This is a genomic window from Plantibacter flavus (assembly GCF_900177615.1).
Lineage (GTDB): Bacteria > Actinomycetota > Actinomycetes > Actinomycetales > Microbacteriaceae > Plantibacter > Plantibacter flavus.
Window position 1 is genome coordinate 336,610 of the sequence record NZ_FXAP01000003.1, and the last position, 53,461, is coordinate 390,070.

60 protein-coding genes (2 of these 60 running past the window's edge) are annotated in these 53,461 nt (G+C 69.5%); 37 read left to right on the forward strand and 23 right to left on the reverse strand.

Going from position 1 to position 53,461, the window contains the following annotated elements:
• On the forward strand, window positions 1-594 hold the 3' end of the coding sequence (locus B9Y95_RS11560) for a cysteine desulfurase-like protein (protein WP_085512008.1). The gene continues 615 nt to the left of window position 1, outside the view; the window shows 594 of its 1,209 coding nt (coding positions 616-1,209); the start codon falls outside the window, past its left edge; it ends in the stop codon at window positions 592-594.
• Window positions 595-690: 96 nt separating this feature from the next.
• On the opposite strand, the gene B9Y95_RS11565 is transcribed toward B9Y95_RS11560, so the two are convergent.
• Complete coding sequence (locus B9Y95_RS11565) at window positions 691-972, reverse strand: hypothetical protein (RefSeq protein ID WP_085512009.1); 282 nt, start codon at window positions 970-972, stop codon at window positions 691-693.
• A gap of 97 nt (window positions 973-1,069) precedes the next feature.
• A complete protein-coding gene (locus B9Y95_RS11570) occupies window positions 1,070-1,552 on the reverse strand; it encodes a MarR family winged helix-turn-helix transcriptional regulator (RefSeq protein WP_079001201.1) in 483 nt (160 codons plus the stop codon).
• Between the two features lie 105 nt (window positions 1,553-1,657).
• Here B9Y95_RS11570 and B9Y95_RS11575 point away from each other — a divergent pair, with 105 nt between their 5' ends.
• The 3 genes from B9Y95_RS11575 (at window position 1,658) to B9Y95_RS11585 (ending at window position 3,959) form a co-directional block, all read left to right on the forward strand.
• Window positions 1,658-2,230 (forward strand): NADPH-dependent F420 reductase, encoded by a 573-nt coding sequence (locus B9Y95_RS11575; protein ID WP_085512010.1) that lies wholly within the window; start codon window positions 1,658-1,660, stop codon window positions 2,228-2,230.
• A gap of 66 nt (window positions 2,231-2,296) precedes the next feature.
• Window positions 2,297-3,181 carry a TolB family protein gene (locus B9Y95_RS11580; RefSeq protein ID WP_085512011.1) on the forward strand — a complete coding sequence of 295 codons (885 nt, stop codon included), beginning with the start codon at window positions 2,297-2,299 and terminating at the stop codon, window positions 3,179-3,181.
• 79 nt (window positions 3,182-3,260) lie between these two features.
• Window positions 3,261-3,959, forward strand: a complete 699-nt coding sequence (locus tag B9Y95_RS11585; protein ID WP_085512012.1) for an IclR family transcriptional regulator — start codon at window positions 3,261-3,263, stop codon at window positions 3,957-3,959.
• 6 nt (window positions 3,960-3,965) lie between these two features.
• Here the strand turns inward: B9Y95_RS11585 and B9Y95_RS11590 are convergent, their stop codons facing one another.
• Window positions 3,966-5,339, reverse strand: a complete 1,374-nt coding sequence (locus tag B9Y95_RS11590; RefSeq protein ID WP_085512013.1) for an MFS transporter — start codon at window positions 5,337-5,339, stop codon at window positions 3,966-3,968.
• Between the two features lie 157 nt (window positions 5,340-5,496).
• Between B9Y95_RS11590 and B9Y95_RS11595 the strand changes: the two genes are divergently transcribed.
• The 7 genes from B9Y95_RS11595 to B9Y95_RS11625 all read left to right on the forward strand — a co-directional run bounded on the left by B9Y95_RS11595 (window position 5,497) and on the right by B9Y95_RS11625 (window position 13,344).
• Window positions 5,497-6,279, forward strand: coding sequence for a 2-keto-4-pentenoate hydratase (locus tag B9Y95_RS11595; protein WP_085512014.1), 783 nt, complete (start codon window positions 5,497-5,499; stop codon window positions 6,277-6,279).
• On the forward strand, window positions 6,264-7,076 hold the full coding sequence (locus tag B9Y95_RS11600; RefSeq protein ID WP_085512015.1) for an HpcH/HpaI aldolase family protein: 813 nt from the start codon (window positions 6,264-6,266) through the stop codon (window positions 7,074-7,076). The genes B9Y95_RS11595 and B9Y95_RS11600 overlap by 16 nt, the downstream gene beginning before the upstream one ends.
• Window positions 7,077-7,135: 59 nt before the next feature.
• Window positions 7,136-8,632, forward strand: coding sequence for a fumarylacetoacetate hydrolase family protein (locus B9Y95_RS11605; RefSeq protein WP_085512016.1), 1,497 nt, complete (start codon window positions 7,136-7,138; stop codon window positions 8,630-8,632).
• Complete coding sequence (locus tag B9Y95_RS11610) at window positions 8,629-9,375, forward strand: GntR family transcriptional regulator (protein WP_071261785.1); 747 nt, start codon at window positions 8,629-8,631, stop codon at window positions 9,373-9,375. The genes B9Y95_RS11605 and B9Y95_RS11610 overlap by 4 nt, the downstream gene beginning before the upstream one ends.
• Entirely contained in the window at window positions 9,372-10,886 is a 1,515-nt protein-coding gene (gene hpaE / locus B9Y95_RS11615; RefSeq protein ID WP_085512017.1) for a 5-carboxymethyl-2-hydroxymuconate semialdehyde dehydrogenase, read from the forward strand. The genes B9Y95_RS11610 and hpaE overlap by 4 nt, the downstream gene beginning before the upstream one ends.
• Window positions 10,887-10,940: 54 nt before the next feature.
• Window positions 10,941-12,080, forward strand: a complete 1,140-nt coding sequence (gene hpaD / locus B9Y95_RS11620; RefSeq protein WP_085512018.1) for a 3,4-dihydroxyphenylacetate 2,3-dioxygenase — start codon at window positions 10,941-10,943, stop codon at window positions 12,078-12,080.
• A gap of 100 nt (window positions 12,081-12,180) precedes the next feature.
• Window positions 12,181-13,344 carry a GNAT family N-acetyltransferase gene (locus B9Y95_RS11625; protein ID WP_085512019.1) on the forward strand — a complete coding sequence of 388 codons (1,164 nt, stop codon included), beginning with the start codon at window positions 12,181-12,183 and terminating at the stop codon, window positions 13,342-13,344.
• 16 nt (window positions 13,345-13,360) lie between these two features.
• Here the strand turns inward: B9Y95_RS11625 and B9Y95_RS20385 are convergent, their stop codons facing one another.
• Window positions 13,361-13,987: a TetR/AcrR family transcriptional regulator gene (locus B9Y95_RS20385; protein ID WP_159453389.1), complete on the reverse strand. Its 627-nt coding sequence runs from the start codon at window positions 13,985-13,987 to the stop codon at window positions 13,361-13,363.
• Here B9Y95_RS20385 and B9Y95_RS11640 point away from each other — a divergent pair.
• Complete coding sequence (locus B9Y95_RS11640; protein ID WP_085512200.1) at window positions 13,986-15,173, forward strand: DUF418 domain-containing protein; 1,188 nt, start codon at window positions 13,986-13,988, stop codon at window positions 15,171-15,173. The genes B9Y95_RS20385 and B9Y95_RS11640 overlap by 2 nt on opposite strands.
• Window positions 15,174-15,177: 4 nt before the next feature.
• The gene (locus B9Y95_RS11645) at window positions 15,178-16,575 is read left to right on the forward strand and encodes an alpha/beta fold hydrolase (RefSeq protein ID WP_085512020.1); all 1,398 of its coding nucleotides are present in this window, start codon (window positions 15,178-15,180) and stop codon (window positions 16,573-16,575) included.
• Between the two features lie 34 nt (window positions 16,576-16,609).
• Here the strand turns inward: B9Y95_RS11645 and B9Y95_RS11650 are convergent, their stop codons facing one another.
• The 3 genes from B9Y95_RS11650 to B9Y95_RS11660 are packed head-to-tail and all read right to left on the reverse strand — an operon-like array spanning window position 16,610 to window position 18,469.
• A complete protein-coding gene (locus B9Y95_RS11650; RefSeq protein WP_085512021.1) occupies window positions 16,610-17,251 on the reverse strand; it encodes an ABC-2 transporter permease in 642 nt (213 codons plus the stop codon).
• Window positions 17,248-18,099, reverse strand: a complete 852-nt coding sequence (locus tag B9Y95_RS11655) for an ABC transporter ATP-binding protein (RefSeq protein WP_159453390.1) — start codon at window positions 18,097-18,099, stop codon at window positions 17,248-17,250. Before B9Y95_RS11655 ends, B9Y95_RS11650 begins: the two co-directional genes overlap by 4 nt.
• Window positions 18,092-18,469: a GntR family transcriptional regulator gene (locus B9Y95_RS11660; RefSeq protein ID WP_085512023.1), complete on the reverse strand. Its 378-nt coding sequence runs from the start codon at window positions 18,467-18,469 to the stop codon at window positions 18,092-18,094. Before B9Y95_RS11660 ends, B9Y95_RS11655 begins: the two co-directional genes overlap by 8 nt.
• Before the next feature lie 108 nt (window positions 18,470-18,577).
• Here B9Y95_RS11660 and B9Y95_RS11665 point away from each other — a divergent pair, with 108 nt between their 5' ends.
• Window positions 18,578-19,183, forward strand: coding sequence for a class I SAM-dependent methyltransferase (locus B9Y95_RS11665; protein WP_085512024.1), 606 nt, complete (start codon window positions 18,578-18,580; stop codon window positions 19,181-19,183).
• A 159-nt stretch (window positions 19,184-19,342) separates the two neighbouring features.
• A complete protein-coding gene (locus tag B9Y95_RS11670) occupies window positions 19,343-20,839 on the forward strand; it encodes an FAD-dependent monooxygenase (RefSeq protein WP_085512201.1) in 1,497 nt (498 codons plus the stop codon).
• Window positions 20,840-20,868: 29 nt separating this feature from the next.
• On the opposite strand, the gene B9Y95_RS11675 is transcribed toward B9Y95_RS11670, so the two are convergent.
• Window positions 20,869-21,852, reverse strand: coding sequence for an alpha/beta fold hydrolase (locus tag B9Y95_RS11675; protein WP_085512025.1), 984 nt, complete (start codon window positions 21,850-21,852; stop codon window positions 20,869-20,871).
• A gap of 129 nt (window positions 21,853-21,981) precedes the next feature.
• Between B9Y95_RS11675 and B9Y95_RS11680 the strand changes: the two genes are divergently transcribed.
• On the forward strand, window positions 21,982-23,190 hold the full coding sequence (locus tag B9Y95_RS11680) for an FAD-dependent monooxygenase (protein WP_085512026.1): 1,209 nt from the start codon (window positions 21,982-21,984) through the stop codon (window positions 23,188-23,190).
• The gene (locus B9Y95_RS11685; protein ID WP_085512027.1) at window positions 23,187-23,939 is read left to right on the forward strand and encodes a YqjF family protein; all 753 of its coding nucleotides are present in this window, start codon (window positions 23,187-23,189) and stop codon (window positions 23,937-23,939) included. Before B9Y95_RS11680 ends, B9Y95_RS11685 begins: the two co-directional genes overlap by 4 nt.
• A gap of 8 nt (window positions 23,940-23,947) precedes the next feature.
• On the opposite strand, the gene B9Y95_RS11690 is transcribed toward B9Y95_RS11685, so the two are convergent.
• The gene (locus tag B9Y95_RS11690; protein WP_085512028.1) at window positions 23,948-24,433 is read right to left on the reverse strand and encodes an SRPBCC family protein; all 486 of its coding nucleotides are present in this window, start codon (window positions 24,431-24,433) and stop codon (window positions 23,948-23,950) included.
• A gap of 57 nt (window positions 24,434-24,490) precedes the next feature.
• Here B9Y95_RS11690 and B9Y95_RS11695 point away from each other — a divergent pair, with 57 nt between their 5' ends.
• Both B9Y95_RS11695 and B9Y95_RS11700 read left to right on the forward strand, forming a co-directional pair.
• Window positions 24,491-25,036: a TetR/AcrR family transcriptional regulator gene (locus B9Y95_RS11695; RefSeq protein WP_079704875.1), complete on the forward strand. Its 546-nt coding sequence runs from the start codon at window positions 24,491-24,493 to the stop codon at window positions 25,034-25,036.
• Between the two features lie 94 nt (window positions 25,037-25,130).
• Window positions 25,131-26,171, forward strand: coding sequence for a zinc-binding dehydrogenase (locus B9Y95_RS11700; protein WP_085512029.1), 1,041 nt, complete (start codon window positions 25,131-25,133; stop codon window positions 26,169-26,171).
• 67 nt (window positions 26,172-26,238) lie between these two features.
• Here B9Y95_RS11700 and B9Y95_RS11705 read toward each other — a convergent pair whose 3' ends face one another.
• The 3 genes from B9Y95_RS11705 to B9Y95_RS11715 form a co-directional block, all read right to left on the reverse strand.
• A complete protein-coding gene (locus tag B9Y95_RS11705; protein WP_085512030.1) occupies window positions 26,239-26,937 on the reverse strand; it encodes a Pr6Pr family membrane protein in 699 nt (232 codons plus the stop codon).
• An 82-nt stretch (window positions 26,938-27,019) separates the two neighbouring features.
• Complete coding sequence (locus B9Y95_RS11710; RefSeq protein WP_085512031.1) at window positions 27,020-27,655, reverse strand: alpha/beta hydrolase; 636 nt, start codon at window positions 27,653-27,655, stop codon at window positions 27,020-27,022.
• Window positions 27,652-28,566, reverse strand: a complete 915-nt coding sequence (locus B9Y95_RS11715) for a VOC family protein (RefSeq protein ID WP_085512032.1) — start codon at window positions 28,564-28,566, stop codon at window positions 27,652-27,654. Before B9Y95_RS11715 ends, B9Y95_RS11710 begins: the two co-directional genes overlap by 4 nt.
• Window positions 28,567-28,733: 167 nt before the next feature.
• On the opposite strand from B9Y95_RS11715, the gene B9Y95_RS11720 reads away from it, so the two are divergent.
• Genes B9Y95_RS11720 through B9Y95_RS11730 form a run of 3 tightly spaced genes read left to right on the forward strand, consistent with a single transcriptional unit; the run spans window position 28,734 to window position 30,497 of the window.
• On the forward strand, window positions 28,734-29,186 hold the full coding sequence (locus tag B9Y95_RS11720; RefSeq protein ID WP_085512033.1) for a phage holin family protein: 453 nt from the start codon (window positions 28,734-28,736) through the stop codon (window positions 29,184-29,186).
• The gene (locus tag B9Y95_RS11725; RefSeq protein WP_085512034.1) at window positions 29,183-29,425 is read left to right on the forward strand and encodes a DUF3618 domain-containing protein; all 243 of its coding nucleotides are present in this window, start codon (window positions 29,183-29,185) and stop codon (window positions 29,423-29,425) included. The genes B9Y95_RS11720 and B9Y95_RS11725 overlap by 4 nt, the downstream gene beginning before the upstream one ends.
• A complete protein-coding gene (locus B9Y95_RS11730) occupies window positions 29,418-30,497 on the forward strand; it encodes a YihY/virulence factor BrkB family protein (protein WP_234994086.1) in 1,080 nt (359 codons plus the stop codon). The genes B9Y95_RS11725 and B9Y95_RS11730 overlap by 8 nt, the downstream gene beginning before the upstream one ends.
• 95 nt (window positions 30,498-30,592) lie before the next feature.
• Here B9Y95_RS11730 and B9Y95_RS11735 read toward each other — a convergent pair whose 3' ends face one another.
• Window positions 30,593-31,489 (reverse strand): SDR family oxidoreductase, encoded by an 897-nt coding sequence (locus B9Y95_RS11735; protein WP_085512035.1) that lies wholly within the window; start codon window positions 31,487-31,489, stop codon window positions 30,593-30,595.
• A gap of 58 nt (window positions 31,490-31,547) precedes the next feature.
• Window positions 31,548-32,456, reverse strand: a complete 909-nt coding sequence (locus tag B9Y95_RS11740; RefSeq protein ID WP_085512036.1) for an SMP-30/gluconolactonase/LRE family protein — start codon at window positions 32,454-32,456, stop codon at window positions 31,548-31,550.
• A gap of 266 nt (window positions 32,457-32,722) precedes the next feature.
• Between B9Y95_RS11740 and B9Y95_RS11745 the strand changes: the two genes are divergently transcribed.
• The 7 genes from B9Y95_RS11745 (at window position 32,723) to B9Y95_RS11775 (ending at window position 37,205) form a co-directional block, all read left to right on the forward strand.
• Entirely contained in the window at window positions 32,723-33,118 is a 396-nt protein-coding gene (locus B9Y95_RS11745; protein ID WP_085512037.1) for a hypothetical protein, read from the forward strand.
• Window positions 33,118-33,438 carry a hypothetical protein gene (locus tag B9Y95_RS11750; protein WP_085512038.1) on the forward strand — a complete coding sequence of 107 codons (321 nt, stop codon included), beginning with the start codon at window positions 33,118-33,120 and terminating at the stop codon, window positions 33,436-33,438. Before B9Y95_RS11745 ends, B9Y95_RS11750 begins: the two co-directional genes overlap by 1 nt.
• Window positions 33,435-34,832, forward strand: coding sequence for a putative T7SS-secreted protein (locus B9Y95_RS11755; RefSeq protein WP_085512039.1), 1,398 nt, complete (start codon window positions 33,435-33,437; stop codon window positions 34,830-34,832). Before B9Y95_RS11750 ends, B9Y95_RS11755 begins: the two co-directional genes overlap by 4 nt.
• Window positions 34,829-35,221, forward strand: a complete 393-nt coding sequence (locus tag B9Y95_RS11760; protein ID WP_085512040.1) for a DUF596 domain-containing protein — start codon at window positions 34,829-34,831, stop codon at window positions 35,219-35,221. Before B9Y95_RS11755 ends, B9Y95_RS11760 begins: the two co-directional genes overlap by 4 nt.
• Window positions 35,222-35,524: 303 nt before the next feature.
• Window positions 35,525-35,917 carry a DUF596 domain-containing protein gene (locus B9Y95_RS11765; protein WP_159453391.1) on the forward strand — a complete coding sequence of 131 codons (393 nt, stop codon included), beginning with the start codon at window positions 35,525-35,527 and terminating at the stop codon, window positions 35,915-35,917.
• A gap of 251 nt (window positions 35,918-36,168) precedes the next feature.
• Entirely contained in the window at window positions 36,169-36,561 is a 393-nt protein-coding gene (locus B9Y95_RS11770) for a DUF596 domain-containing protein (RefSeq protein WP_159453392.1), read from the forward strand.
• A 251-nt stretch (window positions 36,562-36,812) separates the two neighbouring features.
• Window positions 36,813-37,205: a DUF596 domain-containing protein gene (locus B9Y95_RS11775; protein ID WP_159453393.1), complete on the forward strand. Its 393-nt coding sequence runs from the start codon at window positions 36,813-36,815 to the stop codon at window positions 37,203-37,205.
• A 220-nt stretch (window positions 37,206-37,425) separates the two neighbouring features.
• On the opposite strand, the gene B9Y95_RS11785 is transcribed toward B9Y95_RS11775, so the two are convergent.
• The gene (locus B9Y95_RS11785; RefSeq protein WP_085512045.1) at window positions 37,426-39,210 is read right to left on the reverse strand and encodes a glycoside hydrolase family 15 protein; all 1,785 of its coding nucleotides are present in this window, start codon (window positions 39,208-39,210) and stop codon (window positions 37,426-37,428) included.
• A 202-nt stretch (window positions 39,211-39,412) separates the two neighbouring features.
• Here B9Y95_RS11785 and B9Y95_RS11790 point away from each other — a divergent pair, with 202 nt between their 5' ends.
• Window positions 39,413-40,252 carry an SDR family oxidoreductase gene (locus tag B9Y95_RS11790; protein WP_085512046.1) on the forward strand — a complete coding sequence of 280 codons (840 nt, stop codon included), beginning with the start codon at window positions 39,413-39,415 and terminating at the stop codon, window positions 40,250-40,252.
• A 23-nt stretch (window positions 40,253-40,275) separates the two neighbouring features.
• On the opposite strand, the gene B9Y95_RS11795 is transcribed toward B9Y95_RS11790, so the two are convergent.
• Complete coding sequence (locus B9Y95_RS11795; protein ID WP_123539671.1) at window positions 40,276-41,454, reverse strand: aromatic acid exporter family protein; 1,179 nt, start codon at window positions 41,452-41,454, stop codon at window positions 40,276-40,278.
• Window positions 41,455-41,571: 117 nt separating this feature from the next.
• Here B9Y95_RS11795 and B9Y95_RS21105 point away from each other — a divergent pair, with 117 nt between their 5' ends.
• Window positions 41,572-41,700 (forward strand): hypothetical protein, encoded by a 129-nt coding sequence (locus B9Y95_RS21105; protein WP_255467562.1) that lies wholly within the window; start codon window positions 41,572-41,574, stop codon window positions 41,698-41,700.
• Between the two features lie 92 nt (window positions 41,701-41,792).
• On the opposite strand, the gene B9Y95_RS11800 is transcribed toward B9Y95_RS21105, so the two are convergent.
• Window positions 41,793-42,356 carry a Dps family protein gene (locus B9Y95_RS11800; RefSeq protein ID WP_085512048.1) on the reverse strand — a complete coding sequence of 188 codons (564 nt, stop codon included), beginning with the start codon at window positions 42,354-42,356 and terminating at the stop codon, window positions 41,793-41,795.
• 188 nt (window positions 42,357-42,544) lie between these two features.
• On the opposite strand from B9Y95_RS11800, the gene B9Y95_RS11805 reads away from it, so the two are divergent.
• The 3 genes from B9Y95_RS11805 to B9Y95_RS11815 all read left to right on the forward strand — a co-directional run bounded on the left by B9Y95_RS11805 (window position 42,545) and on the right by B9Y95_RS11815 (window position 43,612).
• Entirely contained in the window at window positions 42,545-42,865 is a 321-nt protein-coding gene (locus B9Y95_RS11805; protein ID WP_064297077.1) for a DUF7882 family protein, read from the forward strand.
• On the forward strand, window positions 42,862-43,128 hold the full coding sequence (locus tag B9Y95_RS11810; RefSeq protein WP_086472956.1) for a hypothetical protein: 267 nt from the start codon (window positions 42,862-42,864) through the stop codon (window positions 43,126-43,128). The genes B9Y95_RS11805 and B9Y95_RS11810 overlap by 4 nt, the downstream gene beginning before the upstream one ends.
• Window positions 43,129-43,309: 181 nt before the next feature.
• Window positions 43,310-43,612, forward strand: coding sequence for a DUF7882 family protein (locus tag B9Y95_RS11815; RefSeq protein WP_085512050.1), 303 nt, complete (start codon window positions 43,310-43,312; stop codon window positions 43,610-43,612).
• A 79-nt stretch (window positions 43,613-43,691) separates the two neighbouring features.
• Here the strand turns inward: B9Y95_RS11815 and B9Y95_RS11820 are convergent, their stop codons facing one another.
• From B9Y95_RS11820 to B9Y95_RS11845, 6 genes are all read right to left on the reverse strand, one after another.
• Window positions 43,692-46,004: an exo-beta-d-1,3/1,6-glucosidase gene (locus B9Y95_RS11820; protein ID WP_085512051.1), complete on the reverse strand. Its 2,313-nt coding sequence runs from the start codon at window positions 46,002-46,004 to the stop codon at window positions 43,692-43,694.
• Window positions 46,001-47,053, reverse strand: coding sequence for an ABC transporter permease (locus B9Y95_RS11825; RefSeq protein WP_085512052.1), 1,053 nt, complete (start codon window positions 47,051-47,053; stop codon window positions 46,001-46,003). Before B9Y95_RS11825 ends, B9Y95_RS11820 begins: the two co-directional genes overlap by 4 nt.
• A 1-nt stretch (window position 47,054) precedes the next feature.
• Complete coding sequence (locus B9Y95_RS11830; RefSeq protein ID WP_079704856.1) at window positions 47,055-48,038, reverse strand: ABC transporter permease; 984 nt, start codon at window positions 48,036-48,038, stop codon at window positions 47,055-47,057.
• On the reverse strand, window positions 48,035-48,832 hold the full coding sequence (locus B9Y95_RS11835) for an ABC transporter ATP-binding protein (protein ID WP_085512053.1): 798 nt from the start codon (window positions 48,830-48,832) through the stop codon (window positions 48,035-48,037). Before B9Y95_RS11835 ends, B9Y95_RS11830 begins: the two co-directional genes overlap by 4 nt.
• Window positions 48,829-49,701: an ABC transporter ATP-binding protein gene (locus B9Y95_RS11840; protein WP_234994087.1), complete on the reverse strand. Its 873-nt coding sequence runs from the start codon at window positions 49,699-49,701 to the stop codon at window positions 48,829-48,831. Before B9Y95_RS11840 ends, B9Y95_RS11835 begins: the two co-directional genes overlap by 4 nt.
• A gap of 168 nt (window positions 49,702-49,869) precedes the next feature.
• Complete coding sequence (locus B9Y95_RS11845; protein WP_085512054.1) at window positions 49,870-51,528, reverse strand: ABC transporter substrate-binding protein; 1,659 nt, start codon at window positions 51,526-51,528, stop codon at window positions 49,870-49,872.
• A 132-nt stretch (window positions 51,529-51,660) separates the two neighbouring features.
• On the opposite strand from B9Y95_RS11845, the gene B9Y95_RS11850 reads away from it, so the two are divergent.
• From B9Y95_RS11850 to B9Y95_RS11860, 3 genes are all read left to right on the forward strand, one after another.
• Window positions 51,661-52,308, forward strand: coding sequence for a TetR/AcrR family transcriptional regulator (locus B9Y95_RS11850; RefSeq protein ID WP_079704852.1), 648 nt, complete (start codon window positions 51,661-51,663; stop codon window positions 52,306-52,308).
• Between the two features lie 111 nt (window positions 52,309-52,419).
• Window positions 52,420-52,851 (forward strand): hypothetical protein, encoded by a 432-nt coding sequence (locus B9Y95_RS11855; RefSeq protein WP_085512055.1) that lies wholly within the window; start codon window positions 52,420-52,422, stop codon window positions 52,849-52,851.
• 593 nt (window positions 52,852-53,444) lie between these two features.
• On the forward strand, window positions 53,445-53,461 hold the 5' portion of the coding sequence (locus B9Y95_RS11860; protein ID WP_085512056.1) for an HNH endonuclease signature motif containing protein. It continues 1,252 nt past the right edge of the window; only the first 17 of its 1,269 coding nucleotides appear in the window; its start codon is at window positions 53,445-53,447; its stop codon lies off the right edge, out of view.

The window sequence follows — 53,461 nt, forward strand, 5'->3', positions numbered from 1 at the left end:
ACAGCCCTCGGTGCCGACTTCTTCGTCTGCTCGCCGTACAAGTTCTTCGGGCCGCACTGCGGTGTCCTCGCCGCGTCGCCGGCGCTGCTCGAGTCGATCCACCCCGACAAGCTGCTGCCGTCGACGAACGTGGTGCCGGAGCGCTTCGAGTTCGGCACGCTGCCCTACGAACTCATGGCCGGCGTGACGGCGGCCATCGGCGTGCTCGCGTCGATCGACCCCGGTGACGCCACGACGAGGCGCGACCGTCTGGTGGCCTCCGCCGCAGCCGTCCACGAACGGGAACTCGCGCTACGCACCCGCATCGAGGAGGCTCTCGCAGAGCTCGGCCCCCTCGTCGAGCTGCACTCGCGAGCCGCCGAGCGCACGGCGACACTGTTCATGACGTTCCCCGGCAGGCGTGCAGCCGACGCGGCCGCCTTCCTCGCCGCTCGCGACGTCCTCGCACCAGCAGGCTCGTTCTACGCGGTCGAGCCGTTCGCGGCGCTGGGCCTCGAGGACGTCGGCGGTCTCCGCGTCGGCGTCGCCCCGTACACGTCCGACGAGGACGTCGACCGCCTGCTCGACGGCATCAGGGCCTTCCTCGCGGGCTGACCGGCTCGCGGGCTGACCGGCTCGCGGGCTGACCGGCTCGCCGACTGAACGGCTCGCCGGCTGAACGGTTGGCGGGCCGACCCGGCGACAGCGCCCTCAGGAACGCTTGCCGCTCTCGCGTCGCAGGACGACGAACCCGGCGACCATGACGACCGCCCCGAGGACGAGGGTGACGATCCGGAAGAACCCGAAGTCGTCGACACCGAAGATCAGGGGTCCGGCGAAGAGGAACGTGGCGCCGACGAAGTACCAGACGGAGGTCGTCCCACCCTTGAGCGACGTGGGCGGTGGCGTCGATTCGGGCTCCGCCGCGGCGGGACCGTCCTGGGGCACCTCGTCCCCGTGTGGTGCGGGTCCGGGTTGCGTCGGTCCGGTCATCACTCGCTCCGATCCGCGTCGCGCTCGGTGGTGTCCACGACGTCGAGCCCCACGCTACGCAGCCCTCGAGCGCCGCGAATCCCCCAGGTGACGGAGATCAGGCTTCGCTGGCGAACATCCGTCCGTCGGGGTCGAGCTTCGTCAGGAGGGCGGCGGAGATCTCGCCGAGCTGCTCGATCTGCGCCGGCGTCAGCGCGTCGAGCACCAGGGACCGCACGTGCTCGACGTGGCCCGGCGCAGCCTGGACGACCTTGTCCCAGCCCGCATCGGTGAGCGTCACGTTCGTCGCCCGTCGATCCTCCGGGCACGGCGTCCGCGCCACGAAGCCGGCCTCCTCCAAGCGTGTCAGCACCCGCGACAAGCGGGGCAGGGTCGCGTTCGTCCGCGCAGCGAGCGCCGAGGTGCGCAGCGTGCGGCCCGGGGTCTCGGACAGCATCGCGAGCGTGAAGTAGTCGAAGTGCGTCAGATGCTCGTCCCGCGTGAGCTGGAGGTCGAGGGCGGCCGGCAGGAGTTCGAGCACGGCGGCGAAGCGCACCCAGGAGCGTTGCTCGTCGTCGCTCAGCCATCGCGTCTCGGTCATGACTCCAGCGTAGCAATAGTTGCGCCTACAACTAACCGGTGTTACGTTAGTTGTACCAACAACCAATTGACCCGTGACCAGGCGGCCACGAGAAGGAGCATCGTCATGACGAACGTCACCATCTTCGGAACCGGCAACATGGGCAGCGCCATCGCCGGTGTCCTCGCAGCGGGCGGTGCCTCCGTCGACCACCTCGGGTCGGCCGAGACCGGCACGATCACCGGCGACGTCGTCGTCCTCGCGGTCCCCTACCCGGCCCTCGCGACGATCGTCGAGCAGTACGCCGACCAGCTCGCGGGCAAGGTCGTCGTCGACATCACCAACCCCCTCGACTTCTCGACCTTCGACGCCCTCACCGTCCCAGCCGGCAGCTCGGCTGCAGCGGAACTGCAGGCGAAGCTCCCGAACTCCCACGTCCTCAAGGCCTTCAACACGAACTTCGCCGCGACCCTCGCCGCGAAGCAGGTCGGCGACGTGGCCACCACGGTCCTCATCGCCGGGGACGACGCCGACGCCAAGGCCGCACTCCAGCAGCTCGTGACCGCCGGTGGCCTGGAGGCCGTCGACGCCGGGTCGCTGAAGCGCGCGCACGAACTTGAGGCGATCGGCTTCCTGCAGCTCACGCTGGCGGCGTCGGAGAAGATCTCCTGGACCGCGGGGTTCGCGCTCGTCAAGTAGTCGTCGGATCGTGATCCGGGAGGAACGGTCCTCCCGGATCACGACGGACTGGAGGACGATGGGCGCATGACCTTCCGCGCCCTCGCCCCCGGCCAACGTTCCAGCGTCCTGCTCGGCGGGCCGCACGATGATGCGCCCGTCCTCCTCTTCGAGACCGACGAGCTCCTCATCGAAGCGCCGAACTGGTCCCTCGACGGCCGGACGCTGTACCTCAACGGCAACGGGCGGCTCTGGGCGATCACGGTCGACGACCCGACCGCAGGGCTCACGCCGATCGAGTTCCACGGCCTTCCCGAGCTCAACAACGACCACGTCCTCGACCCCGACGGCGAACACATCCTCCTCTCCGCGATGGACGGGCACATCTACCGCGGTGCCCTCACCGGCGGACCGGTCACGAAGCTCACCGCCGACGACGACCGGTGGCACTTCCTCCACGGCGTCTCCCCGGACGGCACGCGGATCGCATACGTCGAGCTCGAGGGCTTCGAGCACCCCGGTCGGCTCGCGATCGCTCCGGCGGTCGAGGGCGGCGGCCCCGTCACCGTCCTCGACACGGGCGACGGCCACCTCGACGGACCGGAGTGGTCGCCCGACGGCCGGTGGCTGCTCTGCAACACGGAGCACTTCGGCACAGCCCCGGGCCATGCGCAGCTCGCGCGGATCCCGGACGGCGGCGGTGAGCTCGAGCAGCTCGTCGTGAGCGACACCGTCGACTGGTTCCCCCACCCCTCCCCCGACGCCCGCCTAGCCTCGTACATCGCCTTCCCCGCCGGCACGATCGGACACCCGGCCGACCTCGACGTCGAGGTCCGGCTCGTCTCGACCGACGACTGGGCGACCCCGCTCCGCCGTTATCCGCTGTTTGGCGGGCAGGGCACCCTGAACGTGAACGGCTGGGCACCCGACAGCTCACGATTCGCCTTCGTCGCCTACCCGATCACCCGCTGAGTCGCCCGATTCTGCACGGTTTCGGCGAAGAATCGCACCGATCCGGGCGACTCAGGGGGCTCGTCGATAGGGTCGGAGCGTGACCGATGCCAGCAGCGCCCACTCCCAGACGCTCTCGCGCGGCATCCGGATCCTCGAGGTCCTGGCCGACGCGCGCACCCCGCTCACGATCGACGCCCTGAGCGCGACGCTCGGTCTGCACCGCAGCGTCACCTACCGGCTGCTGCGCACGCTCGAAGACCACCGCCTGGTCGTCCGCGACGGTGCAGGACGAATCGCGCTCGGATCGCGCCTGGCGGCCCTCGCCGCCGGCGTCTCCCACGACCTGCAGGCCGCCGCGCTGCCCGAGCTGACGGCGATCGCGAACGAGCTCGGCATGACCTGCTTCCTCACCGTGCTGGACGGCGACGAGATCGTCACCCTCGTCAGCGTCGAACCGCGGCACACGATGGGGTCGATCGCGCAGCGGCCCGGTACCCGGCACCCGGTCGGTGTCGGTGCGCCCGGCAAGGCGATCGCGTCCCGACTGCCTGCGTCGCAGTGGCCGGACTCGCTCGACGACGACCACCGCACCGAGCTGGCGGTGGTCCGCGAACAGGGCTGGGCGTCGAGCCACGACGAGGTCATCACCGGTCTCCGCGCTGTCGCCGTACCACTCGCCGTGCACGGCTCGCCGGCCGCCGCGCTCGCGGTCGTCTACGTCTCCAGCAGCCGACCCGAACCCGAGATCGCGGCCCGCCTCATCGAGGGGGCCGCGACCATCGCGTCGTCAGTCTGACCGCGGCTACCTCCGCGCGCCGTACACCTGACCACGGCTCTGCTCGTCCTCCGCCTCGCCACCGAGCGGGATGCCGGTGCGGTCACGCAGGAGGAGGGTCGCCGCGAAGGCGATCACGATCATGCCGGCGATGTAGAACGCGACGCTCGTCGAGGACCCCGTGACCTGCACCAGCCAGGTCGCGATCGTCGGAGCGAACGCCCCGCCGAGGATCGCACCGATCGCGTAGGTGACCGACACACCCGTGTAGCGGATCGAGGCGGGGAACAGCTCCGCGAAGTACGCCGCCTGCGGCCCGTAGGTGAAGCCGTTGCCGATCGTGAACAGCGCGAGCCCGAGGAACAACAGCCACGGGTCACCGGTGTTCACGAGCGGGAAGAGCACGAAGACGGTGGCCAGGAACGCGACCCAACCGATGATGTAGGTGTTGCGTCGGCCGATCCGGTCGGAGAGCGAACCCGCGAACCACGTGACGATGAGCCAGACGATGGCCGACCCGGTCACCGCGAGCAGGACCGGCGTCCGCTCCATGCCCACCAGGCCGCCGTCGGCGAGCGGTGTCGTCGCGTAGTTCTGGATGTAGCCGCCCGTGGTCATGTAGCCGGCGGCGTTGTTGCCGGCGAAGGTCAGCGCGGCGAGCAGCACGAGCAACCAGTGGTGGCGGAAGAGCTCGACGATCGGGACCCGGCGACGCTCCTTGTTGCGGGCGAGCGCGACGAAGACGGGGCTCTCGTCGACCTTCCGGCGCACGACGTAGCCGACGATGATCAGGACGAAGCTCAGCAGGAACGGGATGCGCCAGCCCCACTCGAGGAACGCGGCACCGGGCGAGATCACGCCCGTCATGAGGGCGAGCATGCCGGAGGCGAGGAGCAGACCGATCGGGACGCCGATCTGCGGGAACGCACCGAACCGGCCGCGACGGCCGGTGGGCGCGTGCTCGACGGCCATGAGGACGGCGCCTCCCCACTCCCCGCCGGTGGACAGCCCCTGCAGGATGCGCAGGAGCACGAGCAGCGCGGGGGCGATGATCCCGATCTGGTCGTACGTCGGCAGGAGACCGATGAGCGTCGTGGCGGCGCCCATGAGGAAGAGCGTGATGACGAGCATCTTCTTCCGGCCGATGCGGTCACCGAAGTGCCCGGCGACGAACGCGCCGAGCGGTCGGAACAGGAAGCTGACGCCGACGGTCGCGAACGACAGCAGCAGCGCGGCCTGCGGTCCCGCCGGCTGGAAGAAGAGCTGCGAGAAGACGAGTCCGGCGGCGCTCGCGTAGAGGAAGAAGTCGTACCACTCGACCGTGGTGCCGATGACGGTGGCGAAGGCCACGCGCCGGAGTTCCGCGGGCGTCGTCGCTCGCGCCAGTGATGCGGTTGTCATTGTCTCGAGACCCCTTTGTCCGTCGCGGCCCGTCATTGGACCGCCAGAATGTACACCACATCGTATACAATCGTGGTCACCGCGCAAGAGGCAGTCGACGACGACGCACCGTATCGTGATCGCAGGCCGCAGTCGACGCAGATGAGGACGGGACGCGATGCAGGATCACGAACGACAGGCGATCGCCGACGAACTGGCGGTCGCGCATGAGCAGCGGAGCGTCATCCCCCTCCTCACCGCCCGGCACCCGGACATGACCATCGAGGACTCCTACGCCGTGCAGGCGCTGTGGGCAGAACGCCGCATCGCCGCCGGCCGACGCGTCGTCGGCCACAAGATCGGCCTCACCTCGAAGGCGATGCAGCAGGCCACCGGGATCACCGAACCCGACTACGGCGTCATCCTCGACGACCAGGTCTTCGACTCGGGCGCGACACTCGACTTCGACGCATACTCCAACGTCCGCGTGGAGGTCGAGCTGGCCTTCGTCCTCGGCCGCCCATTGCAGGGGCCACACTGCACCATCTTCGAGGTGCTCGACGCGACCGACCACATCGTGCCGGCACTCGAGGTCCTCAACTCCCACATCGAACTCGACGGCCGCACGATCGTCGACACCATCGCCGACAACGCGGCACTCGGTGCCATGGTGCTCGGCGGGACACCCGTCCGCCCGGACGCGATCGACCCGCGATGGGTCTCGGCCCTGCTCTACCGCAACCAGACCATCGAGGAGTCAGGGGTCGCCGGCGCCGTCCTCGGACACCCGGCACTCGGCGTCGCGTGGCTCGCCGGCAAGCTCGCCCAGCACGGCGGGAGCCTCGCCGCCGGGGAGATCATCCTGTCGGGATCGTTCACGAGACCGATGTGGGTCGAACGGGGCGACACCGTCCACGCCGAATACCAGGGACTGGGAGCCGTGACATGCCGATTCGAATGACCCTGCCGCCGACCTTCGGCGAGCGCCTGCGCACCACGGACCGTCCCCTCGTCGGGATGTGGGTGGTGTCGGGGAGCCCGATCGCGGCGGAGATCGCGGCGGGCAGCGGGCTCGACCTGCTCCTCATCGACGGCGAGCACTCGGCGAACACCCTGGAGAGCATCCAGCTGCAGCTGCAGGTGGTTGCCGCCTTCCCGGTGTGCCCGCTGGTGCGAGTGCCGTTCGGCGACGCGGTCGTCATCAAGCAGGTGCTCGACCTCGGGGCGCAGAACCTCATCGTGCCCATGGTGTCGTCGGCCGAGCAGGCGGTGGCGCTCGTGCAGGCCGTGCGATACCCGCCACAGGGCGTCCGCGGGGTCGGCAGCGCGCTCGCGAGGTCCTCCCGCTGGAACCGGGTCGAGGACTACCTCGCGCAGGCGAACGGATCGGTGTCGCTCACGGTGCAGATCGAGTCGGCGGAGGCCGTGGAGCAGGCGGACGAGATCCTCGCGGTCGACGGCGTGGACGCGGTGTTCGTCGGTCCGGCGGACCTCTCGGCGTCGCTCGGCCTGCTCGGCCAGCAGGGGCACCCCACCGTGGTCAGCGCCGTCGAGCGGGTGCTCGATGCCGCCACCGCCGCGGGGAAACCGGCCGGCGTGAACGCCTTCGACCCCGTCATGGCGGAGCACTACCTCGACCACGGGGCGTCCTTCGTCCTCGTCGGCGCGGACGTGTCGCTCCTCGCCCGCGCATCCGAGCAGTTGGCCGAGCGCTTCATCGACGGCCGGAGCGACGCGACCCGCAGCGACGGGTACTGACCCTTCCCCACTGTGCCCGGATCGTATACGATTCTGGATACCGACAACGAGGACGTGTGATGAGCAGCCACCAGGGCATCGAAGGCCTCCCGAACAGCGGGGGCGGCAAGATCATCGCCGTCCACCTCAACTACCCGTCGCGGGCGGCTCAGCGCGGCCGCACACCCGAGCACCCCTCGTACTTCCTCAAGCCGTGGTCCTCCGTCTCTGGCACGGGCGGCACCGTCGAGCGCCCGGCCGGCGCGGAACTGCTGGCCTTCGAGGGCGAGATCGCGATCATCATCGGCACCGCGGCCCGCCGCATCCGCGTCGAGGATGCCTGGCAGCACGTCTCGGGCGTCACCGCGGCGAACGACTTCGGGCTCTACGACCTCCGCAGCGCCGACAAGGGGTCGAACCTGCGCTCGAAGGGCGGCGACGGCTACACGCCCCTCGGCCCATCCGTCATCCCCGCCGAGCAGATCGATCCTGCCGCCCTCCGCGTGCGCACCTGGGTCAACGGCGTCGTGGTCCAGGACGACACGAGCGACACGCTGCTCTTCCCCTTCGCCCAGCTCATCGCCGACCTCTCGCAGCTCGCGACGCTCGAGCCCGGCGACGTCATCCTCACCGGGACACCCGCCGGCTCCTCCGTCGTCGTGCCCGGCGACGTCGTCGAGGTCGAGGTCGACGCGCCGAGCGCACCCGGCACCCCGACGAGCGGTCGACTCGTGACGACGGTCGTCGAGGGCACCGAGCCCTTCGGCGGGTTCGGTGCGAAACCGGCCGTCGACGACCATCAGCGCATCGAGGCCTGGGGGGACGCTGCGGCGGCGGGTCTGCCTGCACCGGCTGAGCCTCCCACCGCTGCATCACCCGCCGAACCGCTCGACCCCGCGGTCGCCGAACAGCTCGCCTCGGTCTCGACGGCGACGCTCAGCGCCAAGCTCCGAGCCCGCGGGTACACCGAGGTCTTCGTCGAGGGTGTCCACGCCTCGCGCCCGGGCCCGCGCATGGTCGGCGTGGCCCGCACCCTCCGCTTCGTCGCCTACCGGCCCGACCTCTTCGCCGAGCGCGGCAACGGTTTCAACGCGCAGAAGCGCATCTTCGACACCGTCGAGTCCGGCGAGGTCATCGTGATCGAGGCACGCGGCGAGCGCGGCACGGGCACCGTCGGCGACGTCCTCGCGCTTCGGGCACAGCAGCGGGGAGCGGCCGGGGTCGTCACCGACGGCGGCATCCGCGATGCCGAGCAGGTCGCGGCGTTCGACCTGCCGACCTTCTCGCAGGGTCCGCATCCGTCCGTCCTCGGGCGCCGCCATGTGCCGTGGGAGATCGACGTCGCGATCACGTGCGGCGGGGCGACCGTCCTGCCGGGCGACGTGATCGTGGGGGACGGTGACGGCGTCATCGCGATCCCCCGGGCGCTCGCCGCCGAGGTCGCCGCGGAGGCGGTCGTGCAGGAGGCGGAGGACGCCTGGATCGCCGAGCAGGTCCGTGGCGGTGCCGCGGTCGACGGCCTCTTCCCGCTGAACGCCGAGTGGCGGGCGCGATACGAGAGCGAGCAGGGACGATGAGCGGCCCACACCCGACGACCGGGCAGGAGGCGTCGCTCAGCAAGTCCGAGCGCGCCTACCGGTTCATCCGCGAGGCCATCGACGAGGGGCGCTTCGTCCCCGGGTACCGGCTGGTGCTCGGCCAGATCGCCGGCGAGCTCGACATCAGTGTCGTCCCGGTGCGCGAGGCGATCCGGCGGCTGGAGGCCGAGGGGCTCGTGACGTTCGAGCGCAACGTCGGCGCGCAGGTCGCGATGCTGCACGAGACCGAGTACCTCTTCACGATGCAGACGCTCGCCCTCGTCGAGGGAGCAGCGACCTCGATGAGCGCCGCCTACCTGACCGACGACCATCTGGCCCGCGCCCGCGAGATCAACGAGCGGATGCGCCGCACGCTCGACGACTTCGACCCGCACGCGTTCACGGCGCTGAACCTGGAGTTCCACACCGTCCTCTTCGAGGAGTGCCCGAACCCGCACGTCCTCGACCTCGTCCACCGCGGCTGGCGGCGGCTGAACGCGCTCCGCGACTCGACGTTCAGCTTCGTGCCCGGCCGCGCGCGCGAGTCGGTCGCCGAGCACGACGGCATCCTCGAACTCATCGCCGCCGGCGCGCAGCCGCTCGAGATCGAGATCGCCGCCCGCGACCACCGCACCGCGACGCTCGACGCCATGCTCGCGTACCAGGCCGAGCACCAGCCGCCCACCACGGCCCGCCCGCCGTCGTCACCGCCGTCCACCACCGACCGGAGGAACCACCCATGACCCAGCACGTTCCGGCAGCGTTGCCCGACCGTATCCGGCACTACATCGACGGCGCGTTCGTCGACTCGGTCGACGGCGACACCTTCGACGTCCTCGACCCGGTGTCGAACGAGACCTACGTCCAGGCCGCCGCCGGCAAGCAGGCGGACATCGACCTCGCCGTCGCCGCAGCGAAGCGGGCCTTCGACGAGGGTCCGTGGCCGCGGCTCCTCCCCCGCGAGCGCAGCCGGATCCTGCACCGGGTCGCCGACGCCGTCGAAGCACAGGACGCCCGCCTCGCGGAGCTGGAGAGCTTCGACACCGGGCTGCCGATCACGCAGGCGCTCGGTCAGGCGAAGCGCGCCGCCGAGAACTTCCGGTTCTTCGCCGACCTGATCGTCGCCCAGCACGACGACACCTACAAGGTGCCCGGGCGGCAGGTCAACTACGTCAACCGCAAGCCCATCGGCGTCGCGGGGCTCATCACGCCGTGGAACACGCCGTTCATGCTCGAGAGCTGGAAGCTCGCTCCGGCCCTCGCGACCGGGAACACGGTCGTCCTGAAGCCGGCGGAGTTCACCCCGCTCTCGGCGAGCCTGTGGGCGGACATCTTCCGCGACGCCGGCGTGCCCGACGGCGTGTTCAACCTCGTGAACGGGCTCGGCGAGGACGCCGGCGACGCCCTCGTGAAGCACCCGGACGTGCCACTCATCTCGTTCACCGGTGAGAGCAGCACCGGTCAGCTCATCTTCGCGAACGCCGCGCCGTTCCTGAAGGGGCTCTCGATGGAGCTCGGTGGCAAGTCGCCGGCCATCGTGTTCGCCGACGCCGACCTCGACGACGCCCTCGACGCGACGGTGTTCGGGGTGTTCTCGTTGAACGGCGAGCGCTGCACCGCCGGCAGCCGCATCCTCGTCGAGCGGAGTGTCTACGACGACTTCGTCGAGCGCTACGCCGAGCGGGCCCGCAACATCGTCGTCGGACACCCGAACGACCCGGCCACCGAGGTCGGCGCGCTCGTGCACCCGGAGCACTACGAGAAGGTCATGGGGTACGTCGAGATCGGCAAGACCGAGGGCCGCCTCGTCGCCGGTGGCGGTCGCGCCGTGGGGTTCCCGACCGGCAACTACGTCGCGCCGACCGTCTTCGCCGATGTCCCGCCGAGCGCCCGCATCTTCCAGGAGGAGATCTTCGGCCCGGTCGTCGCCATCACCCCCTTCGACTCCGACGAGGAGGCGCTCGCACTCGCGAACGACACGAAGTACGGGCTCGCCGCCTACATCTGGACGAACGACCTCAAGCGGGCCCACACCTTCTCCCAGAACGTGCAGGCCGGGATGGTGTGGCTGAACTCGAACAACGTGCGCGACCTCCGCACCCCGTTCGGCGGGGTGAAGGCCTCGGGGCTCGGGCACGAGGGCGGCTACCGCTCGATCGACTTCTACACCGACCAGCAGGCGGTGCACATCACGCTGAACCAGGCGCACTCCCCACGCTTCGGGACCGGCGGGCCACTGCAGGCCGCGCACTGACCGCTCCCGGTCGACCTCCACCCCAGCAACCGAGATCAGCAAGGACGCAGATCAATGTCGAACCCCATCACCCCGTCGTCGGCCGAGCCCGTCGTGACCGCCTCCGACCCGATCCCCGTGCCGGTGAACCGCATCCCGACGCCCGCCGCCACCCCGCCGGACATCCTCCGCTGCGCGTACATGGAGATCGTCGTCACGGATCTCGCCGCGAGCCGGAAGTTCTACGTCGACGTCCTCGACCTCGTCGTCACGGAGGAGGACGAGCACACCGTCTACCTGCGGAGCTTCGAGGAGTTCATCCATCACAACCTCGTACTGCGGCAGGGGCCGGTGGCGGCGATCGCGGCGTTCAGCTACCGGGTGCGGAGCCCTGAGGACCTCGACCGCGCGGTCGCCTTCTACACGGAGCTCGGGTGCCGGGTGGAGCGTCGCGCCGAGGGGTATGTGAAGGGCATCGGCGACTCGGTGCGCGTCGAGGATCCGCTCGGGTTCCCCGTCGAGTTCTTCTACGACGTGGAGCACGTCGAGCGGTTGGCGTGGCGCTACGACCTGTACACGCCGGGCGCGCTCGTGCGGCTCGACCACTTCAACCAGGTGACGCCCGACGTGCCGCGCGCGGTCGCGCACATGGAGGACCTCGGGTTCCGGGTCACGGAGGACATCCAGGACGAGGCCGGGACGACGTACGCGGCGTGGATGCGCCGGAAGCCGACGGTGCACGACACCGCGATGACGGGTGGTGACGGACCGCGCATGCACCACGTGGCGTTCGCGACGCACGAGAAGCACAACATCATCGCGATCTGCGACAAGCTCGGCGCGCTGCGGATGTCGGACGTCATCGAGCGTGGCCCCGGCCGGCACGGCGTCTCGAACGCGTTCTACCTGTACATCCGCGACCCCGACGGCCACCGGATCGAGATCTACACCCAGGACTACTACACGGGCGACCCCGACAACCCGGTGGTCACGTGGGACGTGCACGACAACCAGCGGCGCGACTGGTGGGGCAACGCCGTCGTGCCGAGTTGGTACACGGACGCGTCGCTCGTGCTCGACCTCGACGGTGAGCCGAAGCCGGTGGTCTCCCGGACCGACGACTCCGAGCTCGAGGTCACCATCGGTGCCGACGGCTTCTCCTACACCCGCAAGGGCGACGACGCGCAGGGCTTCAAGCTCGGCAACACGCTCTAGGCCTCGGTTCGTTCGCCCATCTTTGGGCGACGCAGCGTTCGCTCGCCCAAAGATGGGCGAATGAACGGGGCCGGTCGCACCACTTCCCTATGCTGGCTGGATGATGAGCCCGGTCGGCTACACCTCGTTCACCGGATCCGCACCCGACGGCGTGTGGGGTGAGGTCACGCAGCTGTTCGTCGCGGCGTTCACCGCCGAGCCCTACAACGAGGATGCGATCGACCTCGCGACCATCCGGCAGTGGGGCCCTGAGCATCTCGGGCACCGCGGCGGACGCCTCGTCATCGCCACGGTCGACGGCCGGATCGTGGGCTTCGCGCTCGCCCACGGCCTCGACGCCGACCCGGCCTGGCTCGGCATCCTGGCGCAGCTGGCCGACTCCAGCAGCACGGCTGCGGACGCCATCGCGCGTCCGGCGGACGCCGTCGTGGTCCACGAACTCGCCGTCTCGGAGGACCAGCGCGGACGTGGGATCGCCCGCGGCTGCCTGGCCGCCGTCCTGCAGGACCGCTCCGAGACGCAGACGGTCATCGGCGTCTACGAGCGCGCGACCGAGGCGGCAGCGATGTACCGCAGCTGGGGACTCAGCGAGCTCGGCCGTGTACCGATGCCCGGCGACGCGGTCGCCCTCCGCGTCCTGACCGCACCCACGACCGAGCTGGTTGCGCGCCTGCGACCCACCAACCCCGAGTCGGCACGGATGACCCGGCGGACGCTCTGGCTCAGCCCCTGGGAGTGGGACTGTTGCGGCGGTCCGTTGGAAACCGGCCAACGGGTGACCTTCTCGGTCTGGCCCGTCGACGATGGACAGCGGACCTGGCTGACCGAGGCGATCGGTGCGGACCTCACCGCTCAGATCGACGGTGTTGAGATGCACCACGAGGAGGGCCCCGCCCCGGAGCGACTGACGGGCAGGCTGGCGAAGCTGTCGAGGGTGTCGATGCCGTCCCGCTTGGTGCGCACGAAACGTCCCCCGTTACCGCAGGGAGTCGCCCGGGCCGCACTGCGCCCGGTCGGCCCGCCGGGGAGCGGCGTGTTCATCGGCTCGCGCCCGTCCGAGTACGTCACGCATCACGAGCCGGTCCCCGGACTCCCGGTCGTGAGCTTCGCACCACGGATCCCGCCGGAATCGGAGTTCGAGAACGCCGACGTCCGAGCAGCGGCTCAAGCGGCGGTCGAGGCCCGAGAACTCGACACGGCTACGAGCGAGGTCGAACTCCGACTCGTCGGCTACCTCGTCGAACTCGACGTCGACGTCGACTGAGCCGGACCCGAGAGGTTCAGCCCGCTCGGCGGAGTCCCCGCAGCGTCGCGTCGATCAGGCGTTCGGCGCGCTCCGGTGTCATCCGGTTCGATTGCTCCGCCGCTCGCGCGACCGCGATGCCGTCGAGCACCGCGAGCAGGAGTGCCGCATCGTCCGCGGCCAGGCCGTCGTCGGGGAACGCGGCGACCAGCAGCCGCAGGAGGACCTCCTCGGTGCGGGCCCAGTCAGCGGCGTGGATCACGCGCACCTCGGTCTCCGTGCTCGCCCGCGCGGCGAAGGCGACCCAGACGATCCCGTCGGTCAGGTCATCACCCTCGACGCAGGCGATCTCACGACAGAAGATCCGAAGTCGTTCCTCCTCGGAGTTCACCGCCTCGAGCCGCGCTGCGACGCGCCGACGGAACCGCTCGTTGACCTCGGTCATCGCCGCGACGACGAGTCGGTCCTTCGTCGGGAAGTGATGCTGGACCGCGCCGACGGAGACACCGGCCTCGCTCGCGACCGTGCGGATCGTCAGCGCATCGGCTCCGCGCGACGCCATGATCCGCAGCAGTGCATCGAGGATCCGATCCCTGTTCGTGTCCTGCTCGGTCATCGCCTCCGCTTTCGCCATCGCCCACTCGACAGGGTACGGTCTTCCCATGACCAATACGATCGTATTGCCGCCGGCTTCCCATCGCATCGCCGCACTCGACGTGGTCCGCGGACTCGCGATCCTCGGCACGCTCGGCACCAACATCTGGGTGTTCTCGCACCCCTGGGGTCTGCTCGGGATGCTCTCGGCCCCGGTGACGCCGGAGACCGGCCCCGCGGCGGGCACGATCCAGCTCGCCCTCATGGCGCTCACGCAGGGCAAGTTCCTCGCCCTCCTGACCCTGATGTTCGGCGCGGGACTCGCGATCCAGCACGCCACTGCACGCCGACGCGAGCAGCGCTGGCCGGGCCGGTACCTGTGGCGCGCCACCCTGCTCCTCATCGACGGTGCCGTGAACTACGTCCTCATCGCGGAGTTCGACGTCCTCATGGGCTATGCGGTGACCGGCGCCATCGTCGCCTGGCTCCTGCTCACCAGGCCCCGCGCCCAGCGCGCCATGATCGCCGTCTTCGGCGCACTGCACGTCCTCCTCATCAGCGCGATCGTCGCGTTCATCGCCACGACGCCGGCGGTGTCGGGCGACCTCCCGCTCCCCGCCGGACCGAGCCCGTACGCCGCTGAATCGTTCCTCGGCCTGGCGGTCTTCCGGCTCGACAACGTGGGGGTCTTCCGCGCGGAGCCCGTCCTGATCGGATTCCTCACGCTCGCGATGTTCCTCGCCGGCGCGCACCTCTTCCAGGCCGGTGTCTTCGGTGAGACCGGTGGTCGACTCCGACGCCGCCTGATGATCATCGGTGCCTGCGCGCTGCCGATCGACCTGCTGCTGGGGATCGCCGGAGGCACCGCGGGACTCCTCGCCGAACGCTACCTGGCCGCGCCCCTCGTGGCGCTCGGCATCCTCGGCGCCACCGTCGAGCTCTGTCGCCGCTTCGGCACCGGCGGCTGGATCGCCTCGCGTCTGCGCGAGCTCGGCAAGGTCGCCTTGAGCGCCTACCTGCTCCAAAACCTCCTCGGCGGCGCGCTCTTCTACGGCTGGGGCTTCGGCCTCGCCGAACTCACCGCTCCGTGGCGTGTCCCGGTCACCGTCGCCGCGTTCGTCGTCATCGCCGCACTCGTGACCGGCTTCGCCCACTTCTGGCTCCGGCGGTTCGCGCTCGGCCCCGTCGAGTGGCTCTGGAAACGCGGCGCGGAGCTCGGGACGAAGCAGCCGGAGGGCCGACCCTCGCTACGGTGAGACCATGACCACCGTGCACCTGACCGGCCAGCTGATCTGCGCTACTCCGACCGACGTGTCGATCGTCGAGACCCAGCTGCCGGATCATGTCGCCCTCACCCGCGCCGAACCGGGGTGCGTGTCGTTCGAGGTGACGCCGACGGACGACCCGCTCGTCTGGGACGTCGCCGAGGTCTTCGAGGACGACGAGTCGTTCGCGGCGCACCAGGCCCGCGTCGCGTCCAGCGAGTGGGGACGCGCGACCGCGGGTATCGAACGGCGCTACCAGGTGACCCGGTCGCCAGCAGGCCGGACCGTCATCGACGTCAGCGAGGACGACCTCGCCGACCTCCGCCGCAGACTCCACGACACCCGCTGGCCTGACCGGTGGCCGACCGTCGGCTGGGAGGCCGGCACCGACCAGGACGAGCTGCGGCGGCTCGTCACCTACTGGGCGGACGACTTCGACTGGGCGGCACAACAGCGGGACATCAACGCCCTGCCGTGGCACCGGGCGGAGATCGGTAGGGCCGCCATCACCTACCTCCGGTTCGACGCCGAAACCCCGGGCGGCATCCCCGTCGTCCTCACGAACGGATGGCCGAGCACCGCCCTCGAACTGGTCGGACTCGCCAGGCGCCTCGCGACGCCGTCCCGCTTCGGCGGAGACCCGGCGAGCGCCGTCACCGTCATCGTGCCCGCGCTGCCCGGCCTGCCGTTCTCGCCGCAACGCCCGACCTTCGGCGACCACACGCACGAGCTGTGGCACACGCTCATGCACGATCACCTCGGCTTCGCCCGGTACGCCGCCCATGGAGGCGACCTCGGGGCCGGGATCACCTCTCGCCTCGCGCAGGTGCATCCCGAGGCGGTCGCCGGCATCCACCTCCTCGCGGTCGCCGCGCCGCTCGAGGTCGACGCCGAGACGCTCACCGAGGAGGAGCAGGCGCATCTCGCCCGGGTCGAGGCCTGGGACGCCGCGGAGGGTGCCTACGAGCATCAGCACCACACGCGTCCGCTCACGCTCGCTCCCGCACTGTCCGACTCCCCCGTCGGCCTGCTCTCGTGGATCCTCGAGAAGCATCGGGCCTGGAGCGACTGCGACGGCGACGTCTCGTCCCGCTTCAGCGACGACTACCTCGCGACGCTCGCCTCCGCCTACTGGTTCACGAACGCGATCGGCACCTCGCTCCGCCCGTACTACGAGTCCGCGACCGGGATCACGACCCGTGTCGGCCGGGTCGAGGTGCCGACCGCGGTCGCGCTCTTCCCGCACGACCTGGCGAGTCCGCCGCGCAGCTGGGCCGAGCGGAGCTATGACGTGCGACGGTTCACGACCATGCCCCGAGGCGGCCACTTCGCCCCGCACGAGGAGCCCGAGCTCCTCGCGGACGACATCCGGGCGTTCCTGACGACGCTGTGATGCCGGGAACGCCCGGGACGGATGCTGCGACCGCTCAGAGTTCGCGCTTGCGGTACAGCGGCACGGCGACGAGGACGCCGACGACGATCCCGACGGCACCGAGCGTGAGCCCGAGGCCGACCACGAGCGGGAGGGGAACACCGACTGCGGCCTCCTGCGCGCCGTCCAGCACACCGATCGCCTGCGCGACCCAAGCGAGGCCCGCGATGACCAGCGCCGGGGCGTAGCTGATCAGCCGGCCGCGCGTGTACCCGATCCGGAACAGGACGGGCAACTGGATGCTGGCCGACAGTCCGACGAAGGCGACCGCGACGGCTTGGACCACGAGCAGCAGGCCCCAATCGAGCGAACCACCACGCACGCTGGCCATGAGCACGGTCACGGCGAACGCGATCGCCGAAGCGAGGAGGGCGAAGACGACGATCGAACCGGCCCGTCCCACCACGACGGAGGACCGCGAGACGGGGAGGATGCCGTAGAGGGTGTCGAGACGCCCGCGCTCATCCCCGAGGAACGGCGCGGCGATCATGAGCGAGGTGACGATCGCCGCGCCCATGAGGGCCATCCCCGGCACCGGGAGCAAGATCCCGATCACGGCGACGAAACCGAGGAGGAGGAGCGTCTGCCGCCGGGGTAGCCAGGACGTCAGGTCGAAGCGGATGAATGAGCCGATCATGCGGAAGCCTTTCCGTGTGCTGCTGCCAGGTGGATGACGATGTCGTCGACGCTCGCGGCGTCGATCACGGTCTCCGGTCCGAAGTCCGCCATCTGGGCCGTGCGGATGAGCGCGGACCACTGCTCCCCGCGTCGCTCGAGCCCGAGCACCTCGCCGGTCGGCGGCGCTCCCGCGCCACGCACCATGGCGAACTCGTCGACGGTGTCCGCGAACCGTCCGTCGTAGGCGACCCGGCCGTTCACGAGCACGAGCAGGTCGTCGGCGAGCTCGTCGAGATCCGTGGTGATGTGCGTCGAGAAGAGCACCGCGTGCTCGGGGTCGACCATGAACTCGCGGATCAGATCCCCGATCTCGCGACGGGAGGCCGGGTCGAGGCCGCTGGACGGCTCATCGAGGATGAGGAGTTCCGGCCGCTGCGCGAGTGCGGTCGACAACGACAGCTTCACACCCTGGCCACGGGACAGCTCGCTGACCCGCTGCTCGCGCGGCACCCCGAGGCGATCGAGCAATGCTTCGAAGCGTTGCTGATCCCACGCCGGGTAGAACGGGCTGAGTCGTCGACCGATCGATGCGACCCGCCATTCCGGAGCCGCGGTCGGCTGATCGAGGACGACGCCGATACGTGCGAGCGCTTCCGGGGAACCGGCCGGCTGCCCGAGGACCTCGATGTCGCCGGCGTCGGGGGTCAGCAGGCCCAGCAGGGCCCGGATGGTGGTGGTCTTGCCGGCCCCGTTGGGTCCGACGAGGCCCGTGACGGTGCCGCGTTCGACCGCGAAGGAGACGTCGTCGACGGCGAATGATCGCCGCTGGACGCGCAATCCGTCGATGCGAAGGATGCTGTCAGTCATCGGTACTCCAAGTCTGATCGAGTCGTGTCTGGATGTCGGTCCTGCTGAGGCGCGCGTGCCGAGCCGCGATGACGAGTTCGGTGATGACCTCGTCGACCCGCGACTGCAGGAGGGCGCTCGCCGTCTCGGGGTCGACATCGAGGACGACGAACCCGCGTCCGTGCTCACTCCGCACCAGGCCCTCGGCGACGAGATCGTTGTAGGCCCGGGTGACGGTGATGACGCTCACCCGGAGATCCGCAGCGAACTGCCGCAGGGACGGGAGCGTCTGCCCGACGGGGATCTCCCCGGCGAGGATCGACGCACGCAACTGGGTCTCGATCTGTTCGTAGATCGGTGTTCCCGAACTGTTCGAGATCACGACGCCCATGGCACCTCCATCTGTTTATACACACCATAACAGCTGGGACGCGAAACCGCGAGGACGGCCCCTCCCTCCCGTCGACGAACCGAGCCGCGTGCTCGCTACGGTGGAGCCATGAGCACCGTCCGAGACGCCTACGCCCGTCGGTCCGCCGAGTACGCGAAGCTGCTGGGCACGATGGCCTCGGTGCACCCGTCGGACCGGCAACTCGTGACCTCCTGGGCCGACCGGATCATCGGTCCCGCGCTGGACGCCGGCTGCGGGCCGGGGCACTGGACGGCGTACCTCGCCTCGCGCGGGCTCGACATCCGCGGCGTCGATCTGGTCCCCGAGTTCGTCGCGTATGCCCGCGCCGAGCACCCGGAGACCCGGTTCGACCTCGGCAGCCTCGACACCCTCGACGCGGAGACCGGCACGGAGGGCGGCGTCCTCGCCTGGTACTCGCTGATCCACCACCGTCCCGACACGATCGAGACACCGCTTGCGGAGTTCGGGCGCGTGCTCCGACCGGGAGGCGAACTCCTGATCGGCTGCTTCGAGGGGCCATCGGTCGAGTCGTTCGACCATGCCGTGGTGACGGCGTACCGATGGCCGCTCATGGAGTTGGCCGAGCAGGTGCGTCGAGCGGGCTTCGAGGTCATCGAGACGCACACGAGGACGAGCCTCGATCAGCGACCGCACGGGGCGATCCTGGCCCGGCGAGCCGACACAGTGAGGTGAGGCGGTTCGTCGCCCGCCCCGCGGCTGAGCGACGATCCGCCGCATCTCGCTGCCGCTGCAGTTCCAGAGTACGCCGGGCACCGGGGCTTGCCGCAAGACCCCCTCCGGCCTCCAGAATGGGTGGCCGCGGTCGCCTCCGACCACGAGAACGGGGTCCTCATGCACGACGTCATCATCAGCGGTGGCGGCCCGACCGGCATGATGCTGGCCGCCGAACTCCGCCTCCACGGCGTCGACGTCCTCGTCCTCGAGCGGGACGCCGAGCCGAGCCCTGCCGTGCGGTCGTTGGGCCTCCACCCGCGGAGCATCGAGATCCTCGACCAGCGCGGCATCCTCGACCGGTTCTCCGCCGAGGGCACGCAGTACCCGGGCGCCACCGGTCACTTCGCCGGCATCGTCCCGCAGCGACCCGCGCCGCTCGACACCGCGCACGACTACATCCTTGGTCTCCCGCAGCCGGTGACCGATCGACTGCTGACCGAGCGCGCGGTCGAGCTCGGTGCCGAGCTGCGTCGCGGGAGCGGACTCGTCGGCCTCGAACAGGACGACGACGGCGTCGCCGTCGAGCTGGACGACGGCGAGCGCCTGCGGGCGCGGTGGCTCATCGGGTGCGACGGCGGGCGGAGCACCGTTCGGAAGATCCTCGGCATCGGCTTCCCCGGCGAGCCCGCGCAGACCGAGTGGATCCTCGGGGAGATCAAGCTCACCCTCCCGTCCGACGAGGTCGCCGCCATCGCCGACGAGGTCCGGAAGACGCACCGTGGCTTCGGCATCGGGCCGGTGTCCGACGGCTTCTTCCGCGCGGTGGCGCCCGCCGACGCCCCCGCCGACGAACGCCTGGCGACTCCCACGATCGAGGAGTTCCGGGTCCGGCTCGAGCGCTTCGCCGGGACCGACTTCGGCGCACATTCCCCGCGCTGGCTGTCGCGCTTCACCGATGCGACGAGACTCGCCGAGCGCTACCGGGTCGGCCGGGTGCTCATCGCCGGCGACGCCGCCCACGTGCACCCACCCCTCGGCGGGCAGGGCCTCAACCTCGGGATCCAGGACGCGTTCAACCTCGGATGGAAGCTGGCCGCCGAGCTCGCCGGCTGGGCACCGGCCGACCTCCTCGACACCTACGCGACGGAGCGCCGCCCGGTCGCCGACGACGTCCTCACGCTCACCCGCGCGCAGAGTGTCCTCCTGTCCCCCGACCCCGGCCCGCAGGCGGTGCGTCGGCTGTTCTCGGAGCTGATGCGGTTCGACGACGTGGCCCGCTTCCTGGGCGAGCGGATCGCGTCCACCGGCATCCGATACGACGTCGGAGGTCCCGGCGCAGCAGTGGACAGCGGCTCGGACGAGGGGTCGCTGCTGGGTCGACGGCTCCACGACCTCCCCCTGGCCGACGGCGGGCGCCTGTTCATCCTCCTGCACGAGGGTCGCGGACTCCTGCTCGACCAGACCGGGACCCACAACGTCACCGGCTGGGCGGACCGCGTCGACCGGATCGCCACCACGACCCCGGAGCTCGCGGCTCCTGCGGTGCTCCTGCGCCCGGATGGTCACGTGGTCTGGCTGGCCGACGGGCGGGAGCCGCTCGAGCCGGCACTCCAGCGGTGGTTCGGCGAGCCGACGCGGTCAGGTGAGGCGGTTCGTCGCCCGGCCCGAGGCTGAGCGACGATCCGCCGCATCTCAGCGAGCGTTCAGTCGTGGTCGATGGAGGCGACCGCGTCGGCCACCTGCGACTTCCCCTCGGCCACGCGGTCGTCGTCGTCGGTGACGATCCCGATCGTCTCCTCGATCCGACCTCCGACGGCCTGGATGATGGCCGCTGGCTGCGGTGCCTCCGGCTCCTTGTCGTCGCTCCCGTCCGAGTCCTCGGGGTAGACCTGGAGTCGGTCGTCGTCGCCGTCCGCCACCGTGCGCCTGGCGTGGTCGACGCAGAGCTTCGCGACCTCCTCGGCGTGCGCGTACATGACGGAGTGCGCAGCACCCGGGATCTCCCAGAGGCGCGAGGAGGGCAGGAGTTCTCCGACCCGCTCCACCCACTCGCGCGGCGCGACGGCGTCGTACTCGCCACGGATGACGAGCGTGTGCGCCCGCACCTTCGGTAGCGCCTCCTCGATCGGATAGGTCAACATCTCCGGCAGGACCCGCGAGAACCATTTGAAGCCGCAGAAGACGTAGGCGCTGACGGCGAGCACCTTCACCGTGAGCGGCTCGTGCCAACTCGACTGCAGGAACCGGACCGCCTGGGTGAGCACGCGGCGCTGGCCCGGCACGACGACCGGTCCGATGAGGATGAGCGTGGACAACTCGGGGCGCCGGGAGACGAGGTCGCTGACCACCTGACTGCCCATCGAGTGGCCGACGATGATCGGGTCCTTGAGATCGAGCTCGTCGATGACCCGACCGACGAGGTCCGCGTACTCGCGGATCGTGAGCGTCGACGAGGGGTGCGGCACCCCGCCGAAGCCGGGGAGGTCGAGCGCGTGCACCGGCCCGAACTCGTTGAGGTGCGGCGCCAGGCGCTCGAAGTAGGTGGACGAGACACCGATGCCGGGGATGAGGATGAAGGAGCGATCGCCGCTGGACCCCACGGAGTTGACGCGGACGTAGACGTCGCCGTCGTAGACGCGATCGACCCGCACACTCCGCTTGCGACGCTTGCGTTCGATCCTCGACATGCCCCAAGCGTACAAGCGGCCGGCGCCTGCACCGCCGGAGCTGTCAACCATGCGGGATTCGGATCGGCGAGCGCGAAGATGGAGGCGACCGGAGCGGCAGTCCCACGCTCCCCGAGAGGTGGCACCACGATGACCGTTCCCCGCGTCCTGATCTCCGGAGCCAGCATCGCCGGCCCCGGCCTGGCGTTCTGGCTGAACCGCTACGGCTGGGAGACGACGGTCGTCGAGCGCGCGCCGGTGTTCCGCGACGGCGGCCAGAACATCGACGTGCGGGGCGCCGCTCGCGAGGTCCTGCGACGAGCGGGCCTCGAGGACGCGGCACGCGAGGCGACCACCGGCGAGCGCGGCACCCGGTTCGTCGGTGACGCCGGTGAGACGATCGCCGAATTCCCGGTGTCGGACTCCGAGACCGACGGCGCGACCGCCGAGGTCGAGATCCTCCGTGGCGACCTGGCCCGCATCTTCATCGACGCGACGGACGGCACCACCACCTATCGGTACGGCGACCACATCACCGGACTCGACGACGACGGCGAACGGGTCCTCGTGTCCTTCGCACATGGCGAGGACGAGGCGTTCGACCTCGTGATCGCGGCGGACGGCATCCGATCGTCGACCCGCGAGCTGGCCTTCCCCGGCGAGGCGGTGACCCGGTCCCTCGGCCTCGAGATGACCTACCTCACCATCCCGCGCGACGACGCGGACGTGCCGTGGTGGCAGTGGTACTCGGGCGTCGGTGGCCGCAGCGTCACGCTCCGACCCGACCGGCACGGCACCACCCGAGCGGTGCTGACGGAGGTCACGTCCGACCGCGGCGACGGCGTCGTCCCCGCGCGCCGCGACCTCGACGCGCAGCGACGGCATCTCAGGAACCGGTTCGTCGGACTCCCCTGGCAGGCGAACCGGATCCTCGAGCATCTCGACGACAGCGACGACGTCTACTACGAGTCCATCGGCCAGGTCAGGACGCCCCGCTGGGCATCCGGACGGGTCGCCCTGCTCGGTGATGCGGCCTGGTGCGCGTCGCCCGTCAGCGGCATGGGGACGAGCCTGTCGATCGTCGGCGCCTATGTGCTGGCCGGCGAGTTGGCCGCGCACGTGCACCACCGGGACGCCTTCCGCGGGTACGAACGCATCATGCGCCCCTACGTCGAGCAGGCCCAGTCGCTGCCGCCGGGCACGCCGCAGCTCGCCAATCCGACGTCGAAGGCCGGCGTCGCGGCGTTCCGCACCGCACTCCGCGTGGCCGGGTCGAAGCCGGCGAAGCTCGTCGGTGCGCAGTTGTTCTCCCCGCCGGCCGACAAGATCGACCTGCCCGAGTACGAGCACCTGACATGACCGGCGAGCCCAGGCCGATCGCCTCGAGCGCACCGGCACTGTCCGGGCCGGTCGTCGCCGCGCAGGAATGGCGGGACCTGACGTTCGTCCACTGGCGCGTCCCGGCGAGCGCCGTCGCGCCGCTGCTCCCGCCCGGGGTGGTCCCCGACGTCTTCGACGGCTCCACGTGGGTCGGGCTCATCGCCTTCCAACTGGGCGACGCCCGTATCGGTCCGCTGCCGCCGTCGCCCATCGGCGGCTCCTTCACCGAGGTGAACGTCCGGCTGTACGGGGTCGACGCCGAGGGGCGTCGCGGCGTCGTGTTCCGGTCGCTCGAGGCGTCGAGCCTGCCGGCGGTCCTCGCTGCCCGCGCGATGTTCGGTCTTCCCTACCAGTGGGCGCGGACCGCGCAACGGCCGACGGACGACGGCTGGGAGTACGCGTCGCGGCGGATCACCACGTCGCCGACGACACGAGGTCCGGGCTTCCAGCTCGGCGTCGACGTCGACCGGGCGACGACCATCGACGACGAACTGTCGCAGTTCCTGACGGCGCGGTGGGGGCTCTTCCAGAGCCGCTTCGGTCGGACGCAGTGGTTGCCGAACGAGCACGAGCCCTGGGTCCTGCACCCGGCACGCGTCACCTCGTTGCGCGACGAGCTCTGCGCGGCGGCGGGCCTCCCGGGTGTCGTCGAGCACGAGCCCGACTCGGTGCTCTTCAGCCCCGGCGTGACCGCCCGATTCGGCATCGGCTCGTTCCTCGCCCGCTGAGTGTCGGATCAGTCCGCTGCTGCGACCGCTGCGAGCACGGCGGGGTCCTCGCAGCCGCGCGCGAAGCCTCGGATGCGGCGGTCGATGTCGCGCTGCAGGACGATCGCACCGATGCGCTCGGCGATCGGCGCCAGCCACCGCGGCTTGCACGTGAAGTTGTAGCGCCAGACGGCGAGGGTGCGCTGGTCGTCGCCCTCCACCGGGCTGAATCGCCAGCCGCCGGCGAGCCGCTCGAAGAACCATGAGCCCTTCGTCATCTTCATCCCGACGTTGGTCGGCGGGTGGTACGAGACGTACTCGCTGACCATCCGGAACCCGAACCGTTGGACGGTGAAGGTGCGGACGCCCTTGGCGGCCTCCTTCGCGCCGTCGAGGAAGTACTGCCGCCGGATGAACGGATCCCAGCGCATCCGGGTCTCGCCGGTGGTCTGGGAGATCGCGAACGCGACGTCGGGCGGGACAGGCACGGTGCAGCGGGATTCGACGACGGGCATGCCCCATCCTGACACGGGTGCTTGACGAGCGTCACTTGTTAGTGTTCAATCAGTCACATGAGCCGATCGACCGCCGAGGACCAACGCGTCCGCACCATCGCGAGTGCGGTGGAGGTCTTCTCGATCGCCGGTTACCGGGCCACCCCCGTCGCGGACGTCGCTGCGGCGGCCAAGATCTCCCCCGCGTACGTCTTCCGTCTGTTCGACGGCAAACTCGGTCTCTTCGTCGCCGCGGTCGAGCACTGCTACGAGCAGGTCGCCAACGCGATGTCCGCTGCCGTCGAGGACCACCCGGAGTGGAGCCCGGACGACAAGCTCGACGCGATGACCCAGGCGTACATCGAGCTCATCCGCGACCGCAGCCTCATCGCCCTCCAGGTGCACGCGCAGAGCGCCTGCGACGTCCCCGAGATCCAGGAGGCGGTCCGCTCCGGGCTCGCGCTCGTGGTGCGCGTCATGTCCCGTGACTCCGGGGCGGACGCCGGCGCCGTCCAGCGCAGTCTCGCCTACGGGCAGCTCTGCCACCTCGTCGTCCAGGCGGGCCTCGGCGACGTCGACGCCGACTGGGCGCGCGTCGTCGACCACGGCATCCGGCACGACTGATCGACTCCGAGCCGCCGCACACACTCGCTTCCTTTTCATACCCACAGTTGTGACTGTTCAGTCACACACAACCATCACGAGATCGGAACACGCCATGAACGCCACACCATCCGCGACCACCACCCAGATCGTCCTGCCGGGCCTCGTCGAGCCGTCCGGCCTCGAACTGGCCACCGTGCCGACGCCGACACCCGGACCAGGCCAGCTCCTCGTGGAGATGGAGGCCACCGGGGTCTCCTTCGCCGAGCAGTCGATGCGCAAGGGCCGGTACTTCGGCCAGCCGGCGTTCCCGTTCGTCCCGGGGTACGACCTCGTCGGACGGGTGCTCGAGGTGGGCACCGGCGGCGACGCGACACTCATCGGCAGACGGGTCGCGACCCTGACCAAGACGGGTGCCTGGGCGACCCACGCCGCCGTGGCCGCGCGCGACAGCATCCTCGTGCCGGACGGTGTCAGCTCGGAGGACGCCGAGACGGTCGTCGTGAACGGCGTCACCGCGTGGCAGATGCTGCACCGCGCGGCACGGGTCCAGCCGGGCCAGACCATCCTGTTGTTCGGTGCGAACGGCGGTGTCGGCGGAATCCTCATCCAGCTGGCACGGCTCCACGGCGTCCGCGTCATCGGTGCGGCGTCACCCCGGCATCACGAGGCACTCCGCGCGGCAGGCGTCATCCCCGTCGACTACGCGGATCCCGAGCTCGCGGCACGCGTCCGCGAGCTGGCTCCGAACGGGGTGGCCGCCGTCTTCGACAACGTCGGCGGCGAGACGACCCGCACGGCCTTCGGGCTCCTCGCGCGCGGCGGCACGCTCGTGACCTACTCGATCATCTCAGCGGTCGGCGGCACGGGACCGCTCATGGTTCCGTTCCTGCGGGCGATCGGTCAGGCGCTGCTCTGGACCGCACTCCCGAACGGCCGCAGCTCGACCTTCTACGACCTGTGGGCGGGCCACCGCCTCCGTCCCGCCCGCTTCCGCCGCCACTTGGAGGCCGACCTCGGCGAGGTCTTCCGACTCCTCGAGCACGGCGACATCACCGCCAACATCGCCGCCCGGTTCCCCCTCACCGAGATCGTCGCCGCCATGGAGCTCGCCGAGTCGCGGACCCTCAACGGGAAGGTGGTCCTGCACCCGTGAGTCGGCCTCAGGCTGAGGTGAGGCACTTGGTCGCCCGGAACAACGCCGGGCGACCAGTTACCTCACCTCAGCGGCGGAGCGCGGCGGGCAACACCCGGTCGACGAGCTTGAGCAGCACGGCGAAGACGATCGCGACGACGAGCACCATGAGCGCGTTCCGGACGGCGCCGTCGAAGCCGAGCTGCGTCGCATCGAGGAAGGGGTAGGGGTACCAGCCGGTGATGCCGCCACGGATGAAGGTGAAGACCACCCAGGCGAGCGGCCAGAGGAACGCCCAGGCGACGGTGCTCCAGGTGAAGCGCGGACGCGGACCGAACACGAGCCAGGCGCCGAGCGTGAGCCACGGGGACAGGTAGTGGAACCCGATCGTGATGACGAGCGCCCACCCCGTGAGGTTCACCTGCGGCGCGAGCACCACCGCGTAGACGATGCCGGTGATGACGATGCTGAGCAGGGCGTCGAGCCGCGCCACCCGCCAGAGCCGGCCGTCACGCAGGGGGTCGATCGCCAGCAGGACGGACACCGTGAGCACGATGAGGTTGCTGAGGATCGTGAACGCACTGAAGATGCGCGCGAAGCGGGTCGCCAGCCCGACGGACATGTCCACGCCACCCGAGCGGGCGTCGGCGCCGCCGGTGATGACGAGGACGATCTGGATGACGAGCGAGATCGCGATGATCACGGCGATCAGGAGGTAGACCACGCGGCTGGCGGTGACCAGCCGCGGTGCTGAGGCCGTTCGGGCGGCCGAAGTGGTGGAACGCATCCGCCAACCCTAACCAGCGCGCATCCGGTGAGTCTCCCTCAAGTGCGCGAAAAACGGCGAAATCGAGACCGTTTCGGGCGAGTCAGCGCGGGACGTGCTCGCCGAGGAATTTGCGCACGTCGTCGATCTCGGCCTGGTGGATCCCGTGGGCGAGCCCCGGATAGGTGCGCTCGGTGAGGGTCGTGTGCAGCGGCAACCAGGCGTGGGTTCGCGCGACGGCCGGCGCGGCGATGACGCGGTCCTCGAGACCGCGCCCCCAGAACACCGCGGGCTTCGTCGCCGCCAGCACCTCGTCGCCGGGCTGCGGCGCACTCAACACGAACCCGGCGAGGATGACCGGCGCCACGACCCGCTCGGGTCGCGTGCGCAGCAGCTGCGAGGCCATGAAGCCGCCCTGCGAGAAGCCGATGGGCACGATGCGCGCCTCGGCCGACACGTGCTCGTCGACCCAGCCCCAGACGGCGTCCGTGGCGCGGGCGATCGGCTCCGGGTCCGGGTTGCCCGGCGTCGTGATCTCGAACCAGGCCGCCCCACCGTGTCCCATCTCGAGCGGCGCGCGCAGCGACACCCAGGGCATCCTGAGCGCGAGCGGCCCGACGAGGCCGGTGAGGTCGTGCTCGTTCGAGCCGTAGCCGTGGAGGAGCACCGCGACGACGGGAGCGGACGACGCGGCGTCGGCCCAGTCGGCGGAACGGACGTCGCGCAGTGCGGTGGTCATCGGGACAGCAGCTCCTCGGTCGACAGGTCGGGCAGGGCCACGGTCACGCGGGTCCCCCACGGGTCGGACACGGTCACGGAACGACCGTCCGCGTCGAAGGGGATCGTGCGGGCGCGCAGCCTCGCGGCCAGCGTATCGAGGTTCGCGAGGTCGGGGACGGTGATCGACACGTCGCCGAGGCCGAGGGCGGCCGCGCGAGGACCGGCGCCCTGGCTGTTCCAGACGTTCATCGCGATGTGGTGGTGGTATCCGCCGGCGGAGGCGAAGATCGCGCCGGGGTACTCGGTCTGCGTCGTCTCGAATCCGAGGGCGTCGACGTAGAAGGCTCGGGCGGTCTGGAGGTCGCCGACCTGCAGGTGCACGTGCCCGACGGCACCGGCTGAGGACGGCCCCGCGCCGAGGGCGTCCTCCGTGAGGTGCCGCTGCAGGTACGCGTTCGGGTCGAGGTAGGTGGTGGTCATGGCGATCTGGTCGCCCGAGCGCACCCAGCTGCTGCGCGGGCGGTCCGTGTACAGCTCGACGCCGTTCCCTTCCGGGTCGGTGAAGTAGAACGCCTCGCTCACGAAGTGGTCACTCGACCCGACGAACTGTCCGCGGGGGTCCTGCGCGGCCCGATAGACCGTCGCCGAGAGGCTCGACTCGTCCTCGAACAGGAACGCGGTGTGGAACAGGCCGGCCTGCCGCCGGTCGACGGCCGGCAGGTCTGGCGTATGCACGAGCCGCACGAGCGGGGTGTCGCCACGACCGAGCACCCGGTGCACCTCGCGGTCGCGGCTGCGCTCCTCGAGCGGCTCCATCGCGAAGGCGTTGGCGTAATAGCCGGACATGAGGTCGAGGTCGCCGACGCGGAGCGTGACCGCGCCCATCGACGTCTCCGGGGCGAGCAGACGCTCGTCGAGCACAGCGGACATTCGGTCTCCGATCGGGTGATGGGGTCGGTACAGGGTACCCCGTTTACTTGTAGATGTAACCAATTTCGGGTCGTCGTATTCCGCGATCGGCCGACACGCCTGTCAAGCCCTTGTCTCGCGCGCGCGAGGGGTGTGGGCTGGAGGACCACAACGAGAAGAGTGCTCACATGACCGATGCCAGCAGCGCGGCCGACCGCAGACGGAGTCGCCGCGGACTCCCTCCCATGAAGACCCTCCTCGCCGACCTCCGCGAGGACGTCGTCCGCCTCGTCACGGGCGAGATCGCCCTGTTCAAGGCGGAGATGACGAAGAAGGCCAAGGACCTCGGGATCGGCGCGGGGATGCTCGTCGTCGCCCTGGTGCTCGTGCTCTTCGGCTTCGGGACGCTCATCGCAGCCGCCGTCCTCGGACTCGCCACCGTGCTCCCCGCCTGGCTCGCAGCCCTCATCGTCGGCGTCGTCCTCATCCTCGTCGCGGGGATCCTGGCGCTCGTCGGCGTCAAGAAGCTCAAGGCCGGCGCGAAGCCCGTCCCCGAGCGCAGCGTCGAAGCCCTCACCGGCGACCACCTCGCAGATCAGCAGCACGACTCGAAGCACGACACCAAGGAGGCCGCAGCATGAGCGACCAGGATCTCGCCCGCCCCACTCCCCCCGAGGGCGCCGGTCTGAACACCCTGCAGCTCGACGTCGAACAGACGCGTGAGCACCTCGCGCAGACGCTCGACCTCCTCTTCCAGAAGTTCGACGTCCGCACCGCCGTGGCCTACCACCTGCGCACCACCGCCGTCGTCGTCGCCTCGGTCGCGGTCATCGGCGCCGGCGTCCTGCTGTGGCGCGCGAACCGAGGGCACCGTGTCTGAACCAACCAGACAGCGCCAGGACCGCGTCGAGGCGAGCCAGCCTGACGATCCGAAGGACCGTCATGCGGACGACGCCGAAGAGACGATGCAGCCGCAGCGCGTCGCCGTGCCCTGGGGTTACGTCCTCAAGCGGACGCTGCACTCCTTCACCTCGAACCAGTGCACCGACCTCGCCGCGGGGCTCACCTACTTCGCGATCCTGTCGCTCTTCCCGGCCGTCCTGGCGCTGGTCTCGATCCTCGGCCTCTTCGGGCAGAGCCGCAACGGCACCGACGCCCTCCTCGAGATCGTCGGCAACCTCGCCCCGGGCGACAGCCTCGGCTTCCTCACCGACGCGGTGAACCAGTTCGTCGAGTCACCGGCGATCGGCTTCGCACTCATCGCCGGTATCGGAGGCGCCGTGTGGTCGGCATCCGGCTACGTGGGCGGCTTCGGTCGCGCTCTCAACCGCATGTACGGAGTCGAGGAGGGTCGCAAGATCTGGTCCCTGCGTCCGACGCAGCTCGGCGTGACCCTCGTCGTCCTGCTCGTCATCTCGGTGATCGCGCTCGCGCTCATCGTGTCCGGCCCGGTCGCACAGGCCATCGGTGAGGCGGTCGGTCTCGGTGAGACGGGCCTGACGGTCTGGTCGATCGCGAAGTGGCCGGTCATGGCCGCCGCGCTCGTCTTCGTCCTGGCCGTGCTGTACTCCGCGACGCCGAACATCAAGCCCGAGAAGTTCCGCTGGATCAGCATCGGTGCGCTCGTCGCCCTCCTGATCCTCCTCGTGGCCTCCGTGGGCTTCGGCTTCTACATCGCCAACTTCAGCAACTACGACGCCACCTACGGCTCGCTCGCCGGCATCATCATCTTCCTGCTGTGGATCTGGATCGCGAACCTCGCACTGCTGTTCGGCGCCCAGCTCGACATCGAGATCCAGCGCGGCCGGCAGCTGGCCTCGGGTGTCGCCGCGGAGCAGGAGCTGCAGCTGCCCCTGCGCTCGGACGCCGCGATCAAGGCGCTCGCCGACCGCGACGCGAAGGACGTGCTCGAGGGCCGCCGCGTCCGACGTGCAGCGGACCGCACGGACTGACCCAAACAGCCCGCGAACTGTCAGAAACGGCTAGTCGGATGGCGTCTGACTAGCCGGAACTGACAGTTCGCGGGCTGCTGTGGGGTGGGACAGAGTTACGGCGTGGGCATACCGCCGTTGACGTTCAGGGTCTCGCCGAGGACGTAGGACGACTCGGCTGAGGCCAGGAACACGTAGGCGGGTGCGAGCTCGGCCGGCTGACCCATGCGGCCGAGCGGGGTGTCCTCCCCGAACTCGGCGATCTTGTCCTGTGGCTGACCGTCCGACACCTGGAGCGGCGTCCAGATCGGGCCGGGCGCGACCGCGTTGACGCGGATGCCCTTGGGCGCGAGCTGCTGCGCCAGCGCCTTCGTGAAGGCGTTGATGGTCGCCTTGGTCGACGCGTAGTCCACGAGGATGTCGGAGGGCGAGTACGCCTGGATCGACGTCGTGTTGATGATGGACGAGCCGGCGGGGAGGTGCGGGAGGGCGGCCTTCGAGAGCCAGAACATCGCGTAGACGTTGGTCTTGAAGGTGTCGTCGAACTGCTCGTCCGTGAGGGTGGTGAGGTCCTCGTTGAACATCTGCTTGCCGCCGTTGTTCACGAGGATGTCGAGTCCTCCGAGGCCCTCGACCGTCTGCGCGACGAGGTCGCGGCAGTAGGACGGGTCCCGCAGATCGCCCGGGAGGGTGAGGACGGTGGCGCCGGCCTCGCGGACGATCCCGGCGATGCGCTGGGCGTCCTCTTCCTCCTCGGGGAGGTAGGACAGCGCGACGGACGCGCCCTCGCGGGCGAAGGCGATCGCCGTGGCGGCTCCGATACCGGAGTCGCCGCCGGTGATGAGCGCCTTGCGGCCGGTGAGGCGACCCGAGCCGCGGTAGCTCTCCTCGCCGAGGTCGGCCTTCGGGTCGAGCTTCGCGTCGAGACCCGGCTCGGGCTGGTGCTGCTTCTCGGCGGTGATGTGGGCGTAGAGCTTCGCCGGGTCGGTGAAGGTGTACTGGTCGTTGGCCATGGTGATGGTCCTCTCGTTCAGTGTTCGGTCGTGGTCGGACAGGTCGGAATGGTTCAGGTCAGATGCGGTCGGTCGCCGGGTCGGGCACCGAGGTCGATCGGCGTCCGTAGGAATTGACGGGTCGGCCGGTCGCGAGTCCGTCGTATCGGAAGATGCCGCCGCTGAGCGGTGCCTCCAACAGGTCCGCCTCGGTGAGGTTCTCGCGGGCGGTTCCGACGAAGAGCGTCGTGAGCCCGGGCCCGCCGAAGGCCACCGAGGTGACGCCCGGGGCCGGCACGCTCAGCTCGTCCTCGACGGTGCCGTCCGGGCTCCACCGGAGCACGCGACCACCGCCGTTGACGCCGTTCCAGAATCGGCCGTCGGTGTCGAGCGCGAGGCCGTCGGAGTCGTAGCCGACGAGGAAGGGCTCCAGCTGCCCGAGTCGGCCGTCATCGCCCATGCCCGCCCGGTAGACCGTCTTCACGGTGGTGTCGGTCGCGTAGACGGTGCGGCCGTCGTCGGACCACTCGAAGCCGTTGGTGACGCCGAAGCCGCCGAGCAGCGTGCGGAGCCCGGTGTCGTCGAGCAGGTACAGGGCGGCATTCGGTTCGCCGGTGGTGACGTTCATGGAGCCGACGAGGAACCGGCCGAACGGGTCGACCTTCGCCTCGTTGCTGCGCAGGCCGGCGTGGACGTGGTCGAGCTTCGCCAGGGTCTCGGCGATGAGTCCGTCGTCGTCGAGGGTGACGATGCGGTCACCGAGTGCGGCGATGTAGCCGCCGGCGGCACGCGGCTGCACGGCGCTCAGCGGCGGTGGAAGTTCGGTGACGCGGTCGTCACTGCCGTCCACGGCACCGTCCATCCGTCCGCGGTGCAGTGTGCCCGCGGTGATGTCGACCCAGACGACCTCGTCGGTGCGGGCGTCCCACCAGATGCTCTCGACGAGGATCGCGGGGGTGTCTCGGAAGACCTGTGGGTGAACATCCATTGCCTCCACGGTACGGACCCCGGGCGATGCGACCCCGGGGCTTGCTTTCCGAGAACCGGGCGAGTACCTGCGTGCGTGATGGCCGAAGTCGAACAGAGACATCTGATATTTCACATGCTGCTACAGTGATCCGCGGACGATCGGGGGATCATGTGGATCTGGGGACGATGTGCCGCGCGATGCGGTCGGGGCTGCTGTCAGCCGAGCAGTTCTGGCAGGGGTTCCAAGCCTGCCGAGTGGTGATGCCTGCGCCGTCCTATCGGGGGATGGCGCTGCTCCGGGCATCGGACGGCCGCCTGGCGGGTTTCGCAGCGTCGACCCCGGAACTCCTCGGTGCGTTCCTTCGGCGCGACGTGAGTTGGGTCGAGCTGGCCGGATCGGAACTGTTGGCGCTACCGATCCTGCCGCGCATGCTCGTCCTCGAACCAGGCAGCCCTCGACAGCTCGTGGTCGACCTGCGTGCAGCCGGTGTGCCGCCCATCGCGTCGGCGGGTGCGGCGGGAGGCGCCCGCATCGTGGCCGTCGACACGAAGGCGAACGGGAGCCTGTCGGGCACGCTCGTGTCACGCGGAGTGGACATCGCGTCGGATCCGCCCTCGATCGTCGATGACGACACGCTCGAGGTCGAGGAACCGTCCCCTGCACGCGCTTGGCGGGTGTGATGACCCGGTTCACGGTCGATTCCTCGACGCTTGCAGCTGCCGCCAGGACGGCCGGGGAGATCGCGTCATGGTCCGCTGGCACGGCCTTGCCCGATCTTCCTACTGACGGCGGTTCCCTGGGCCACGACGGACTGGCGAACGCACTGGGCTCGTTCCGCGGTCGCTGGACGACCGGGATTTCGGAACTCCAGGAGGATGTGAGCACCATCTCGGCATTGCTGGACGCCGCGGCCACGGAGTACCTGGAGCTGGACGCGTCCGTCGGCGATGCGGCGCACGACGCCTCCGCCTCGTCTCGGAGCGGTGGAGGCGGCCGATGAGCCTGTTGTGGAGCGGTGCCCCCGGGCTCGCGGACACGCTGGATGCGGAGCAGCTCCTCCCAGGCATGCCGTCCATCGTGCGGGATGCCCAGTCGACCCTCGAACTGACGATGAAGGAATGCCAGTTCATCGGCACGTCACTCGATCGGATCACGGTCGGCGAATGGTCAGGGCCGGCAGCGGCGACGTTCCGTTCGACGTTCGCAGCGATGCCGGCGGCGTGGACGGACGCTGCAGCGGTCATGGCGAACGCCCATACGGCACTCGACGACTACCGCAACGCGTTCTTGAACGCCATCGACCTCGTCGAGCAGGCGATCCGCACCTGGCAACTCGGGCAACGGCTCACCGCTGAGGCATTGGAAGACGAGCGCTCCGCAGCGCAGCGCCAGTGCGCGGCCGACGACAGCGACCCGTTCCTCCCGACACCGATGGTGACGATCTTGGCCGTCGACCCCGGTGCGCGGTGGCGCACGCAGGCCGAGGAGGACCTCGCGGCGGCGAGAGCCATGCTCGCGTCGGCGGGTGACACGGCCGCCGCCTCGATCGAGTCCCTGGCGCAGCGCGCGCCCGAACAACCCTTCTGGGAGGGGTTCTGGGACGTCACCGACACCGTCGTCCGGTTCCCCGGCGAGGTCGTCGAGGGATTCCTGCTCTCCGGCTGGGAGGTGGTCGACACCGCATGGGAGTTCTCACCGGCGAACCACCTCCTCCGCCTGCTGACCGAGGGTCCGGCCGCGGAGTGGGCGCACCTGCTGTCGATCGGCGACGGACTGGCTGCACTCGTCGGCGCCATGGCGGAGGATCCACTCGCGGTCGTGGGTGCCCTCGTCGAGGAGGCGTTCGGGCTCTCGGATTGGAACGATCATCCTGGAAGGGTCGTCGGGCGATTCGTGTTCGCAGCCGCCGGTCTGGTCGGAGGCGGCGGGGCGGGACTCGGCGCGCGTGGCGGGAAGAGCGCAGCCGACGTCGGGGCGGCTGTGCCGAAGCTCGACACGGTGCCGCCCATCCCGGTGACCGGAAAACTCCCGTTCGATCGGGTGGCGTCGCTCTTCGCGAAGGGCGACGCCGCAGCGCCCCTGACCGTTGCCGGCCGTGAGCTGGGCGGTACGTTGAATCCGACCGGCTCGACGAGGTTGTACGACACGAGCCATCTCCCCGACGCCGAGCTCGCCGCCGAAGCCCGCCGCATCGCCACCGAACTCGCTGGCGGAAAGGAGCTGAAGCCGACGGCGAAAGAGGGGGTCTGGAACGCGAAACTCGAAGACGGCACGACGATCAACCTCCGGGAGATCTCGACGTCAGGAGTATCCCGTTGGACCATCGACATCATCAACCCGGCGCTCATCGAGCGCGGACTATCGAAGAAGCGATTGGAGATCAAGCTGCAATGACAACCGATGACGCACCCTTGAGCCAAGAAGACCTGCAGTACATCGCAGGGACGAGCGACTGGCAGGAACTCGACTCTGTCTGGGACAACTTCGACACCCCTGGCGGAATGAAACCGATCCTGCACAACCTGCAGACGTTCGTTGAACGTCGTGACGGTTTCCTCTGGACCCTGGAACGACTCCTCCAGCACGGCCACATCCGTCTGCTCTGGTGGACCGACAAGTCGTTGGTCACCGGCACCCCCGAGGAACAGGTCGACATCATCCGCCAAGCCTTCCCCGAAGACGACGAGGGCATGGAAGAGGGCCTCTGGTTCTACCCCGTCGGTTGCCCCGTCGGCGTCATCTGGCAATGGCCCGGCCGCAACCCCATCCCCTTCACCGAATGACGGCGCCGTGCGCCCTTCGACACCTCGACAAGCTCGGTGCGGCACGGCACCGAGATCGAATCCCGGCGATCGACGAACCAATCCCCACTCGCCGGGCCAATCCGGGTCCCTGAGCCAATCCCGGTCCCTGAGCCAATCCCGGTCCCTGACCCCATCCCCGGTCGCTGAGCTTGTCGAAGCGCCCACGAGGAACCGCCGCATGACGACAAGCACCACCCGGACCACCCTTCGACAAGCTCAGGGACCGAGACGGTGATCATGGGCAGAGACGGCCCGACGGGCGAACCTGGAGATCAAACTGCAATGACGTCGACTCGACCACCGCTCACCCCAGAACAGCTCGCCTACATTGCAGGAGGCAGCGAATGGCAAGAACTGGACTCGGTCTGGCTGTATTTCGATCAGCCACTCGGGTACCCCTTCCTCCCGCACGCACTGGACACCTTCGTCGAACGTCGTGAGGGGTTCCTCTGGACCCTGAAGCGACTGCTCGAGCACGGCCACATCCGTCTGCTCTGGTGGACCGACAAGTCATTGGTCACCGGCACCCCCGAGGAACAGGTCGACATCATCCGCCAAGCCTTCCCCGAAGACGACGAGGGCATGGAAGAGGGCCTCTGGTTCTACCCCGTCGGATGCCCCGTCGGCGTCATCTGGCAATGGCCAGGCCGCAACCCCATCCCCTTCACAGAGTGACACCGCCTATCGTGCGCCCTTCGACACGCTCAGGGACCTGATGGAAGCGTCTCAGGGACCGGTGGAGGCGACTCAGGGACCGACCCTTGGTCGCTGACCCCATCCCCGGTCGCTGAGCCTGTCGAAGCGCCCACGAGAAACCGCCGCATGACGACAAACACCACCCGGACCACCCTTCGACAAGCTCAGGGACCGACACGGTGATCATGGGCAGAGACGGCCCGACGGACGAAACTGGAGATCAAACTGCAATGACAACCGATGACGCACCCCTGAGCCGAAAAGACCTGCAGTACATCGCAGGAGGGAGCGAATGGCAGGAACTCGACTCGGTCTGGGACAACTTCGACACCCCCGGCGGAATGAAACCGATCCTGCACAACCTGCAGACGTTCGTTGAACGTCGTGACGGTTTCCTCTGGACCCTGGAACGGCTCCTCGAGCACGGCCACATCCGTCTGCTCTGGTGGACCGACAAGTCATCGGTCACCGGCACCCCGGAGGAACAGGTCGACATCATCCGCCAGGCATTCCCCGAAGACGACGAGGGCATGGAAGACGGTCGCTGGTTCTTCTACGACGAGAGCCAAGTCGGCGTCATCTGGCAATGGCCAGGCCGCAACCCCATCCCCTTCACGGAATGACACCGCCTATCGTGCGCCCTTCGACAAGCTCAGGGACCTGATGGAAGCGTCTCAGGGACCGGTGGAGGCGACTCAGGGACCGACCCTTGGTCGCTGACCCCATCCCCGGTCGCTGAGCCTGTCGAAGCGCCCACGAGAAACCGCCGCATGACGACAAACACCACCCGGACCACCCTTCGACAAGCTCAGGGACCGACACGGTGATCATGGGCAGAGACGGCCCGACGGACGAAACTGGAGATCAAACTGCAATGACAACCGATGACGCACCCCTGAGCCGAAAAGACCTGCAGTACATCGCAGGAGGGAGCGAATGGCAGGAACTCGACTCGGTCTGGGACAACTTCGACACCCCCGGCGGAACGAAACCGATCCTGCACAACCTGCAGACGTTCGTTGAACGTCGTGACGGTTTCCTCTGGACCCTGGAACGGCTCCTCGAGCACGGCCACATCCGCCTGCTCTGGTGGACCGACAAGTCATCGGTCACCGGCACCCCGGAGGAACAGGTCGACATCATCCGCCAGGCATTCCCCGAAGACGACGAGGGCATGGAAGACGGTCGCTGGTTCTTCTACGACGAGAGCCAAGTCGGCGTCATCTGGCAATGGCCCGGCCGCAACCCCATCCCCTTCACGGAATGACACCGCCCAGCGTGCGCCCTTCGACAGGCTCAGGGACCGAGGGACGGGCAGCGACTGGAGGAGGCCGCCCGGGGGCACCCTTCGACAAGCTCAGGGACCGGTTGAGGCGGCTCAGGGACCGGTTGAGGCGGCTCGGGGACCGGTGGAGGCGGCTCAGGGACCGTCGGAGGTGCAACGGCTGAGGGAGGCAGCCCGAGGGGGCGCCTCAGGCTAGGAGTGCTCAATCCTGCTCGGTGAGCTCCTTGATCGTGAGGGCCGCGTTGATGAGCGCGAGGTGGCTCAGCGCCTGCGGCAGGTTGCCCCAGTGCGCGCCGTCGGCCGGGTCGATCATCTCGGCGAGGATCCCGACGTCGTTGGTCATGCCGACGAGCTCGTCCATGGCCGCGATCGCCTCCTCGTGACGACCGACGCAGGCGAGCGCGGAAGCCCGCCAGAACGCACAGGCGACGAAGGTGTACTCCTCCTGCTGCACGCCCGAGTACCGGTACAGCAGCGCCCCCTCGCCGAGTTCGGCCGTCAGCGCGTCGATCGTCGAGGACATCCGGTCACCGCGGTCGAACCCGCTCATCGCGTGCAGCAGCACGGAGGCGTCGAGGTCGTCGCTCCCGGGGAACATGACGTACGCCCCGCGCTCCTCGTTCCACCCGTGCTCGTCGATCCACTCCCGGATGCGGGTCTGCTCGGTGCGCCAGCGGTCGGCGCTGCCGGCGACCTGCCCGAGCTCCGCCAGGTGCACCGCATCACCGAGCGCCTGCCAGCACCCCATCTTCGACGACACGTAGTGCTCCTCCTGGGGCAGCTCCCACATGCCGGCGTCGCGGTTCCGCCACAGGTCGCAGGTGCGGTCGGCGACCTCGGCGAGGAGACGGCCGGTCTCCACGTCGAGGACGTTGCCGGCGTCGACGTAGGTGCGGCAGATCGCGAAGAGGTCGCCGTAGACGCCGAGCTGCAGCTGCCCCTGAGCCGGGTTCCCGCTGACCACCGGACCGATGCCGCGCCAGCCGGCGACGTCGTGCTCGACGACACCATCGGGCACGCCGCCCTCGAGTCCGTAGAAGATGTGCAGCTCCGGCCCGTTCTCGCGGATGGTGCGCAGCAGCCACGACACGGCCGCGTGCGTCTCCTCGCGGAGACCGAAGCGGACGAGCGCGTGCGCGGTGTACGCGAGGTCGCGCACCCAGGCGAAGCGGTAGTCCCAGTTCTTGGCCCCGCGCGGGTTCTCCGGGAGCGAGGTGGTCGCCGCGGCCGCGATGGCACCGGTGGGGCTGAAGATCAGGAGTTTGAGCGCGAGCGCGCTGCGTTGCACCTGATCCGCCCATGGGCCTTCGTAGGAGAAGGCCCGCGACCAGGCGCGCCAGTTGTCGATCGTCCGATCGATGCCCACGTCGACGTTCGCGGGGACCGGCAGATGGATCGGCTCACCGTGGGTGGCGACGATGATCAGCAGGTGACGGGACTTCTCGGTCGTCGTGAAGCGACCGGAGAGCTCCGTCGACATCGCCCCGTCGGCCTCGACCGCCTCCGGCCCGTACTCGTCGCCGACGACCGCGATCGTCGTCGCGCCGGAGCGGATGATGGGGCCGCGCGTGCTGTCCTCGATCCAGGGCGAGGCCGTCCCCAGCGCCGTGCCGGGCCGGACGCGCCAGGTGAACTCGACGCTGCCGGACACCCCGTCGATCCGGCGCGCGAGTTCGGCCCAGGGCAGGCGACCCGCGATGCCGGTGACGAGTGCGTCCGTGATCGTCGCACGCCCGTGCTCGGTCGTGAAGGTCGTGCGCAACACGTTGGTGCCGGACACGTAGCGCCGCTTGACGGTGTACTCGCCGACCGGCTCGAGCTCGATGCACCCGCCGGAGTCGTCGTCGAGCAGCCGGGCGAACACCGGCATGGAGCCGAGGTCGGGGATCGGTAGCCAGTCGACCTGGCCACGGAGTCCGATGAGGGCGACGGTGCGGCCGTCCCCGATCGGTGCGTACGAACGGAGATCCTCGCCAGCTGCGGTCATGCGATTCACCCTACGAGCCGCACCTCCGAATCGTCGGGGCTGGCGGCCCCGCCACGCGGCTGCTAGCGCTGGACGCCCGGTGCCGGGCGGGCGTCAACCCCTGGAGGCGGATCGCTCGGATCGGCTTGGGTTGGAGCACCACAACCGCAGCATGCCGCCATCCACAGCAGCACGGATCCACAGCAGCACAGGGAGGAACACCATGAATCAGCCCGCTCAGCAGCAGCAACCGCCCGGGACCGAGGGAGCACTCACACCGCAGGCCGACCACGGCGAGACCGGCTACCGGGGCTCGGGCAAACTCGAGGGCAAGGTCGCCATCATCACCGGCGGCGACAGCGGCATCGGCAAGGCCGTCGCGATCGCCTACGCCCGCGAAGGGGCGGACGTCGTCGTCAGCTACCTCGACGAGGACGAGGACGCGGCCGACACGGTCCGCTGGGTCGAGGAGGCCGGCCGGACCGCCCTCAGCATCAGTGGTGACCTGACGAGCCCCGAGCACTGCCGCGAGATCGTCCGCACGACGGTCGAACGCTTCGGGAAGGTCGACATCCTGGTGAGCAACGCCGCGTACCAGATGACGCGGGAGACGCTCGCCGAGATCCCGGACGAGGAGTGGGACCACACGCTCGCCACGAACCTGAGCGCGTTCTTCCACCTGAGCAAGGCGGCCGTCCCGCACATGGCCCCGGGTTCCTCGATCATCGCGACGAGCTCGGTGCAGGCCGACTCACCGTCGCCGCAGCTCATGCCCTACGCCATGACCAAGGCGGGTCTCGCGAGCATGACGGCCTCGCTCGCCCAGATGCTCGGCGGCGACGGGATCCGCGTGAACGCGGTCGCCCCCGGTCCGATCTGGACGCCCCTGATCCCGTCGACGATGCCGCCCGAGACGGTCGAGTCGTTCGGGACGGACACCCCGCTCGGGCGTCCGGGGCAGCCTGCCGAGGTCGCTCCGCCCTATGTGCTGCTCGCCTCGGACGAGGGGAGCTACATCTCGGGTGCCGTGATCGCGGTGACCGGCGGTAAGCCGATCCTCTGAGGACCGGGCGCGCCGGGCACCGGTCAGGCGTCGGGCGAACGCTCCGAGCGCTCGATCTCGGCGTGGATGCGGCGCAGCGCGAACAGCAGGTTCTCGCCGCCCGCATCCTCCGCCGGGTCATCGTCGTCCGGCTCGCGACCCGCGGCCCCGTTCGCACCCGCATGAGCCGAACGCACCGCCCGCCGCAGCATCGTCAGCGCCCGGTCGGAGGTACGCAGCGCCTCGGAGAGACGCTCGTCGTCGATCGCGGCCTCGACGAGGTCGGCCGAGGCGTCGATCGCATCGGCGAGCGCACTCCGGACGCCCTCGTCGAGGTCGACCGGCACCGGGATCCCCCAGAGCGCCGCACGCAGGGCGTCACCGATCTCCACGACCACCGGCGCGATCCGTTCAAGGGCGGCGAGCGCCCCCTCATCCCCGCGGAAGTCGTGCCGGTTCCACCGCGTGCGCGGGTTGGCCCGACGGCTCTCCGCGGCGTCCTTCATCAGCCCGCGGGCGGCGTCGACGTCGTGCCGGATGGCGAGCAGCGAGCTGTCCCAGGACGGCGGGTCGTCCGGGGTCGGTGCCGACTCGGATCGGAGGGTGTCCGACATGCTCCGGAGAGCACCGACCATCCGCGACCTCGCGGCAGTGATCCCCGCTGCCGACTCGCGGACGAACAGCGGCGGCATGATGAGCAGGTTCACGAGGAGCCCGACGAGCACGCCGAGGGCCATCTGCACGAGATAGCCGACCGAGAAGTCGTTGGCGTTCGCTCCGCCGATGATGATGACGAACAGCGCCGCGATGGGGACGTAGTCACGGCCCTGTCCGAGCCCAGGCAGCCCGGCGAGCAGCGTGCCGAGCCCCACCGACAACGAGACGGACACCCCGCCGGGCGCGGGCGAGATGATGAGCAGCCACGCGAGTCCGATGCCGAGGCCCAGACCGATGAGGGTCTGCAAGCTCGAGCGCACCGAGTCCATGAGCGTCGGCGTGAGGCTCACGAGGGCGCCGAGCGGTGCGTAGTAGGAGAAGTCGCCGAGCTCGCCCGGGAGCAGGCTGCCGAGGAACCAGGCGGCGGTGGCCGCGATGGCGACCTTGAGCGCGAGCATGAGGCGCCACGGACGGAGCGCGGGCATGACCCACGCGCCGACCCGTTGCTTCGGTGTGCGGATGCTCCCCGTCGGGGTCTCGCGCCCGGTCACCTCATCACCGCTCATCACAGCCGCCATGGTGGTCTGGCCCTGTCGAAGCGTCAACCCCCACGCGCCGATCAGCTCCGCGGCCTAGCGTTGGTCTGGTCATCTCCGATGGCGACAACCAGGAAGGAAGCGAACATGACGAACGCATCTGCATCATCCTCACGTCCTGACGCGGAAGAGATCCCCGACGGTTCGGGCTCCGACGGTTCCGAGCCGAACGACGGCGAGGACACGGCGTCGGGTGGCGGCGCCGACGACAAGTAGTCGTCGCCAGCCCTTGGTCGTCGACGAACGACCGGGCGGCGCTGCCGACGACGCGTGGTCGTCGGGCGCCGCCCAGGGTCACCGACTGCAGGTCAGCGACTGCGGGTCGCCGTCCGGTTCTCCGCGCTGATCATCCACGCGAACTGCTCCAGCTGCTGGATGATCGCGTGGAGGATGTCCGCGCTCGTCGGGTCCTCGTCGTCGACCTCGTCGTGGACCCGACGCATCGTGCCGACGGTCGCCTCCAGTCGGACGGTGATCAGGTCGATGGTCTCCGAGGTGTCGATCTCGCCCTGCGGGTATTCGGGCAGTGTCGTGGTCTCGGCGACGATGTCGCTGCGGCCGTCCGGCACGGCGTGCAGGGCACGCATGCGCTCCGCGACGGTGTCGCTGAACTCGCGAGCGGCGTCGATGATCTCGTCGAGCTGCAGGTGCGTGTCGCGGAAGTTGCGTCCGATGACGTTCCAGTGCGCCTGCTTGCCCTGGATCGACAGCTCGATGAGGTCGACGAGGACGGCCTGCATGTTCGCGTCGAGTTCCTTCGACGCGACGAAGCCCTTCTCGGCGTTCTGCCGACGGGTGGGCTTCGGCCCGGATCCTCCGGGAGCCGATCGGGTCGTGCTCTCGGTCTTGCTGGTCTTCTCTGCTGTTGCCATGGTTGGCACCTCCTGCACGGCAGGTTACGCACCGTACCTGTCGATCCCGGGGCCCTTGACATCGACGCCGAAGCATTCCATTCGCGCCCGCGCGGCGCTCAGCTGGGTTTTCGGAGCCGGGAGTCTTAAGGTGAAGCGACACTGCGATGGACACCGCGTGACGCACAACGAGGAGAGCACGGCCCGCCATGGGAAAACTGATCTACGGTTCTGAGGTCTCGATCACCTTCGAGGACCGGCTGCTTGCGCACCTGCAGTTCGTGATCGGTGCGAAGCTCCGCCGGAACGAGGCCTTCTACTTCGGTTGGAAGGACGACCCGCGCGCCGGCGACGGACGCAGCGTCATCTGGATCCACCCCTCGGTGCCGTTGCGTTTCAAGTACTCGGGCAGCGTCCCGATCGACCTCAACCGCGCGTGGATCGACGCGCTGAACGTCACGGCGAACTCCGCCCACGGCCTCTCGGTCATCGCGGAGCCCGCTCCGAGCCGGACAGGACAAGTCGCATGAGCCGTATGGAGATCGTCTACCAGGGACTTCCGTACTCGATCGCCGTCGAGGATCCGGACGAGTTCCGTGCCGAGGTGCTCGACAGCATCTCCGCCGGACAGTTCCGGTGGCTGCAGGTCGACCGTGGTGAGGGTCAGCTGGAGCCCATCACCATCCTGATCGGCCCCGGGATCGGCATCGCGATGGGCACACCGGACGGTCCTTCCCAGGACACGCCGTCCTCGGCACTCCCCCAGGGACAGGACCCCGACCTGCTGTCCTGACCGCCTCGCCAGCGGAAGCTGGCATAGCGCAGCCGACACCTGGAAATCAACAGTTCAGAACGACGATTTCAAGTTTCCTACACTTGTTCGGCGGACATTGAAGTGGGTCTCCAGGCTGGCCGCTCGACACCGGCGCATCTCGCCGTGTCGATCGTCGGAGGCCCGGAGAAGGGCACAGCACATGGGCGCGATCGTATACGGCACGGGCGAGAACCGGTTCCACCTCGAAGACCGGATGCTGGCTCACGTCAAGACCATCACCCTCATGAAGCTCCGTCGGAACGAGTCGTTCTCGGTGACCCTGCGCGACACCTCGACGGAGCGCGGCCGCGTCACGCTCTGGCTGCACCCGTCGATCCCGCTGCAGTTCAGCTTCGATTCGGACGAGACGTTCGAGATGGACCGGCCCCTGCTCGAGGACCTGATGCACGGCGCCAACGGCGGCGAGGTCACCGTCCGCGCTGACGCGGACGAACTGGCGTAGTCCTCGGGACCACTCACGGGTGCTGCACGAAACAGGAGGGACTTCGTGCGGCCTCGTGAGGGTTCCGGCGGCCGACGGCTCAGTCGGTGATCGTGAAGCGGACCGCGTGCAGCGCATCGGCCCGTGAGGAGCCGCCCACCCGCAGCTCGAACTCGCCCGCTTCGACGACCCGTCGTCCCCTCGCGTCGACGATGGAGCAGTCGGCGACGGGCAGCTCGATCGTGACCGTCGCCGTGTCGCCCGGTTGGATCGCGACCTGGCGGAACGTCTTCAGCTCCTGGTCGGCCCAGCTGACCGAGGTGACGAGGTCGCTGACGTACACCTGCACCGTCTCGAGGACGGGGCGCGACCCGCTGTTGCGCACCTCGACCTCGGCGCGCACGGTGTCGTCACGTCCGTAGACGGCCTGGTCGAGGCGCGGCTCCCCGTACTCGACGCTCGAGTAGGACAGCCCGTCGCCGAACGCGAACGCAGGCTCCTGGGTGAGGTCGGCATAGCGGTCGCCGTGCTGTCCGCGGATCTGGTTGTAGTACGTCGGCTGCTGGCCGGCGTGCCGCGCGAAGGAGATCGGCAGGCGACCGGTCGGCTCGATGAGACCGAGCAGGAGTTCCGCGATCGCGCGGCCACCCTGCATGCCGGGGCTCGCCGCCCACACGATCGCGTCGGCGTGCAGCGCGGACGGCGGCAGCACGAGCGGCTTCGAAGCGAGCAGGACCACGACGATCGGCTTGCCGGTGGCCGCCAGGGCGTCGAGCAGTGCCACCTGTCCGCCGATGAGCTCGAGCGTCGCGGTGGAGCGGCCCTCCCCCACGAGCTCGATGCGGTCGCCCACGACGGCGACGACCACATCGGCGTCCTCGGCCAGCGCGACGGCTTCCGCGATGAGCGCCTCGTCGGGTCGCGCGGGCGTGACGACCGGCGGACGCGGCTGACCGTCGGGGAAGGTCGCCCCGGCGGGATCGGGTGAGAGCGTGAGGATGTCCGCTCCGAACGCGGTCGTGACCGTGCTCCCGGCGGGTGCGACCGCACGCAGGCCGTCGACCACGGTGGTGATCATCTCGCGCGGCTGGCCGTCGGGCAACCAACCGGCCTGGCCGGAGTTGCCCGCCCAGTCGCCGAGCTGCATCTGCGCGTCGTCCGCGAGCGGACCCACGACGGCGATGCGCTGCGGCCCGGCCTCGGACGTCGCGATCGCCCTGCCTGCCTCGTCCGCCCGGTAGCCGCCGGCGAGCGGCAGCACGCCCTCGTTGCGGAGCAGGACGAGGGAACGCCGCGCGGTCTCGAGGTTGAGCTCGGTGTGCTCCGGCGAGCCGATCACCGCGAGCTGCTCAGCGGAGTCCGGGTGCCGTGGGTGCTCGAAGAGCCCGAGCGCGAACTTCAGGGTGAGGATGCGACGGACCGCCCGGTCGAGGTCGGCCTCCTCGAGCAGCCCGCGCTCGAGCGCCTCCAGAGCGCCCGCGAAGAAGCCGGGCGTGGTCATCACCATGTCGTTGCCGGCTCGGATCGCGGCAGCCGAGGCGTGCACGTAGTCCGGGCTGACGTGCTGCTCCCACACCATGCGGCCCACGTTGTCCCAGTCGGTGATGAGCGTCCCCTCGTACCCCCACTCACCGCGCAGGACGTCGCCCAGCAGCCACTCGTTGACCGTGATCGGCACCCCGTCGATCGACTGGTAGCCGAGCATGAAGCTGGCGCAGCCCTCGCGGGCGACCCGCTCGAACGGCGGGAGGAACCATGACCGCAGCTTGCGCGGGGAGATGTCGGCCTCGCTCGCGTCGCGCCCACCCTGCGTCTCGGAGTAGCCGGCGAAGTGCTTGGCCGTCGCGAGGATGGCGGTCGGGTCGGACAGGCCGTCGCCCTGGTAGCCGCGCACCATCGCGGAGGCCAGCTCACCGATGAGGAACGGGTCCTCGCCGAAGGTCTCACCGACGCGGCCCCAGCGGAGGTCACGGGCGATGCAGAGCACCGGCGAGAACGTCCAGTGGACACCCGTCGCGGCGACCTCGACGGCCGTGGCCCTGGCGACCCGTTCGAGCAGCCCCGCGTCCCAGCTCGCGGCCATCGCCAGTTGCGTCGGGAAGATCGTCGCGCCGAGGTGGAAGGAGTGACCGTGGATGCAGTCCTCCCCCACGATCAGCGGGATCCGCAGTCGCGTGCGCCCGACGAGTTCATGGGCGACCACGAGACGCTCCGGCGAGGCGTGCAGGATCGAGCCGACGTGCGTCTCGAGGACGTGGGCCTCGATGTCGTCGCGCGCGTCGAGTTGCATCATCTGCCCGACCTTCTCGCGGACGGTCATCCGCTCGACGAGGTCGTCGACGCGGGCCGCTATGGGCAGTGTGGCGTCGAGGTAGCGGGCGTCCTCGAGGTGAGGGGCGGTGTCGGTCTTCATCGTTCGGTGGCTCCAGCGCGTTCGGTGTGAGTCGTGTCGGTGATCGTGGACGGGCCGGTCGTCTCGGTGCGGACGGCGGTGACACTCGCCCCGGGCTTGATACCGCGCTTGCGCAGGGCCCTGGCGCGTTCACCCGCCGAGCGGAGCCTCGGGTTCACGTACTCGTCGATCCCGAAGTTGATGAGCGACAGTGCGACACCGAGCAGGGCGATGCAGACGCCTGCGGGGACGTACCACCACCAGAAGTCGGGGAACGCACCGTTCTGCTGCGCCCAGAACAGGATGGTGCCCCAGTTGAGGTTCGTGATCGGGATGACGCCGATGAACGCGAGCGTGGTGAGCCCGAGCACTGCAGCGGTGACCGTGCCGACGAAGCTCGAGGCGATGATGGCGGTGAGGTTCGGCAGCATCTCGACGGTGATGATCCGGAAGAGGGACTCCCCGTTCGCCTTCGCCGCCTGGATGAAGTCGCGGTTCCGCAGCGACATCGTCTGCGCGCGGAGCACCCGGCCGCCCCACGCCCACCCGGTGAGCGCCAGGACCCCGGCGATGAGGAACAGGCTCGGGTTGTCGTACTGGGACGCCACGATGATCATGAGCGGGAGACCCGGGATGACGAGGAAGACGTTCGTCAGCGCGGACAGCGACTCGCTCGTGAACCCCGAGACGTACCCGGCGGTGACCCCGATGGCGACGGCGATGATCGTCGCGAAGATCCCGGCCAGGAAGCCGACGAGGAGCACGCCCCGGGTGCCGTAGATAAGCTGGCTCAGGACGTCCTCACCCATGTGCGTCGTGCCCAGCAGGTGCGCGGCGGACGGCGCCTGGCGCAGCGCGGTGAAGTCCTTCTCGAGCGGGCCGTACGGCGCGATGAGGTCACCGAAGACCGCGACGAGGACGAAGAACCCGAGGATGCAGAGCCCGGCGATCGACTTGCCGTTGCGGAACATCGCGAACGACGACGCGAAGCGGGCGGCGACCGAGCGGCCCGCGGGCGTCGGCTTGGGCGCCTCGGCGGTGGCGAGGGCCTCGGTGGTGGGGATGGTCATGTCAGGACTCCATCTGGCGGGTGCGGGGGTCGAGCACCGCGTAGGCGACGTCGGCCAGGATGTTCGCGACGAGGACGGTGAGCGTGATGACGAGGAAGAGCCCCTGCATGAGCGGGTAGTCCTTCGCCGTCGTGGCGTCGAGCAGCAGCTTGCCGACGCCCGGGTAGGAGAAGACCATCTCCATGACGATCGTGCCGCCGACGATGAAGCCGAGCGACAGGGCGAAGCTCGACAGCTGCGGCAGCATCGCGTTGCGTGCGGCGTAGTCGACGAGCACCCGGCGGGTCGGCAGCCCCTTCGCCTGGGCGACGGTCACGTAGTCCTCGTCGAGGACGGTGACCATCATGTTGCGCATGCCGAGGATCCAGCCGCCGAGCGAGGCGAGCACGATCGTCGCCGCCGGCAGGAAGCCGTGCGCGATCACCTGCCCGAAGAAGTCGAGCGAGAACTCGGGCCTCGATCCCTTGCCGTAGGCATGGGAGGCGGGGAACCAGCCGAGCAGGGTGGAGAACACCGCGATCGCGATGAGGCCCATCCAGAAGTACGGCACCGTCGAGAAGAAGGTGGACAGCGGGACGATGAAGTCCGCCTTGCTGCCGCGCCGCCAGCCGATGAGGGCGCCGATGGACGTGCCGAGGACGAACGACAGGATCGTCGCGATCCCGACGAGTCCCACGGTCCAGGGCAGGGCGGCGGCGATCACGTCGGTGACGGGCGCGAGGCCCTTCGAGAAGGACCGTCCGAGGTCGCCCGAGAAGAGCAACCGCCAGTAGTCGAGGTACTGCTCGAGCATCGACTTGTCGGCGTCGAGTCCGAACAGGGTGCGCAGTGAGTCCGCTGCCTCGGGGCTGATGCGGCCCTGGTTCTTGGCGATGTACGCCGACACCGGGTCGCCCTTGAGCATCCGTGGCAGGAAGAAGTTGATCGTGATCGCGGCCCACGCGGTGAACGCGTAGAAGGCGGCGCGACGGAGGAAGAAGGTCATGCGATGGTCTCCGTTCCCGCGAAGTGGCGGTCGGGGTCGGGCGACGCGTTGCGGAGGGCGAGCGTGTAGGGGTGCTGCGGGCGGAGGATCACGTCGTCGGCCAGGCCCCGCTCGACCACCTCGCCGTGGTGCAGGACCATGATCTCGTCGCTGAAGTGCCGCGCGGTCGCGAGGTCGTGCGTGATGTAGAGCACGCCGAGTTGCGACTCGCGCTGCAGCTCGGCCAGGAGGTTGAGGACACCCAGCCGGATGGAGACGTCGAGCATCGAGACGGGCTCGTCGGCGATGAGGAGGGACGGACGCGACGCGAGCGCACGGGCGATGGCGACCCGCTGGCGCTGACCGCCGGACAGTTCGTGGGGCCGGCGGTCGATCGTGCCGGCCGGGTCGAGCTGCACGCGCTCGAGGAGGCGATGCACCTCGTCCTCCACCTCGGCCTCAGGGACGACGTGGTCGAGGCGCAGCGGTCGCTCCAGATGGTGACGGATCGTGTGCGACGGGTTCAGCGAGGCGAACGGGTCCTGGAAGACCATGCGGACCTGCTGACGGTAGCGGCGGAGTGCACGACCACGACGCGGGATGGCTTTGCCGTCGAGCAGGATGTCGCCGCTCGTCGCCCGTTCCAACTGGGTGAGGATCTTCGCGATGGTCGACTTGCCACTGCCGGACTGACCGACGAGGGCGAGCGTCCGGCCGGACCGCAGGGTGAAACTGACGTCGTCGAGCGCGAGCATGTGACCGGAGCCACGGACCCGGTAGCGCTTCGAGACGTGCGAGAACTCGAGGGTGGTCATGCGGTCACTCCTGCCTGGGTGGCCGACGTGGCGGCACCGGTCCCACGGACGAAGTCGCCGCGCTCGCCGGTGAGGCTCGGGAAGGACGCGAGCAGCTTCCGCGTGTACGGGTCCTTCGCCTGTCGGTAGATGCGTTCCGCCGTGTCGATCTCGACGAGCCGGCCGGCACGCATGACGGCGATGCGGTCGGAGATCTCGAGGAGCAGCGGGAGGTCGTGGGTGATGAAGATGACCGAGAAGCCGAACTCGGTGCGGAGCTCGGAGATCTGTTGGAGGATCTCGCGCTGCACGAGCACATCGAGCGCGGTGGTCGGCTCGTCCATGATCATCAGCTGCGGCTTCAGGGCGAGCGCCATCGCGATCATGACCCGCTGGCGCATGCCGCCGGAGAGCTCGTGGGGGTAGGACTTCAGGCGGTCGCGGCCGACCCCGACGATGTCGAGCAGCTTGCCCGCCTCCTCGCGACGTTCGGCGCGTGACATGCCGCGGCGGTGCGTGGTGAAGACGTCGTCGAGCTGCCGCCCGATCGAGGTGACCGGGTTGAGGGCGTTCATCGCGCCCTGGAACACCATGGAGGCCTTGTCCCAGCGGAACGCGCGCATCTCCTCCTCGCCGAGCAGGCCGAGGTCGATGTCCTCGCCGGACTCGTCGTGGAAGACGGCGGTCCCACCCGTGATGACCGCCGGTGGTTTGAGGAGCCGTTGCAGGCCGTAGGCGAGGGTGGTCTTGCCGCAGCCGGACTCGCCGGCGAGGCCGAGGATCTCGCCGCGGCGGAGGGTGAGCGAGACGTCGCGCACGGCTTCGACGGGTGGTTCCACGTCGTAGGTGACGCTGAAGGAGGACACCGTCAGCAGGTCGTCGTTGGTCACTGCATGAGTCCGTTCTGTGCTGGTGAGGAGCGGCGCCGGACCGTCAGCAGGTCGTCGTTGGTCACTGCATGAGTCCGTTCTGTGCTGATCGCGGTGCATGCCGTTGCGCATGCGGGAGGTGACGGGCGGGGCGGATGAGCGCCCCACCCGTCGGTGTGGTGCCCGTGCCTACTTCGCGGCCTTGAGCTGCGTGAGGATGTAGACCGCGGTCGGCTGCGTCGGGTCGGCGGGCGCGTAGGGGTCGTCCTCGCTCGGCCATCCGGTGTAGTTCCGCGTGTTGTACGAACCGATGAACGGGCGCGTGCCGATCGGCATGGCCGGGACGTCGGAGACGAACAGCTTCTGCACCGTCTCGAGGGCGGCTGCGCGCGTGGCGTCGTCCGTCGCGTTGGCGTAGGCGGCGAGCGCCGCGGTGGCCTCTGGGCTGTCGTACCGACCGAAGTTGAAGTCGGCCGCCTCACCCTCGGCGACGAGCCAGCGGCCGTCCATGATGTCGGAGTACAGGTCGTACGGCGTCGCGCCGGTGTCGGTCCAGTGCAGGATGGCCTGGAAGTCGCCGTCCGACTTCGCCGCCCACCAGGTGTCCTGGTCGGGGGTGTCGACCGTGGCAGTGACGCCCAGCGTCTTGACCGAGTCGGCGATGAGGCTGATGCCGGTCACGTAGTCGTTCCAGCCCTGCGGCACCGACAGCGTGAAGGTGACGGCCTCGCCGGACGGGTCGGTGAGGACGTCGTCCTCCCAGGTGTAGCCGGCGTCGGTCAGGACCTGCTTTGCGGCCTTCGCGTCGACGGTATAGTCCTCGCCCTCGAACGCGGAAGCGATGAACGCGTCGCCCGCCGGGGTCGGGAGCCCGGTCACCGAGCTGAGCTCCGGGACGCCGCCCTCACGGGCGATCTGCTGGTGCTGCTCGCGGTCGATGACGAGGTTCACCGCCTGGCGGAACGCGGGGTCGTTGAACGGCTTCGTCTGCGTGTTCACGAACATCGCGTCGACGGCGAGACCGGCGGCCGCCCAGTAGACGTTGTGCTCCTTGTCCTTGTCGAGGTACGCGGACTGCACGTTCGGGATGAAGGCCTGCGCCCAGTCGGCGTCGCCGTTCGCGAGGGCGGTGGTGAGGGCCGTGTTGTCGTTGTACGACACGTAGTAGAGCGTCGGCACGGCCGGCTGCTCACCCCAGTAGTCGTCGCGGGCGGAGAGCTCGACGCTCTCGGTGCTGAAGCTCGTGAGCGTGTACGGACCGGTGCCGACGGGCTCGGGGTTCTCGAAGGTGGCGGGGTCGTCGACGGACTCCCACACGTGCTTCGGGACGATCTGCTTGAGGAGCACCTTGTCCTGCTTCACGAACATGGGGTTCGTGAACGACAGGGTGACGGTGTCGCCCTCGGTCGCCACCGTGGTGAGGCCGAGGGCCGAGTTGTCGAGCTCCGGGTGGTCGATGAACTGCTGGAAGGTGAACGCGATGTCGTCAGCGCTGAACGCCTCGCCGTCGTTCCAGGTGACGCCGTCGCGAGCGGTCAGCGCGACGGAGGTGTAGTCGTCGGACCAGGCGATCTCGGAGGCGAGCCAGGGCTTCACCTCAGCGCTCGGGTCGACGAGGTTGACGATCGCGAGCGGCTCCAGGATCGCGTTGATGTAGCCGAGTTTCATGGCGGACGAGTCGCCGACGTAGGGGTTGTTGGATTCGGTGGCGATCGAGCCGTCCGGCTTCGCGATCGTCAGGGCGGCGCCGCTCTCGGGGCCGTCGCTCGACCCGCCGCCACCGGTGCATCCGGTGAGCAGCAGGGCTGTGGCCGCGAACGCGGCCAGCAGTGGGGTTCTCAGCTTCATCGCTTTCTCCTCTTGGGTGTGCGCTGCGGCAGTGCGGCGCAAGTCGGGATTCGGTGATAACTTACTGACCATTCAGTAAGTTGGCAAGCGCGGTAGTGTCGGGCGCATCGAGGCCCCCGCGGAACGGACACCATGAGCACGGTGAAACGACAGAACACGGCGAAACGACCAGCCCAGCCACGCCCGGCGACTGTGGCGAGGCGAGCAGAGGTCGTCCGCTCCGCGCTCGACGTCTTCGGCGCCAAGGGGTACGCGAACGGCACCCTCATCGACATCGCCGAGCTCGTCGACATGACGCCGGCGGGCATCCTGCACCACTTCGGATCGAAGGACCAGCTCCTCCTCGAGGTCCTCAGCTACCGCGACGCGACGGACGTGCAGGACCTCGACGACCAGCACATCCCCGGCGGTATCGACCTGTTCAAGCACCTGATCCGCACCGCAGCCGCGAACGCGCAGCGCGCCGGGATCGTGCAGGCGTTCGTCGTACTGTCGGCGGAGTCGGTGACGGAGGATCACCCGGCCAGGCACTACTTCGACGACCGCTACCGGACCCTCCGGCGTGAGATCGCGGAGGCGTTCGAGGTGGTGTGCGCCGAGCGGGGCGTGGATGCGCCCGAGACGATCCACCGTGCGGCGGCGTCCATCCTGGCGGTCATGGACGGTCTGCAGGTGCAGTGGCTCATCGACCCTGCGGACGTCGACCTCGCCGAGACCAGCGAGTACGCGATCCGGGTCATCGTCGAGTCGGTGCTCGGGCCGGGCGCGCTGGACGGCTGAGTCGCCCGGATCGGTCCGTTTTCGGGCTGTTTTCGAGCACTTCTGGGCGACTCAGTGGGCTGAGGTCTACCGTGAGAGGCGGACCACAGCCCCGAACGGAAGGACGCCGACATGGCCGAGAAGCAGTCGAGCACGAAGAGTGGATTCAGTGCCGAGGAACGCGCGGCGATGAAGGAGCGCGCCAAAGAGCTGAAGGCGGCAGCGAGTCGCGAGGAGGCCATGCAGGCCGTCGTCGACGCGATCGCCGACATGGAGGACGCCGACCGCGCGATCGCCGAGCCGTTGCACGAGCTGATCATGGGTGGCGACTCCGGCCTCGCGGCCAAGACCTGGTACGGCATGCCCGCCTACGTCGGCGCCGACGGCAAGGCGGTCGTGTTCTTCCAGGCGGCGGCGAAGTTCAAGGCGCGCTACGCGACCATCGGGTTCAACGACTCCGCGAAGCTCGACGACGGCGACCTGTGGCCGACCGCGTTCGGGGTCACCGCGTGGAACGACGCCGTCGCGAAGCGCGTCGCGGACCTGCTCGCCCGGGCCGTCTGACCCGTCCGGCCGCTCGTCGAGCGCCCTCCTCCGGTCCCCAAGCCCGCAGAAGAGCACATGGACACGCGAATCGCGCGCCCTTCCCCCGGTCCCCGAGCCCGTCGAAGGGCCCACGGAGACCCTCACGAATCCCGCGCGCTTCCAGCGGTCCCTGAGCTTGTCGAGGGGCACACGGACCCGCGAATCGGGCACCCTTCCCGCGGTCCCTGAGCCTGTCGAAGGACCCACGGAAGAACCCCACGAACCCGGCATACCTCCTCCGGTCCCTGAGCCTGTCGAAGGACCCACGGAAGAACCCCACGAACCCGGCATGCCTCCCCCGGCCCCTGAGCCTGTCGAAGGGCCCACGAAGACCCCAACGAACCCGGCACACCTCCCCCGGTCCCTGAGCCTGTCGAAGGGCCCACGGAAGAACCCCACGAACCCGGCACGCCTCCCCCGGTCCCTGAGCCTGTCGAAGGACCCACGGAAGAACCCCACGAACCCGGCATCCCTCCTCCGGCCCCTGAGCCTGTCGAAGGGCGCACGAGCAACGTCCACAATCGGCTCGACTCAGCATCTGGAATGTCAGTGGTCCATGGTGGACTGGTTCCATGACCGAGACCACCAC

Excerpts from the sequence above, each read along its gene's own strand:
- B9Y95_RS11810 (WP_086472956.1), top strand. The coding sequence starts at position 42,862 with ATGAGCCGTATGGAGATCGTCTACCAGGGACTTCCGTACTCGATCGCC.
- B9Y95_RS11605 (WP_085512016.1), top strand. The coding sequence starts at position 7,136 with ATGAGCAGCCACCAGGGCATCGAAGGCCTCCCGAACAGCGGGGGCGGC.
- B9Y95_RS11785 (WP_085512045.1), bottom strand. The coding sequence starts at position 39,210 with ATGACCGCAGCTGGCGAGGATCTCCGTTCGTACGCACCGATCGGGGAC.
- B9Y95_RS11770 (WP_159453392.1), top strand. The coding sequence starts at position 36,169 with ATGACAACCGATGACGCACCCCTGAGCCGAAAAGACCTGCAGTACATC.
- B9Y95_RS11760 (WP_085512040.1), top strand. The coding sequence starts at position 34,829 with ATGACAACCGATGACGCACCCTTGAGCCAAGAAGACCTGCAGTACATC.
- B9Y95_RS11685 (WP_085512027.1), top strand. The coding sequence starts at position 23,187 with ATGACCGGCGAGCCCAGGCCGATCGCCTCGAGCGCACCGGCACTGTCC.
- B9Y95_RS11655 (WP_159453390.1), bottom strand. The coding sequence starts at position 18,099 with ATGACTGACAGCATCCTTCGCATCGACGGATTGCGCGTCCAGCGGCGA.
- B9Y95_RS11845 (WP_085512054.1), bottom strand. The coding sequence starts at position 51,528 with ATGAAGCTGAGAACCCCACTGCTGGCCGCGTTCGCGGCCACAGCCCTG.
- B9Y95_RS11610 (WP_071261785.1), top strand. The coding sequence starts at position 8,629 with ATGAGCGGCCCACACCCGACGACCGGGCAGGAGGCGTCGCTCAGCAAG.
- B9Y95_RS11715 (WP_085512032.1), bottom strand. The coding sequence starts at position 28,566 with ATGTCCGCTGTGCTCGACGAGCGTCTGCTCGCCCCGGAGACGTCGATG.
- B9Y95_RS11645 (WP_085512020.1), top strand. The coding sequence starts at position 15,178 with ATGACCACCGTGCACCTGACCGGCCAGCTGATCTGCGCTACTCCGACC.
- B9Y95_RS11815 (WP_085512050.1), top strand. The coding sequence starts at position 43,310 with ATGGGCGCGATCGTATACGGCACGGGCGAGAACCGGTTCCACCTCGAA.
- B9Y95_RS11660 (WP_085512023.1), bottom strand. The coding sequence starts at position 18,469 with ATGGGCGTCGTGATCTCGAACAGTTCGGGAACACCGATCTACGAACAG.
- B9Y95_RS11720 (WP_085512033.1), top strand. The coding sequence starts at position 28,734 with ATGACCGATGCCAGCAGCGCGGCCGACCGCAGACGGAGTCGCCGCGGA.
- B9Y95_RS11675 (WP_085512025.1), bottom strand. The coding sequence starts at position 21,852 with ATGTCGAGGATCGAACGCAAGCGTCGCAAGCGGAGTGTGCGGGTCGAT.
- B9Y95_RS11640 (WP_085512200.1), top strand. The coding sequence starts at position 13,986 with ATGACCAATACGATCGTATTGCCGCCGGCTTCCCATCGCATCGCCGCA.
- B9Y95_RS11790 (WP_085512046.1), top strand. The coding sequence starts at position 39,413 with ATGAATCAGCCCGCTCAGCAGCAGCAACCGCCCGGGACCGAGGGAGCA.
- B9Y95_RS11700 (WP_085512029.1), top strand. The coding sequence starts at position 25,131 with ATGAACGCCACACCATCCGCGACCACCACCCAGATCGTCCTGCCGGGC.
- B9Y95_RS11690 (WP_085512028.1), bottom strand. The coding sequence starts at position 24,433 with ATGCCCGTCGTCGAATCCCGCTGCACCGTGCCTGTCCCGCCCGACGTC.
- B9Y95_RS11705 (WP_085512030.1), bottom strand. The coding sequence starts at position 26,937 with ATGCGTTCCACCACTTCGGCCGCCCGAACGGCCTCAGCACCGCGGCTG.
- B9Y95_RS11850 (WP_079704852.1), top strand. The coding sequence starts at position 51,661 with ATGAGCACGGTGAAACGACAGAACACGGCGAAACGACCAGCCCAGCCA.
- B9Y95_RS11800 (WP_085512048.1), bottom strand. The coding sequence starts at position 42,356 with ATGGCAACAGCAGAGAAGACCAGCAAGACCGAGAGCACGACCCGATCG.
- B9Y95_RS11795 (WP_123539671.1), bottom strand. The coding sequence starts at position 41,454 with ATGAGCGGTGATGAGGTGACCGGGCGCGAGACCCCGACGGGGAGCATC.
- B9Y95_RS11570 (WP_079001201.1), bottom strand. The coding sequence starts at position 1,552 with ATGACCGAGACGCGATGGCTGAGCGACGACGAGCAACGCTCCTGGGTG.
- B9Y95_RS11600 (WP_085512015.1), top strand. The coding sequence starts at position 6,264 with ATGCCGATTCGAATGACCCTGCCGCCGACCTTCGGCGAGCGCCTGCGC.
- B9Y95_RS11820 (WP_085512051.1), bottom strand. The coding sequence starts at position 46,004 with ATGAAGACCGACACCGCCCCTCACCTCGAGGACGCCCGCTACCTCGAC.
- B9Y95_RS11765 (WP_159453391.1), top strand. The coding sequence starts at position 35,525 with ATGACGTCGACTCGACCACCGCTCACCCCAGAACAGCTCGCCTACATT.
- B9Y95_RS21105 (WP_255467562.1), top strand. The coding sequence starts at position 41,572 with ATGACGAACGCATCTGCATCATCCTCACGTCCTGACGCGGAAGAGATC.
- B9Y95_RS11830 (WP_079704856.1), bottom strand. The coding sequence starts at position 48,038 with ATGACCTTCTTCCTCCGTCGCGCCGCCTTCTACGCGTTCACCGCGTGG.
- B9Y95_RS11710 (WP_085512031.1), bottom strand. The coding sequence starts at position 27,655 with ATGACCACCGCACTGCGCGACGTCCGTTCCGCCGACTGGGCCGACGCC.
- B9Y95_RS11775 (WP_159453393.1), top strand. The coding sequence starts at position 36,813 with ATGACAACCGATGACGCACCCCTGAGCCGAAAAGACCTGCAGTACATC.
- B9Y95_RS11680 (WP_085512026.1), top strand. The coding sequence starts at position 21,982 with ATGACCGTTCCCCGCGTCCTGATCTCCGGAGCCAGCATCGCCGGCCCC.
- B9Y95_RS11825 (WP_085512052.1), bottom strand. The coding sequence starts at position 47,053 with ATGACCATCCCCACCACCGAGGCCCTCGCCACCGCCGAGGCGCCCAAG.
- B9Y95_RS11855 (WP_085512055.1), top strand. The coding sequence starts at position 52,420 with ATGGCCGAGAAGCAGTCGAGCACGAAGAGTGGATTCAGTGCCGAGGAA.
- B9Y95_RS11735 (WP_085512035.1), bottom strand. The coding sequence starts at position 31,489 with ATGGCCAACGACCAGTACACCTTCACCGACCCGGCGAAGCTCTACGCC.
- B9Y95_RS11750 (WP_085512038.1), top strand. The coding sequence starts at position 33,118 with ATGACCCGGTTCACGGTCGATTCCTCGACGCTTGCAGCTGCCGCCAGG.
- B9Y95_RS11755 (WP_085512039.1), top strand. The coding sequence starts at position 33,435 with ATGAGCCTGTTGTGGAGCGGTGCCCCCGGGCTCGCGGACACGCTGGAT.
- B9Y95_RS11625 (WP_085512019.1), top strand. The coding sequence starts at position 12,181 with ATGATGAGCCCGGTCGGCTACACCTCGTTCACCGGATCCGCACCCGAC.
- B9Y95_RS11565 (WP_085512009.1), bottom strand. The coding sequence starts at position 972 with ATGACCGGACCGACGCAACCCGGACCCGCACCACACGGGGACGAGGTG.
- B9Y95_RS11590 (WP_085512013.1), bottom strand. The coding sequence starts at position 5,339 with ATGACAACCGCATCACTGGCGCGAGCGACGACGCCCGCGGAACTCCGG.
- B9Y95_RS11650 (WP_085512021.1), bottom strand. The coding sequence starts at position 17,251 with ATGATCGGCTCATTCATCCGCTTCGACCTGACGTCCTGGCTACCCCGG.
- B9Y95_RS11595 (WP_085512014.1), top strand. The coding sequence starts at position 5,497 with ATGCAGGATCACGAACGACAGGCGATCGCCGACGAACTGGCGGTCGCG.
- B9Y95_RS20385 (WP_159453389.1), bottom strand. The coding sequence starts at position 13,987 with ATGGGAAGACCGTACCCTGTCGAGTGGGCGATGGCGAAAGCGGAGGCG.
- B9Y95_RS11740 (WP_085512036.1), bottom strand. The coding sequence starts at position 32,456 with ATGGATGTTCACCCACAGGTCTTCCGAGACACCCCCGCGATCCTCGTC.
- B9Y95_RS11835 (WP_085512053.1), bottom strand. The coding sequence starts at position 48,832 with ATGACCACCCTCGAGTTCTCGCACGTCTCGAAGCGCTACCGGGTCCGT.
- B9Y95_RS11575 (WP_085512010.1), top strand. The coding sequence starts at position 1,658 with ATGACGAACGTCACCATCTTCGGAACCGGCAACATGGGCAGCGCCATC.
- hpaD (WP_085512018.1), top strand. The coding sequence starts at position 10,941 with ATGTCGAACCCCATCACCCCGTCGTCGGCCGAGCCCGTCGTGACCGCC.
- B9Y95_RS11670 (WP_085512201.1), top strand. The coding sequence starts at position 19,343 with ATGCACGACGTCATCATCAGCGGTGGCGGCCCGACCGGCATGATGCTG.
- B9Y95_RS11695 (WP_079704875.1), top strand. The coding sequence starts at position 24,491 with ATGAGCCGATCGACCGCCGAGGACCAACGCGTCCGCACCATCGCGAGT.
- hpaE (WP_085512017.1), top strand. The coding sequence starts at position 9,372 with ATGACCCAGCACGTTCCGGCAGCGTTGCCCGACCGTATCCGGCACTAC.
- B9Y95_RS11805 (WP_064297077.1), top strand. The coding sequence starts at position 42,545 with ATGGGAAAACTGATCTACGGTTCTGAGGTCTCGATCACCTTCGAGGAC.
- B9Y95_RS11665 (WP_085512024.1), top strand. The coding sequence starts at position 18,578 with ATGAGCACCGTCCGAGACGCCTACGCCCGTCGGTCCGCCGAGTACGCG.
- B9Y95_RS11725 (WP_085512034.1), top strand. The coding sequence starts at position 29,183 with ATGAGCGACCAGGATCTCGCCCGCCCCACTCCCCCCGAGGGCGCCGGT.
- B9Y95_RS11745 (WP_085512037.1), top strand. The coding sequence starts at position 32,723 with ATGGCGCTGCTCCGGGCATCGGACGGCCGCCTGGCGGGTTTCGCAGCG.
- B9Y95_RS11580 (WP_085512011.1), top strand. The coding sequence starts at position 2,297 with ATGACCTTCCGCGCCCTCGCCCCCGGCCAACGTTCCAGCGTCCTGCTC.